Raw genomic sequence first — 46056 nt, forward strand, 5'->3', positions numbered from 1 at the left:
CTTGTCTTCAAAATGCACATTTTTCTTCACTAATTTATTAAACTGAATTTTTTCGAGGAACTCACGAACCAAAATCAATCCGCCATGGGAAGATAGCTTTTCACTTTTTGAGGAAATTTGAACATTTTTATTGAAACTTAGTCGATTATCGCGTAAATTTGACATATAGAACACCTCTGTTTTGTATTTTCGTCAAATCTACATTAACAGAAAGGTGTTCTTTTTTCACGCACCAAATGGGTGAAAAAAGAAACTCTTTACAAATGTTGAAGAAATACGGTTTTAGAGCGCAAACTCATAAAACTATGAATTATCTAGGTAGAATATTTGTAATCGGACATAATCTCATCAGCTCCCTATTGAATCTCTTATTGCCTAATATAACATGATTCAAGGGCTCACTGGATAATAAGAAAAATTCCACATAGAAAACTAAACTAGATTTTTAAATCATTCTAAACGGTATCCTCTCAATTCACATTTTGCTTAAATACTAATGCTCTATCACCTTTACGGAGTTTAATTCCTTCCCAGCCTTTCCTCTTAAGCTCCCCCCGGTTTAAGAAAAAATTCCAATATATTATCTGAAATAGTTACTTAATAACCGTGATTGAGATTGGAGAATTTTTAACCATATAAGTAGCATGTGAACCAAAATATCCTTTAATCCCATGCATTGATCGCGAGCCAATGATTAACATATCTGCAGATGTTGCTGGCAAAATCGTCTTAGTAATTTCCTCGGCCGGATCACCTTCTCCACTGTACAGCTGAATGTTTTTTACACCGCTATTTTCTGCATATTGTTTGTACTTTTCCAAATTAAGTAACAATTGACTTTGTTTCTGGCTCAAGTACTCAGGGTCTAACGCTTCATAAACATTCAACTCTTCAATTTCTAAAATTGAGGCAATCAGTAATGCGGCTCCAGTTTTACTCGCTTGCTTTACAGCATATTGAAAGGCTTTTTGAGCTCCTTCTGATTCATCTACCCCAACTAAAATATTTTTAAATTCATCAAATCCTTCCATAGTGCATCTTACCTTTCATTAATTAATTGATTATATTTTTTATTTCCTTTATACAGTTCAATAATTGTCCACGCTAACAGTAGTAATACTGCGACGATAATGACATAGGCAATAGAATCAGCTAGTACAAGTTGGCTTGATGTCACCTTTTCACCAAAAAAACCTTCAATTTGGCCGGGCAATCCAATCAAATTTAAATATGTCAATCCAATTACTGAACCCCATCCTAGTATCCGAATAACTATCGAATTTTTAAACCGGCTTCCCATTTCCACCTCACTATTGGTCATCATTAATAATGGTACCATCGAAAATGGTAACGCAAAAGCTAAGAAGACTTGTGAATTATTCATTAGTGTATTTAACGCTGTGTGCTCCCGAATCGTTCCTTGCCTGCTTGTAATAATTACACAGATTAACACTGGGATAACTGAAATCAAACGCGTAATTAAACGTCTTAGCCAAATTGGCATTCTCATATGAATGAATCCCTCCATAATTACTTGTCCAGTTAAAGTTCCGGTAATCGTTGAATTTTGTCCAGAAGCTAGTAACGCGACTGCGAATAATGTAGAAAGAAGACCTGATTTTGCAACGGTGATTAAAATTCCGTTACTCAATGTATCCGGATTTGATAAAGCCTCATACAACCCAAAGAATGATGGATCTTTCACTGCCCCTGTTTTAAAAACAGCAACTCCCATTATGAGCAATAAGGAGTTAACAAAAAAGCGAGAGTCAATTGAATGTTAGAATCCCATGTTGAAAATCGTACAGCATTGGCGATTTCATCTTCATCCGTACGATTTATCTTTCGAGTCTGAGACACAGCCGAATGTAGATATAAATTATGAGGCATAACTGTTGCACCAATAATTCCTAATGCACCAGTTAAAGGCGTTTGACCACCAATTGAATGTGTAGAGGAGAACGTTTCACCAGTCGGAACCAATCCTTTAAGTACATCCCCCCAATTAGGATCAGACAACGCTACTTGATAAACAAACACAAAAAGAATTACAAAAATCAAACAGACAACTATTGCTTCAATTTTTCTAAAACCAACTTTCGTTAACAACAATAATAATAAAACATCAAATACCGTAATAAAGACTGCGACGACAAGCGGAATATTAAAAAGTAAATAAAGAGCAATTGATGCGCCAATTACTTCCGCAATATCTGTTGCCATAATCGCTAATTCCGTTAAAATCCATAAAATGATTCCTAGTTTTTTACTCGTTCTCGCTCGAATTGCTTGAGCTAAATCCATTTGACTAACAATTCCCAATTTAGCAGCCATATATTGTAATAGCATTGCAATTAAACTAGACATTAAAATGACCGACATTAATAAATACTGGAAGTTTTGCCCACCCGTAATCGAAGTAGACCAGTTGCCTGGATCCATATATCCCACAGCAACTAATGCTCCCGGTCCAGAATAGGCGAACAGGATTTTCCAAAAGCCTTTGCCTTTGGGTACCTCGACAGTTCCGTTAATTTACTCTAAAGAGGGACCATTCGCATGCTGAATTAATCGAGGTTTGTGCTCTTTACCGGACTGACTTGTTGTATCTTTCAAAATATTTCCACCTTCCTTTAAAAACATCATAAGCATACACCTCTTTTTTATTAAATTAAAGCAAAATATTAGACAAACCTAAAAAAATAAGGTTGACCAAAATATTTTTATAGGTTATACTAAAATTGGAAAAATTTAGTTTTTATAGGAGGTTTTTATTTGTTAACTGTAAAAAAATTATCTGTTGCGTACTGCGATACACCGGTATTCAATAATTTATCCGTCCATTTTAATGCAGGGAAGATTACTGGCATTATCGGACCTAATGGAGCTGGTAAATCTACTTTAATCAAGGCAATATTGGGTCTTATTCATCCAAAATCAGGTAGTAGCGCGCTTGATGGTCATTCAATGGCAACAGTAAAAAAGAAGGTTGCCTATGTAGAGCAACGAAAGGATTTAGATCTCAGTTTTCCAATCAATGTCTATGATTTGGTTTTAACTGGTAGTTATGGAAAACTGGGATTGTTTAAGACTCCAGGAAAAAGCGAACGTGTTGCTTGTGATGCAGCTCTTGAGCAAGTTAAAATGACTGACTTTGCTAATCGGCAAATAGGTAATTTGTCAGGCGGACAATTACAGCGGGTATTCGTAGCTCGAGCAATTTTACAACAGGCAGAAATTGTTGTCTTAGATGAACCTTTTGTTGGAATTGATGTGGAAAGTGAGCGTGCCATCATGGCTATTTTAAAACAATGGCGAGACGAACAAAAAACCATTATCGTTATCCATCACGATTTAAATAAAGTTTATGATTACTTTGATGAATTAGTCATTATGAATCACGGAATCATTGACTTTGGGCCAACTCAAGAAGTCTACAATTCGAAGAATATCAGTAAAGCATTCAGTGATGACTTATCTTCAGTTCTATTTCAGGAGGTAAATTGAATGACTGCTCTCTCGGATTTTTTTCAAGCGTTAGTAAAATATGATTTCCTTCAAAGTGCATTAATCACTGCAATAATGGTGGGGATTATGTCTGGGATTATTGGGAGTTTCATCATTCTACGAGGAATGTCTTTGATGGGGGACGCTATTTCTCATTCAGTATTGCCAGGGGTTGCTGTTGCTTATATGTTAGGTATAAATATCTTGATTGGAGCATCTATTTTTGGTGTACTAGCTGCAATGTTAATCGGCTACGTGGCTTCTCATAGTAAAATCAAAGTAGATACTGCAATAGGGGTTGTCTTCAGCTTCTTTTATGCATTGGGATTCATTTTAATCTCTATGGCCGAAAGCTCAACCAATCTACACCATATTTTATTTGGAAACATTCTAGCTGTTAGTAATAGTGATATGATCACAACGGCAATTGTTTTAGGAATTGTGATTATTTTTGTACAAGTATTTTATAAAGAATTGTTAATCACTTCCATTGATCAGACCTTCGCTAAAACATATGGATTAAATACCCAACTAATCCACTATAGCCTTATGCTCGTCTTAACGCTAGTAACCGTATCAGCATTACAAACTGTCGGAATCATCTTAGTAGTGGCCATGTTAATTACGCCAGCTGCAACAGCATACTTTTGGACCGACCGCTTGTCCGTGATGCTTGTTTTCTCCGCTATATTTGGTGTTGTCGCATCAATTTGTGGTTTGTACTTCAGCTACACATTCAACTGGGCTTCTGGTCCAGCGATTGTTATTGTCGCAGCAGGGTTATTCTTAATTTCCTTTATCTTCTCACCAAAACAAAACTTGTTACATATACACAAAAATAGAAAAGAGGCGTAAATATGAAAAGAAAATTAGTAACCATCGTAGTAGTGATCGCAGCCGTCGCCGGAGTAATCTTTTTTGTCAACGGACGAAGTGGAGATTCCAAACAATCAACAGATTCCAAAAAAATCAGCGTAGTAACTACAAACTCGATTTTGGAAGACATGGTTAAAAATGTGGCTAAAGATCGCGTTGAACTATATAGTATTGTTCAACGCGGCGTGGATCCCCACGAGTATGAACCTAAACCGGAAGATATCTCAAAAGCAACAGATGCAACAGTTTTATTTCACAACGGACTGAATTTAGAAACTGGCGGTAGTGGTTGGTTCAAGAAGTTGGTAAGCACTGCTCATAAAGAATTCGATAAAGATGTTTTCGCCGCCAGTGAAGGTGTAACACCGGAGCACTTAACAACCAACGTCGAAGAAGAAGATCCTCATGCCTGGCTTGATTTAGCCAATGGTGTTCAATACGTCAAAACAATCACCAAAGTCTTAAAGGAAAAAGATTCAAAAAATGCAGATTATTACCAAACTAATTCTGATGCTTATATCAAAAAATTACAAAAGTTACATGAGGAAGCGCAATCAAAATTTCTCGATATTCCTGAATCACAGCGTTTATTGGTCACCTCAGAGGGTGCCTTCAAATACTTCTCAAAAGCCTATCATGTTGCGCCAGCTTACATTTGGGAAATCAATACCGAATCTCAAGGTACTCCCAAACAAATGAAAGCTGTGTTAGCTAAAATAGAAAACTCTGATGTCAAACATTTGTTCGTAGAAACCTCTGTTTCATCTAAGTCAATGAATAAAGTTGCCGATGAAACGGGATTAGAAATTTATTCCAAAATTTTTACTGATTCATTAGCAAAAGAAGGTTCCGAAGGCGATACCTACTATACAATGATGAAATGGAATCTAAACAAAATTCATGATGGTCTAGATTAGCAATGTTAAAAACATATTGATATTTTAAAGTTTCCCTCTAAGTAATTATTCTTGTAGTTTATTTAGAGGGACGACTTTTGATGATTGAGCGGTCCTCAGATATCTCATTACGATAAGATATCATCAAAAGACAAATTATTACTTAGCTAATTTTTTTCTTAGGATTATTTTTAGATATGTTACATAAAGACACCCCAGTTTAATAACGTAGGATGCTACTGATTTTACTTGAAAGGAGAACTAACATTGACACCAACCCAAGAAAAGTATCTGCTAGTTATTGACAAACTTAGTAAAGATAAAAAGTTGGTAAGAAATAGACAGGTTGCTGATATCCTAGAGGTCAAGCCTTCTTCTGTTACAGAAATAATGGATAGACTGGTAAATCAAAATATGATTCAGCACATTTCTTATCAAGGTGTTTTTTTAACATCCTCGGGTGAGGAACAAGTAGCTTTACTTAAAGAAAGACGTCGTATACTCTCAACTTTCTTAACATTCTATCTTGATATTTCGAAAACTGAGTCACCAGGAATCATAGATGAACTCCTACAAGTTCAGAACCCTCTATTTTTTGAAAAACTTGACTGTTATACAGCACAAGAGACTATGGAAAGCCATATCCAATATGATTCATAAAATAAGTGCCTAGTTCCTTAACCTAAGTAATATAGTCAATTATCAATATGTGATTCCCCGTTAGTAACACGGGGGTACCGAACTCATTAGAAATCTCTCTGAAGGTTGCTACAAAAGGCCTCATGAGCATTCTTCAAAGATTCGATTTTTGTCAAAATTAGCTAAATAGAAAAGCAAAAGACGTGTGAACGGACCGGCTGCCAGCGGCAGAGCAGAGTTCGTTTACACGTCTTTTTTGTGTTTTCTCAAAAAAGAAACTTTTTCGAAATGAGGCGATTAAGAAGCAAATAGCTTAAGAATCTCTTACAAGTCAATTCAATTGTCTGTTGTTTCGAAAAATTACCCTACTCAGATTGTAGTAGTAATGGAAGGGAAATCATCCATAAAGAAAATTATGAGAAATTCCACATTTTTTGGAAAATAGGGAGTTCCAAATTGTTCTTGTTAGTGAAAGGAGGAAATTTTATGCAACTGATTCGTGCACCCACTCTACTTTGTTTCAACCAATTAAAACAAAGACTAAATTCAAAATCAAAGGAGAAATACACATGTCAAATAAATTAATGATCCAAAAAGGAACCAGCATCTCACTAAACGATTCAGAAACTGTCAATCTAGCCAGCCTACGTTTCGATCTCAAACAATTCAAACTCCCGCAACGTTTTGTTGTAGCCAAAAGTGATATTCAAATGCGCATGGAACGTGAACAGAACCATGTTGGCGAACGTGTAGAGACCGGGCTAATGATCCTCACCTTCAAAGTCTATGATCGGGCTTTTGTCGAACTGGTTCTGAATAACGGCGGAACAGAACTCGGCTCCCCTATCACCATTGTGGTCGAGCATCAAGAAGAACTGCCTATTTTAGATAACTATGAAGACGGCGAGTTGATTCCCATTCGTTTTACTGGTTTAAATGTTTATCCCCGAAAAATTCAGAAAAAATCATTTGTGGGAGAAGGTCAACCAATGATTGATACCTGGCAATTTGCAGCGTTGAAAATCAGCGCCACCTCCTATCAGCTAGGAGAAGCGAATGAACCAAACACACCGGCAAAGTAACGAATGTCTGATTGATTTTCTACGCTTTTCATTGCCGGATGCTTCAATGGAAAAAGTTGCGGATTTATTGGGAATTGCCCTTTCTGACTTTACTTCGGAAAAGAAAGGGAGTCCTTTTCCCACTTACGATTCTCACTATTCCTTTGCAGATATCATCATCCATCAAAGAGACCACCATAACAATCTGTTAGTAAACTTATCGGGGCAAGGGTGTCGCCAATATGAAGAATATATGTCCAGCGTTGAGGGTTGGCATTGGCAGAAATTCTTAGCCACCATTTTAAAAGCCAAAGGAACCATCACTCGTGCAGACTTAGCGATGGACTTGTTTGATGGCTCCTCTCCTCCAGTGTCTACCTTGCAAAAATATGTGAAGAACGGCCAACTCAGCTCTCAAAGTCGCCACTTTCGAGAAGTGAATAGTGGTCAATTACGAGATGGCATTCTGACAGGCCACACGCTTTATATTGGTGCTCAACCTCAACTACTGCGGATTTACGATAAAAAGCAAGAAATTCGAGATAAGACAGGTGAAATCGCCCAAGTCAATGAATGGGTTCGCTGGGAAATGGAATTAACCGATCAAAAGGCCCGGCAAGCAATAGAAAAACTTGCGAAAGGAATACCACTCAATACGGTCATTCGTGGCATTTTAGCTTCCCACTACAGCTTCAAGACCAAACCCAAAGGACCGGTCAATTATCACAATAAAGCTCGTTGGCCCAATATGAAATGGTGGGACAAATTTGTGGGGGGCATTCCAAAAATTCCCTTACGTGTCGTCCGGGAAAAGCCAACTTTTTCCAAGAAGAAATTCTGGCTAGAGAATACCACCTCGAAATCTCTTGCCATGGTTTATGAAGCTTTTCTACAAGCCTATGGGCCAGATCAAGCGGAAGTTTATTTGAAAGAATTATTAGCCAAGGGCAAAGAAAAATTTACAGAAACGGATCAAACTTTTATCGAACAAAAAATACTGGAATTGGAAAATGAAGATTCTTACTAACGAAAGGAGGTTAGCTATGAATGAAGTTCAATTTTTACTCAGTGATGAGCAAATGAAGCAGTTGGGAAATAGCGTTTATACACTTATTCTGAATAGTGTGAATCAAGTTCGAAAAGACGTCACTCTCGACAAGCGCTATTTAACCAAAAAAGAAACTTGCCAATATCTCCACATTGCCAATAATACTTTGGATAAATGGGTCGAACAAGGATTGCCGAGAATCACGATTCAAGGTGTTGTTCGTTTTGATCGACAAGTCGTGGATGAATGGCTGCGTTGCTATAATCGCTAGAAGCGGTTTATAATCAGAACGTAGTCATTCCTACGTTCTGGTTTGCGTATAAGAAAGTAGGAAGTAACATGGCAATTACCAAATTGAAAAACAATCACTACAAATTGGAGGTCTTTTACCCCAAGGAGGTGCGACAAATTCTCGGTGTCACTACCGAGCGCTACCGCAAAACATTCAGAACAAAGAAAGAAGCAGAACAGGCTGAAAAAGATCTTACTCAAAAAATCCAACGTGTCCTTAACGAAAAAAGCGCTCGTTCCTTTGAACTGAACGGCCATATCAAATTCAAAGAGTTTTATCAAACGGTTTGGTTGGATATGTATATCGCTGGTTCGACAGGTCGTTCTCGACAAATTCCGACTGCTACAACCATTAGCAATACAAAAGATGTCTTCCGTCTTCATATTCTACCGATGTTTGGGGATTATTCCATCAAGTTTTTAAACGACAATAAAGACTTTGTGCTTCGTACATTGATGAAAAAATCCCAAACCTACGCCAATATCAAAATCATTAAAAGTTATGTCAATCAGGTTTTTGATATCGCGGAATTATTAGAGTATATCGAATACAATCGGATCGAAAAAGTCATTCGCTATGTAGGTGATCCTAAGAAACAACAACTAAAAGCAGAACGTCAGTTAAATGGTGAAGCACTGACAGCAGAAGAATTGATTGCTTGGTTAGACGCAACCAATGAGGATTATCGCAATGGTTCCCTCATCATGCAAGACTATGTTCTCTTTATGCTGACGTTGAATCTAGGTGACCGCAAGAGCGAATCCTATGCCCTTCAGTGGAAACATATTGATTTTGAAAATGGTTATGTCAGTTTGATTCAAAGTAAGGATAAGTTTGGCAATCTGAAATCCACAAAAGGTCGAAAAGCCACGAAATTCAAGATTCCGACATTCCTTATTGAACTTTTAAAAGAATGGAAGAAAAAGCAAAAGGAAGAACTTTTACAGCTTGGGATTAAGCAGACAAAAGAACAGTTTCTTTTCACTTATGCCAATCGAAGTGGCGAAGTAAACATTCCAGTTCATGTGGATTATTTAAATTATCGGCTAAAATCCATTCGCCGAAGACATGAGGAACTGACTCAAACAAATCCACACAAGCTGCGGCATACCTTTAGTACCTTAGCTCGTGAAGGTGGTGCAACGATGGCTCAAATTTCTCAAGCCTTGACCCACTCGGATATCAAAACGACAGAGATATACGTTAATACACCGAACGTTGTGGATCTTTCCACCTATGAGAAATTCGAGAAACGTCTGGATGAAGCTCGCCAAGCGAAATAAATAACAGTTTAAAATAACAACTAAACAACTTAAAAAGAACAATTATATGGTTCCTAACCTAGGTCTTAAAAACAGCCTATTCAAAATCTCGTACATTTTTTCGTACCTAAGCGTACAAAAAAAGACACTTTCCAAAAATCAGAAAGTGCCAGAAACGTTGATATATAAAGGATATTAACGTTTTGAAAATTGAGATGCTTTACGAGCTTTCTTAAGACCTGGTTTTTTACGTTCTTTCATACGTGGGTCACGTGTGATCAAACCAGCTGATTTCAATGCTTTACGGAAATCAGGATCTACTGTTAACAATGCACGAGCGATGCCGTGACGGACTGCTCCAGCTTGTCCTGAGAAGCCACCACCATTTACATTAGCGATAACATCATATGTTCCTAATGTTTCTGTCACTTCTAAAGGTTGTTTAACAACTTCATGTAAGTGTGCAAATGGAATGTAATCTGTAATATCTTTATTATTGATCGTGATAACTCCAGTACCAGGTACTAAACGTACGCGAGCTGTAGAGTTTTTACGACGGCCTGTGCCGATATATTGAGCTTGTGCCAATATCTGTTACCTCCTTAGATTAATGAACTGATGTCTAATACTTCTGGTTGTTGTGCGGCGTGTTTATGATCTTCGCCACCATAAACAAACAATTTACGGAACATTTGGCTACCCAAAGCATTCTTTGGAAGCATGCCCTTGATTGATAATTCAATCAAACGTTCTGGTTTGTTAGCACGTAATTCACCAGCTGTAGTAGTTTTCAATCCACCAGGATGGTTTGAATGTCTATGATATAATTTATCGTTCGCTTTGTTACCAGTCAAGCCGATTTTACCAGCGTTGATCACGATAACATAGTCGCCAGTATCCACATTTGGTGTGAATGTTGGTTTATTTTTACCACGTAAGATGCTTGCTACGACTGCTGATAGGCGTCCCAATGGAATATCAGTAGCGTCAACAACGTACCATTTACGTTCAATTTCTTTAGGTTTTGCAAAATAAGTTGTACGCACGGTTTTTTCCTCCAATTATAACTGTTGTTTGAACACAATAAAGATTCCGGGGCTCCATCGTGGGGCAAACAATACCATTCACAATGATACCTAAAATGCTGATGGTTGTCAATGTTTTGACTGACTATAAATCATCATTTTAGACATTTTTCTCGTTTAAATTCCTCTTTTGATACTCTTTTAATACCCTTTTTCTAGCTCGAATTGAATTTTTACTCCATGTCTGTATCAAGTGACACATTTTCAACTTCTTCGGGATACCATACGCGTTCTAAAAAGAGGCCATGGGCTGGGGCGGTGGGTCCTCCGGCATTGCGGTCTTTTGCTTTTAATATCTCTGCCATTGTCTCTACGGTTCTCAGACCATCGCCGATTTGAACGCTGGTCCCAACTAAGATACGAATCATATTATAGAGAAATCCGTTGCCTTCAAAGACAAAGTCAAAGCGATCTGGGCTAATTTCTTCAATATCTGATCGATAAACGGTTCTCACTTTATTTTCTTTATCCGTTTTCGTCGAGCAAAAGCTCGTAAAATCATGCTCCCCAACAATCACTTCTAGGGCCTCTCTCATTGGCTCTATTTTGGTGTGATAGGGATGATGCCACATGTAAAGCCTTGTAAAGGGGTCTTGGATAGTTGCGGTGTTCATTTGATAACGGTATCGCTTCTTTTGGCTGTGATACTGCGCATTGAAATCATCTCTCACAGCTTTTAAAGCAACAACGCGAATATCAGTCGGCAACAGGCTATTAAGTGCTCTGAGAGCATTCTCTGGCTTTATAGCAACAGGATAATCGAAATGGATGACTTGACCCCTCGCATGGACGCCTGAATCTGTCCTCCCTGCGGAATAGACTTTAAGGGCTATCCCTTTGGTCATTTTTTTCAACGCTTTTTCAAGTTCTGCTTGAATGCTGTTCCCATTAGGTTGGACTTGATAGCCAACGTAACGGGTCCCATCGTAAGCAATGATTCCTTTTAGCCTCATGCTCTAAGCACCACTAATACAACGAGTAGTCCTGCACAACATAATCCGGCCACAATGTCTCTGCTTTGCCATTTCAAGATACGATACTTAGTACGACCTTCTCCACCATGGTAGCCTCTAGCTTCCATTGCAGTCGCAAGGTCATCGGCACGCTCAAATGAGCTGACGAATAACGGGACTAGGATTGGTACGACTGCCTTCATTTGTTGAAAAAGGTTTCCTTCACCAAATTCAACGCCACGAGCTCTTTGGGCATTCATTATTTTTTGAGCCTCATCCATCAACGTTGGCACAAATCGTAAGGCGATCGATAGCATCAAAGCTAATTCATGAACTGGAAAATGGATAACTTTTAACGGTTGTAAAAGAGACTCGATAGCATCAGCGATCCCAAGTGGTGGTGTTGTTAAGGTCATCAGTGTCGACATAAAAATAATCAAGATAAAGCGACAGAAAATAAATATGCCATTAATGATGCCAAATCTTGTGATATTGATGATGCCCCATTGCCAAATTGGATCAGCACCACCGGTAAATAAAATCTGTAAAATGACCGTAAACAAAATCAACCAGATCAGTGGTTTGACGCCATTGATAAAAAATTGAAAAGGCACTTTTGATGCCACTACTGCTAACATGACAAAGACAAAGCTGACCACATATGTCCACATATTATTAGCTAAAAATACAGCAGCAATATAAAAAAAGCTGGCCATTAATTTCGTTCTTGGGTCTAAACGATGGATCCAAGAATCTCCTTTGATATAACGACCAAATATAAATTTATCTAACATGGTCGACTCCTTCCAACTGACCCGCAACAGTATCTGCTAACTGATCAAGTGTCAATGGATAGATGCCTGGCTTAAAGTCGGCAAAATCAACTAATTCCTGATAGAATGCTAGTGCTGTAGGAACACCTAATTGCTTGTCTTTTAACCACTTAGGGTCTGAAAAGACTTCTACAGGTGTCCCTTCTTTAATCGTTGTACCGCCTTCTAAAACGACAATCTTATCCGCATATTTCGTAACATCATCCATTTGATGACTAACTAAGACGATTGTCATACCTTTTTCGGTATGTAGACGCTCGAATAAAGCCATCATTTCAACCGATCCTGCTGGGTCTAATCCAGCCGTTGGTTCATCTAACACGAGTACCTCAGGTTGCATCGCCAAAACGCCCGCAATCGCCACACGTCTCATTTGTCCTCCTGACAGATCAAAAGGAGAACGGTCTAAATAACTGTCGTTTAGTCCCACAAGCTCTAAAGCTTGCTTGGCCATCTCCATGGCTTCTTCTGGTGCAACACCAAAATTTTGTGGTCCAAAGGCGATATCTTTTCCGACTGTTTCTTCAAACAACTGTGCTTCAGGAAATTGAAAAACTAAGCCTACTTTCTTTCTCAAGCTCTTTAGCCCCTTCAAGTTAGACTCGGGTGTGATCGTTGTGTCACCAATAATCACTTTTCCTTTTGTTGGCTTCACTAAGGCATTCAGATGTTGTAGAATGGTAGACTTTCCACTTCCAGTATGACCAATCAAAGCAGTAAAGCTACCATCTTCGATTTTAAAGTTAACATCCTCTAAAGCGAGATATTCGAAAGGGGTGTTGACTTGATAGGCATAACTTACTTTTTCGAATGTAATGTCCATAAAGCCTTCACCATCCTTTCGTGATCTGAATACTCGTCTGGTAACTCAAAGCCCTTTTGCTTGAGAGCTAATTTCAACCGTTCTGAAAAAGGAAGGGCCAATCCCATTTTTAGTAATTCGGTCCCGTGATCAAACACATTGGCGGGGGTATCAAATTCTCTTAACGCGCCCTCCTCGATGACCGCTATGCGATCGGCATGAGCTGCCTCATCGATATCATGGGTAATAGAGATCACTGTCAATTTTTGTTCGGCTTTGATTGCCCGAATTGTCTTAATGACCTCAAGACGTCCTTTCGGATCAAGCATACTAGTTGCCTCATCTAATACAATGATCTTTGGCGATAATGCCAAGACCCCAGCAATAGCGACCCGTTGTTTTTGCCCACCAGATAGCCTTGCTGGCTCTTTGGTCTTGAAAGCCGTCATACCTACAGCTTCAAGGGATTCATCCACTCGTGTCATCATTTCGTTCCGATCAATTCCAGCGTTCTCAAGTCCAAAGGCAACATCATCTTCAACAGTCGCCCCGACAAATTGATTATCTGGATTCTGAAAGACCATCCCCATCTTTTGACGGATCTCCCATACCGTGTCGCTCGACATCTCGATACCATCAATCATTACTGTCCCACTCGTTGGTGCAATCAAGCCATTCATCGTTTTGGCAAGCGTCGACTTTCCAGAGCCATTATGTCCGATGATCGCGACCCATTCTTGTTCTTCAATGGCTAAAGAGATGTCATCTAAAGCTAATCTGACATCTGTGTCGTTATATTTAAAAGTAATATGATTCATTTCGATCAAAGCCATATCTCACGTCGTCCTCCTTAAAAAGCTAACGTTCTTATTATAGCGAAAAATAAACATGTTGTGTCAAAAAAAGGAAGAGTTTCCCAAAAATTAAAAGTCCTCTAACACTTTCTCTGTCGCCAATTTTAAAGGCTACAGCATTGTCTTGACACATATCTAGTCATACCGGTACAACTAGTGGTCTAGTCGCACTGTAAGTTTCAAATAATCGGAGTCTTTCTTCCATTTTCTGAAAATATTGGAATAAATCGGATTATTCTCTTGTGAATTTACAAGTCGAAGAGTAGAATACGGTTAGATATTAAGTGTGCTTAAGTTGTACATGAAGGGGACTTTATAATGAAACGATCAAAAGAAACAAATCATCATCACAAATTTGTAACCTATGCCAATGGGCCAAGTCTTGAGGAAATCAATAATTCTGTTTCGATTCCTGATTCAGATGACTTTTGGAAAAATCTGATTGCCTTTTCTGGTCCTGGTGCTTTAGTGGCTGTCGGATACATGGATCCTGGTAATTGGGTCACTTCTATCGGTGGTGGCGCAAAGTATGGTTACTTACTGATGTCTGTTATTTTACTATCTAGCTTAATTGCTATGTTACTCCAGTATATGGCTGCTAAACTCGGAATCGTGACACACATGGATCTCGCACAAGCAACGAGAGCCCACACCGGCAAAAAGCTAGGAATCGTTTTATGGATTGTGACTGAACTTGCTATTATGGCGACCGATATTGCTGAGGTTATCGGTGGTGCGATTGCTTTACAACTTTTATTTGGATTTCCATTGATTGTCGGGGTGACGTTAACGATTTTCGATGTGCTGTTGTTACTTGTTTTGATGAAGTTAGGCTTTCGCAAAATCGAAGCCATCGTTGTCACCCTGATCACCGTGATCATGTTAGTCTTTATCTACGAAGTCGTTTTAGCTCGCCCAGATGTTCCCGCTATGCTTAAAGGATTGGTTCCACATCGTGATATTTTAAAGCATGGGCAATTAACCATGGCGTTAGGTATTGTTGGCGCGACTGTTATGCCACACAATCTCTACCTCCACTCTTCTATTTCACAAACACGTCAATATGACCGTCAGGATGATGATCATGTGGCAAAAGCTGTACGCTTCGCCACATGGGATTCTAACATCCAATTATCTGCAGCATTCCTAGTGAACTGTCTACTTCTCATTATTGGTAGCGCCTTGTTCTTCGGCCATAGTAATCAACTTGGGACCTTCCGTTCCTTATATAATGCACTGGGAGATTCTTCGATTGCTGGTGCCGTCGCTAGCCCAGTGTTGAGTGTCCTCTTCGCAGTTGCTCTATTAGCTAGTGGACAAAACTCGACAATTACCGGAACACTGACTGGTCAAGTCGTCATGGAAGGCTTCATCAAAATGCATATCCCAACTTGGGCACGTCGTGTCGTTACCAGATTAATCTCCGTCATCCCCGTATTAATCGTCACGATATATTACGGTGGCAATGAAATAGCATTGGACAACCTACTCGTTGGCTCACAAGTCTTTCTAAGTATTGCCTTACCTATCTCAATGGTACCACTTGTCTATTACACAAGCTCCGAAAAAATAATGGGTCCTCGTTTCAAGAATAAATTTTGGGTCGCCTCATTAGGATGGATTTGTACAGTATTACTGACAATACTAAATTTCCAATTAATCATAGAAACCGTCAGCAATTGGTTCTAGGTAGTTAGTTCCAGAAAAAATGATACTCGATGTTAGAAAAACTAAACAGTAAGGTCAAAAAAACAGGCAATCAATTGATTACCTGTTTTTGTCACCCTATTAAGGGACTATATAAATAACTTATTAAGAATCAAAATGCCTCTAAGGTACAATCTCTCGTTATTATGAAAACTATAATCGTTTTAAGCCGTGTGACCTGTAGACGTATCTCACAAAAATGATAAAAAAAAACACAAACAATGATGAATGGTCTTCTTGGCTGTTACCTTAACAGCCAAGAGACACGCGAGCTAGACTAAAAGAGACACTCTCTTCATCATCATAACACTCATTCATTCAATGTTAGTGACTTTTATTGCAGTCTAAGACCGCTAGACACCCCTTTGATTATACGAATTCAATAATAACCATAGGTGCTCCATCGCCTTTACGTTCGCCAATCTTCAAGATACGAGTATACCCGCCTTGACGATCTGCATAACGTTCAGCCAAAGAACCAAACAATTTTTGTAATGCTGTTTCAACAACGATATCATCGTCTTCTTCACGAACATCAGCAACTTCATTACGAACAAATGCTGCTGCTTGACGACGCGCTGCTAAAGTACCTTTTTTACCTAACGTAATCATTTTTTCTGTTGTCGAACGAATTTCTTTCGCACGAGCTTCAGTTGTAGTGATTTGCTCGTTAATAATGAGATCAGTCGTTAGGTCGCGTAATAAAGCTTTACGTTGAGAGCTTGTACGACCAAGTTTACGATATGCCATTCGTTTTTGCGCCTCCTTTATTAATCATCTTGACGTAATGAGAGGTCAAGTTCTTCTAACTTATGTTTCACTTCTTCAAGTGATTTACGTCCTAAGTTACGGACTTTAATCATTTCCGCTTCGGACTTGTTGGTCAATTCTTGCACAGTGTTGATACCAGCACGTTTCAAGCAGTTGTATGAACGAACAGAAAGATCTAATTCTTCGATCGTCATTTCCAACATTTTTTCTTTTTGTGTTTCTTCTTTTTCTACCATGATTTCAGCCTTGCGAGCATCATCAGTTAAGTTGATAAATACATTCAAGTGTTCGGTTAAGATTTTTGCGGATAGAGAGATAGCTTCTTCTGGTGAGATTGAACCATCAGTCCATACGTCTAACGTCAACTTGTCATAAAGGTTTTTTTGACCAATACGAGTGTTTTCAACTTGGTAGTTGACCTTATAAACCGGTGTATATAAAGAATCAATCGGAATAACTCCAATTGGCATATTTTCATGTTTGTTATATTCAGAACGAACATAACCACGACCACTTTTGGCGTTCATAGTGATATGTAACCGTTGGCCTTTGCCCATGGTACATAAATATAAGTCTGGATTTAAAACTGTTAGATCACTGTGATGAATAATATCGCCAGCAGTCACAGTTGCGGGGCCAGTTATATCGATTTCTAATACAGCATCTTCTTCATCTGCTTTTTTCAATGCAATCTTCTTCAAATTCAAAATCAAAGTGCTCACATCTTCAACCATTCCTGGAACGGTAGAAAATTCATGTAAAACACCATCGATGTGGATATCAGTAATTGCAAATCCTGGAAGCGAAGATAAGAGAACACGGCGTAGTGAATTGCCTAAAGTTGTGCCATAGCCACGTTCGAGTGGTTCTACGACAAATTTGCCAAACTTTGCGTCTTCGCTGATCTCAATCGTTTCAATAACAGGTTTTTCAATTTCGATCATTAGCCTTTACCCCTTTCAAAACGTAAGCACACAGTCATCTAAGCTCTATACACGGCGACGTTTTGGAGGACGGCATCCGTTATGTGGAATAGGTGTTACATCGCGAATGGCGGTAACTTCTAAACCAGTTGCTTGAAGTGAACGAATTGCAGCTTCACGACCTGAACCTGGGCCTTTTACTGTAACTTCAACAGCCTTCATGCCATGTTCCATAGAACCTTTGGCAGCAGCTTCAGCAGCTAACTGTGCTGCAAATGGTGTTGATTTCTTAGAACCACGGAACCCTAATGATCCAGCTGATGACCAAGAAATTGCATTACCGTGTGCATCAGTAATCATTACGATCGTGTTATTAAATGTTGAACGGATATGAGCGATCCCATTTTCGACGTTCTTTTTGACACGACGTTTACGTACAACTTTACGTTTAACCATTAATTTGTTACCTCCTTACTCTAACTATTTTTTCTTACCAGCGATAGACTTAGCTGGTCCTTTACGAGTGCGTGCATTGTTTTTGGTATTTTGACCACGAACTGGCAAACCAAAACGATGACGGCTACCACGGTATGAACCGATTTCTTGTAGACGTTTAATGTTTAAATTCTTTTCGCGACGTAAGTCACCTTCGATTTTAAGTTTGTCAACTTCAGCACGAATACGGTCCAACTCATCATTTGTTAAGTCACGAACGCGAGTTTCTGCTGATACGTCAGCAGATTTTAATACTGCTTCTGCAGTAGTTGTACCAATACCATAAATATAAGTTAGCGAAATTACGACACGTTTGTCACGTGGAATATCGACACCTGCGATACGAGCCATTTACGGGCACCTCCTTCAATATTATCCTTGACGTTGTTTATGTTTAGGGTTACTACAAATAACCATTACTTTACCATTACGCTTGATGACTTTACATTTTTCGCATATTGGTTTTACTGATGATCTAACTTTCATCGTTTTCCCTCCTTGGTTGTGCGAGGCTGCTTATTTAAAGCGGTAAGTAATACGGCCACGAGTTAAGTCATACGGTGATAACTCAACTGTTACCTTATCTCCTGGTAAAATTTTGATATAGTGCATTCTGATTTTACCAGAAACATGTGCTAAAACTTCATGTCCATTTGCGAGTTCAACTTTAAACATCGCATTTGGTAAAGTTTCTTTAATTGTTCCTTCGATCTCAATGACATCTTCTTTTGCCAAATTAACTGATCCTCCTCTTCTCATTGGTTGCATTTAAAAAGGCAAATAATCTTCTAACTGCTAAATTATAGCGTAACAGAGCGGTTTTATGCAAGTTACGTACACTCTTTACTTGGTTTCTTCAAAAAAATCTTGGATTTTCCCAAATACTTTATCTATATCTTCTGCCCCATTAACAGTTTTAAGAACGCCTTTGTTTTTGTAGAACTCAATGATCGGAGCAGATTGAGTGGTATTGACTTCAATCCGATTTTTAACTGTTTCCGGTTTGTCATCATCACGTTGGTAAAATTCGGTTGATCCACAACGATCACAAACGCCTTTTTCCTTTGGTGGGTTAAAAAGCTTATGATAAGTGGCACCGCATTTTGAACAGATGATACGTCCTGTTAAACGGTCCATCAAGATTGCTGGATCAACATCTATATTGATCACTAAGTCGATTGAACGGCCGAACTCTTTCATCGTTTCCTCGAGAGCTTTTGCCTGATTCAACGTTCTTGGGTATCCGTCCAATAGAAACCCATTTTTTGTATCTGGTTGTGCTAAACGATCTTTCACGATCCCATTCGTTACTTCATCTGGAACCAACTCACCATTATCCATGTATTCCTTAGCTTTGAGGCCTAAGTCAGTTTTATTTTTCATAGCTGCTCTAAACATATCACCTGTTGAAATATGAGGGATATGATAAGTGGCAACGATTTGTTCTGCTTGGGTTCCTTTTCCAGCACCAGGTAATCCCATAATAATTGTATTCACGTGTTACTCCCCTTTACTCTTCAATGAAGCCTTTATATTTACGAGTTACCATCCGACCTTCGATTTGTCTCGCTGCTTCAAGAGCAACACCGACAACGATCAGTAAACTAGTCCCGCCCAAACGGATACCGCTTGGTAGGTCCCATAACGCTGACGCAATCATAGGAACTACTGAGATAAGCCCTAAGTAAAACGCCCCTACAGTACTCAAACGCATTAACAAGCTTGAGATATATTCTTCCGTGCCACGACCTGGTCGTACACTGACGATATAGCCTCCTTGTTTTTGCAAGTTTTCGGCAACCTTTTCTGGGTTAACTTGCACAAACGCATAAAAATAAGTAAAGACAATAATCAAGACTGTATAGATAACTGCTCCTACTGGTTCTTCCATGTTGAAAATAGTATTCATCACTTTAAACCATCCTGCGTCTGAATAACGTGTATTCAGCAATTGTAAGACTGTTGCAGGAGCCATCATAAATGAGCTAGCAAAGATAACAGGTATTACACCTGCAGAGTTAATCTTTAGTGGTAACCATGAAGTCTCATGACTCCCACTAGCTCTTTTAGAGTATTGGATCGGTAAACGACGTTGCGCTGTTTCCATGATCACAACGAATACGACGATCAAGATCATAGCGATCACTAGTCCTACGGCAAAACCGATATTTGTCCAGTTTTCACTTAATTCTTTTCCTGCAAAATAGGTGTCATAAAAACCGACTAATCCTTCAGGAATACGAGCAACGATCCCAGCAAAAATCAAGATCGACACACCATTTCCGATACCATGAACCGTGATTTGATCACCAATCCATGTTAAGAGCATTGTCCCAGCTGTTAGTACTAGTGCAATGGTCAAATAGGTTTGGATACCAGGGTTTGTAATCAACCCAAAATTTGACAGGGAGTTAAACCCGATTGACAGTCCGATAGATTGGATGAAAGCTAAAACAATCGTGATGTAACGCGTCATTTGATTTAACTTCCGACGACCTACTTCACCTTGTTTTGACCATTCAACAAACCGAGGAACTATGTCCATTTGTAATAGCTGAACAACGATTGAAGCGGTGATGTAAGGCGAAACACCCATTGCGAAGATGGAGTAATTACTTAATGCTCCACCACCAAATGTATTCAATAACCCAAACAACCCTTGGTTAGCGATCGCACTGATCACACCAGAATTGACACCAGGCACGGTGATGTGCGCGCCGATCCGGAATAACAACAGCATAGCTGCTGTAAACGCTAATCGACGTCTAATATCCTTAACTTGTAAGGCGTTTTTCAGCAATTTGAACATTAGATCACCTCTACTGTTCCACCAGCTGTTTCAATCGCTTCTTTAGCTGATTGAGAGAATTTGTGTGCTTTAACGGTAACTTTACGTTCTAGTTTGCCGTTTCCTAGGATTTTGATGCCATCTTTTTCAGCTTTGACTAAGCCAGCTTCAACTAATTCAACTGGTGTCACTACTGCATCATCTTCAAAACGGTTCAAACTATCAACATTAACAATGGCGTATTCTACGCGGTTAACATTCTTGAAACCACGTTTTGGAATGCGACGGAATAATGGTGTTTGGCCACCTTCAAATCCTAATCTCACTTTACCACCTGAACGTGCTTTTTGTCCTTTTTGTCCACGACCTGATGTCTTACCATTACCAGATCCTTGACCACGACCAACACGGTTGCGTTCGCGGCGAGACCCTTCAGCAGGTTTTAATTCGTGTAGTTTCATTAACAAGGCACCTCCTTTTAACTTTAAATTTATTTAACTTCCTCAACATCTACTAGATGAGCGATCGTATTGACCATACCAGTGATCGCGTCACTTTCAGTTTTGACAACACTAGAACGAATCTTAGTCAAGCCAAGAGCTTTTGCAGTTGCGATTTGATTTTGAGGACGTCCGATCAAGCTTTTCTTTAATGTGATTTTTACATCTGCCATGTGGTTGTCCTCCTAATTCAATAATTCTTCTACGGTTTTACCGCGTAATTCAGCAACATCTTCTGCTCTCTTCAATTCAGATAATCCCTTAACTGTCGCACGGACAATGTTGATTGGGGTATTTGAACCCAATGATTTAGACGTAATATCAGAAATACCTGCTAATTCGATGACGGCACGAACTGGTCCACCAGCTGATACTCCAGAACCGGCAACAGCAGGTTTCAATAAGACACGTCCACCACAGAACTCTCCAATTACTTCATGAGGAACTGTTGAGCCAGTACGAGGAACTTCGATCAAGCTCTTCTTAGCATTTTCAATTGCTTTACGGATCGCTTCAGGAACTTCTTGTGCTTTACCAGTACCAAAGCCAACGTGACCATCTTTATCGCCAACTACAACGAGTGCAGCAAAGCGTAAACGACGTCCACCTTTAACAACTTTAGTAACACGGTTGATTGCTACAACGCGATCTTCTAATTCTAATTTGTTTGGGTCGATGCTAGTCATTAATGTATTTCCTCCTTCTTCTAGAATTCTAAGCCGTTTTCACGAGCTGCATCAGCTAACGCTTTGATACGGCCATGATAAAGATATCCGCCACGGTCGAACACAACTTTAGAAATGTTGGCTGCTTTGCCGTGTTCAGCAATCAGTTTACCAACTGCTTTGGCTTGTTCAACTTTAGTTCCTTCTGAAACTGCGGTATCTAGAGTTGAGGCACTTGCTAGCGTCACACCCGCTACGTCATCAATTAATTGAGCGTAGATGTTTTTGTTTGAACGGAATACATTTAAGCGTGGGCACTCAGCAGTACCAGAAATATGTCTGCGGACACGAACGTGTCGTTTTTGACGTATTTTATTTTTGTCTGGTTTTGAAATCACAATTTTCACCTCTATAACTTTTTATTTATCCAAGTCGTCGCGATTAGGCTACTGCCTTCTGACGCCGAATTGGTTGATTGACATAGTTAAAAAACTGGTTATTACTTACCAGTTTTACCTTCTTTACGAAGAACATACTCATCCGTATAACGAATTCCTTTACCTTTATATGGTTCAGGTGGACGTACACCACGAATGTTAGCTGCTAAAGCACCAACTGCTTGTTTATCGTAACCTTTAACAATGACTTTTGTATTGCTAGGAACTTCGATTTCTATACCTTCAGGTACATCGAACTCAACTGGATGAGAGTACCCAACGTTCAATACAAGTTTTTTACCTTGTAATTGTGCACGATACCCAACACCGATCAGGTCTAGTTCTTTTTTGAAGCCTTCTGTTAAACCGACGATCATATTGTTGATGATAGCACGAGTTGTGCCATGGATCGTACGACTTTCTTTACTATCGTTATCACGAACAACTGATAAGATGTTGCCATCTTGGTTGAGAGATAGACGATGATCATATTTAAATTGTAATTCTGCTTTTGCACCTTTAACAGTCACGACATGATCGTTGTCTGATACTGTTATGCCAGCAGGAATCTCAATAACTTTTTTACCGATACGACTCACTGGATTGCACCTCCTTATTGATTACCAAATGTAAGCTAATACTTCGCCACCAACATTTTTAGCACGAGCTTCTTTATCAGTGATCACACCTTCAGAAGTTGAAATGATTGCAATGCCTAAACCATTTAGTACTTTAGGTACTTCAGTTGACTTTGCATAAACTCGTAAACCTGGTTTTGAAATTCTTTTTAATCCGGTGATAACGCGTTCGCTATCTTTACCATATTTTAAGTACACTTTGATTGTGTTTTGTTTGTCATCTTTGCTAACTTCGTAGTTTCTGATGAAACCTTCACGTTTTAAAATGTCTGCTATAGCCACTTTAGCGTTTGAAGCTGGTACATTCAATGACGCATGGCGAACCATGTTTGCGTTGCGGATGCGTGTTAAGAAATCCGCGATTGGATCTGTCATAACCATTACCGATTACCTCCTCTATGTTAAGATTTTACCAACTTGCTTTTTTCATGCCTGGAATTTGACCTTTATAGGCAAGTTCGCGCAAGCAAATACGGCATAGTCTAAATTTACGATAAACGGAGTGTGGACGGCCACAACGTTCGCAGCGCGTGTACTCACGTGTAGAAAATTTTTGTTTCTTTTGGTTCTTTTGAACCATTGATGTTTTAGCCAAACTACTCGCCTCCTTGGATTATTTGTGGAATGGCATTCCTAGTTGCGTTAATAATTCGCGTGCTTCTTCATCTGTTTGGGCAGTCGTTACAATAACGATATCCATACCGCGAACTTTATCAACATCATCATAAGAAATTTCTGGGAAAATCAATTGTTCTTTAATCCCTAGTGTGTAGTTACCACGTCCATCAAATGCTTTTTTAGAGATTCCACGGAAGTCACGTACACGAGGTAGAGATACAGTTACTAATTTGTCTAAGAAGTCATACATTCTTTCGCCGCGTAACGTTACTTTAGTTCCGATTGGCATACCTTCACGCAAACGGAATCCAGCGATTGATTTTTTAGCTGTTGTGACAACTGGTTTTTGACCAGCAATAAGTGTTAATTCTGAAACTGCTTTTTCTAAGTTCTTAGAATTTGAAACAGCGTCACCCACACCCATATTGATCACTATTTTTTCAATTTTTGGTACTTGCATGACTGAAGCATATTCAAACTTTTCAACTAAAGATGGTACAACAGTTTCTTTATACTTTTGATTCAAACGGTTCATTGATGAGTCCTCCTCCCTATAGTTACTCGATTATTCTTCTATTTTCTTAACGTTAGAAGCATGGATTGGTTGTTCAACTTCGATAATCCCGCCAGCTTGGTTTGCTTGGTTAGGTTTTGCATGTTTCTTTGCAATGTTGACTCCTTCAACAATCACACGATCAACTTTAGGAAGAGCTTTTGTAATGACGCCTTCTTTTCCTTTATCTTTACCTGCGATAACTTTTACTTTATCACCTGTTTTTACGTGCATAAGTGAGGCACCTCCTTCGTTCTAGATTACTTCTGGAGCTAGTGAAACGATTTTCATGTAGTTGTTATCACGTAATTCACGAGCAACTGGTCCAAAAATACGAGTTCCTCGAGGACTTTTATCGTCACGGATAATAACGCATGCGTTTTCGTCAAATTTGATATAAGAACCATCTTTACGATGTGCTCCATGTTTCGTACGTACAATTACTGCTTTAACAACGTCGCCTTTTTTAACAACGCCACCTGGTGTTGCTTGTTTAACAGTTGCAACAATCACATCACCGATACCAGCTGTCTTACGTCCAGATCCACCTAATACTTTGATGGTCAAGACTTCGCGAGCGCCAGAGTTGTCAGCTACTTTTAAGCGGCTTTCACTTTGAATCACGATAATTTCCTCCCTTCGATACTGTTAAATCATTAGATAATAACTGATTCTTCAACGATTTCGATTAAGCGGAAATGTTTCGTAGCTGATAGCTTGCGAGTTTCCATAATCCGAACGACATCGCCTAATTTTGCTGAGTTATTTTCATCATGTGCTTTAAAACGTTTTGAATACTTAACGCGTTTTCCGTAAGCTGGATGAGATTTGTATGTATCAACTGATACGATGATTGTCTTGTCCATCTTGTCAGAAACGACTCTACCTTGATAAACTTTACGTTCGTTACGTTCTGATGACATTTATTTGCCTCCTTTACTGAAGTACTACTTTTGCAATTCTTGTTGACGCAATACAGTTTTAATGCGTGCAATCGATTTACGGACTTCTTTAATACGAGCCGTGTTTTCTAATTGCCCTGTTGCAAGTTGGAATCTCAAGTTGAATAATTCTTCCTTGAATTCTTTTTCCTTAGCAATCATTTCTTCAGTGGATAGCTCTTTGATTTCATTAGCCTTCATTCGATTCACCACCATTTTCTTCACGTTTCACGAATTTCGTCTTGATTGGCAACTTATGAGAAGCTAAACGTAATGCTTCACGGGCCACTTCTTCAGAAACTCCACCGATCTCAAATAAAATTTTACCGCGTTTAACTGGTGATACCCAGCCTTCAGGAGCCCCTTTACCAGAACCCATCCGTACGCCGATAGCTTTAGCAGTATAGGATTTATGAGGGAAAATCTTGATCCATACTTTCCCGCCACGTTTCATATAACGAGTCATGGCAATCCGAGATGCTTCTATTTGACGGTTAGTGATCCAGCTAGATGAAATAGCTTGTAATCCGTATTCGCCAAATGAGATTTCTTTGCCGCCTTTTGCTTCTCCGCGCATTTTTCCACGGAATTCACGACGGTGTTTTACTCGTTTAGGTACTAACATGCTTATTTCCCTCCTTTATCGTTATTTTTTGTTGGCAAGATTTCACCACGGTAGATCCAGGTTTTAACACCCAATTTACCAAAGGTTGTATCTGCTTCTTCCCAAGCATAGTCGATATCAGCACGTAAGGTATGTAATGGAACAGTACCTTCTGAATATGATTCAGCACGCGCAATATCTGCTCCGTTCAAACGGCCAGAAACTTGGGTTTTGATTCCTTTCGCACCAGCACGCATTGTGCGTTGGATAGCTTGTTTTTGTGCTCGACGGAACGCTACACGATTTTCCAATTGTTTCGCAATTCCTTCTGCTACTAACTTAGCATCTAGGTCAGGTTTTTTGATTTCTACGATGTTGATATGAACTTTTTTACCTGTCATATCATTTAATTTTTGACGTAATTTATCAACTTCTGAACCACCACGACCGATGACCATACCAGGCTTAGCTGTATGAATCGAAATGTTGATCCGTTTAGCTGCACGTTCGATCTCAATAGTTGAAACAGATGCTTCTTTAAGTGTTTCGTTGATGTAAGCACGAATTCTCAAATCTTCGTGTAAGTAATCTGCATAATCTTTGTCAGCGTACCATTTAGCATCCCAGTCACGGATGATACCAATACGCATTCCGATTGGATTGATCTTTTGACCCACTGATTATCCCTCCTCTGATTCTGATACCACGATCGTAATGTGGCTCGTACGTTTTAAAATTGGTGAAGCAGATCCTTTTGCCCGTGGGCGGAACCGTTTCATTGTTGGTCCTTCATTTACATATGCTTCAGTTACAACTAAATTTTCAATATCTAAGTCAAAGTTGTGTTCTGCATTAGCTATCGCTGATAGTAACACTTTTTCAATGACTGGTGATGCTGAACGTTGTTTGTATTTTAATACAGCAATTGCTTCGCCGACTTTTTTGCCTCTGATCAAATCGATTACTAGGCGCACTTTACGAGGTGCAATACGGACCGTTTTCGCAGTTGCTGTAGCACTATTGATGCGTTCTGCCATGGTTGATTCCCTCCTCGTTATCTTACTTTCGTGCTTTTGTCATCCCCGGAATGTCCACGGAATGTTCTAGTTGGTGCGAATTCGCCTAATTTATGACCTACCATATCTTCTTGGATATAAACTGGAACGTGCTTTCTACCATCATATACTGCAATGGTTTGTCCCACAAAGATTGGGAAGATAGTTGAACGGCGTGACCACGTTTTGATCACCGTTTTTTTATCGCTATTTGAAGCTGCTTCGACTTTTTTCATCAAATGATCATCGACGAAAGGTCCTTTTTTCAGACTACGGCTCATGTCAGGTCCTCCTTTACAAAGTTTTCATGAGTAACTCTTTGATTAGTATTCAATAGTAGTTAAGTTTATTTTTTACGTCCGCGTACGATCAATTTGTTTGAACGTGCTTTCTTGTTACGTGTCTTCAAGCCAAGCGTCTTCTTACCCCATGGTGACATAGGTGATGGACGACCGATTGGAGCTTTACCTTCACCACCACCATGTGGGTGATCGTTAGGGTTCATAACAGATCCACGAACAGTTGGACGTTTGCGTTTCCAACGAGAACGACCAGCTTTACCGATGTTGATCAATTCATGTTGTTCATTTCCTACTGTACCAATAGTGGCACGGCAAGAGCTCAAAATCATGCGTACTTCGCCTGAGTTCAAACGAACTAAAGTGTATTTGCCTTCTGTTCCTAGTACTTGAGCACTAGTTCCAGCTGAACGAATCAATTGGCCACCTTTACCAGGTTTTGTTTCAATGTTGTGGATGATTGTACCAACTGGAATATTTGCTAATGGCAAAGCATTCCCTAGTTTGATATCAGCATCAGCACCTGATTGAATTTTTTGACCTACAGTCAATCCTTTTGGAGCAATGATGTAAGTTTTCACGCCATCAGCGTAATGGATTAATGCGATATTAGCTGAGCGGTTTGGATCATATTCAACTGCTGCAACAGTTCCGGCAATGCCGTCTTTATTACGTTTAAAATCGATCACACGGTAAGCACGTTTATGACCGCCACCTTGATGGCGTACAGTGATTTTACCTTGTGCGTTACGGCCAGCATTGTTTTTAGCTGATTCTAACAATGTTTTTTCTGGTGTTGTTTTAGTGATTACACTAAAATCATAACCCGTCATATTACGACGACCGTTAGAGGTTGGATTATATTTTTTAATCGCCACTTCGTTTCCCTCCTGTTTACTTAATTAGTGTTTATTCTTCATCGAATAATTTGATGTCTTTTGAAGCTTCAGTCAGTGTTACGATGGCTTTTTTACGTTTGTTTGTATAGCCTTGGTAACGTCCCATACGTTTCAATTTACCGCGAACGTTTAGGATGTTGACTTGTTTTACTTCAACATCGAAGATTTCTTCAACTGCTTTTTTAACATGTGTTTTTGTAGCGCGAACATCAACATCGAACGTATACTTCTTGTCGTCCATCGCTATCATAGAAGCTTCAGTTATAACTGGGCGTTTAATAATATCACGTGCATCCATTATTTAAGACCCTCCTCTGTCGTGCTAAGAGCGGCTTTTGTAATGATTACTGTGTCGTTATAAATAACGTCAAGTACGTTCAACCCAGCTGCAGTGATCACTGTAACGTTTGGTAGGTTACGTGCTGCAAGGGCTGAAACATCATTTCCTTCTTCAAGGACAACTAATGTTTTGCCTGAAACGTTCAAGTTGTTCAATACATTAGCAAATTCTTTTGTTTTTGGTGTTTCAAATGCTAATTCGTCAACGGCTACTAATGCGTTGTCGATTACTTTTTGTGATAACACAGAGTTCAATGCTAAGCGACGCACTTTGCGTGGTAATTTGTAGCTATATGAGCGTGGAGTTGGTCCGAATACGGTACCACCGCCAACCCATTGTGGTGAACGGATCGATCCTTGACGGGCACGACCTGTCCCTTTTTGGCGCCATGGTTTACGGCCACCACCGGAAACTGCAGAACGATTTTTAACGGCATGTGTTCCTTGACGAAGAGAAGCTCTTTGTGCAAGTACTGCATCAAAAACAGCATGTTCGTTTGGTTCGATACCGAAAACAGCATCGTTTAATTCGATGTCACCGTTTTGCGTTCCATCTTGTTTTAATAAAGTGATTTTTGGCATGATGTGTTATCCTCCTTCCGTCGTTTTCTATTATTTAATTGATTTAAGTGCTGTTTGGATTTTAACAAGTGCTTTTTTAGAACCAGGTACATTACCTTTGATCAAGATAACATTTTTGTCAGCATCAACATGAACGACTTCAAGATTTTGAACCGTTATTTGAGTACCGCCCATTTGTCCTGGTAGGTTTTTACCTTTAAACACTTTAGACGCATCTGACGCCATACCCATTGAACCAGGGCGACGATGATAGCGAGAACCGTGAGCCATTGGCCCGCGTGATTGTCCGTGGCGCTTGATAGCTCCTTGGAACCCTTTACCTTTAGATGTACCAGTGACATCAACAATGTCTCCAGCTGAAAACTCAGCTACACTTACTTCTTTTCCTACTTCATACTCACTAAGTGCTACATTGTTGAATTCGCGAATGAAGCGCTTAGGAGTAGTATTTGCTTTTGATACATGACCCTTTTCAGGTTTGTTCGATAATACTTCACGTTTGTCTTGGTATCCCAATTGCACTGCTTCATAACCGTCTGTTTCAACAGTTTTTACTTGAAGAACAACGTTTGGCGTTGCTTCAACAACAGTAACTGGTACTAATTCACCAGATTCAGTGAAGTATTGAGTCATTCCTACTTTACGTCCTAAGATTCCTTTGGTCATGGTTACACCTCCATTTATTTATTATAGTTTGATTTCAATATCCACACCGCTAGGTAAGTCGAGCTTCATTAAAGCATCAACTGTCTTAGGTGTTGGATTCAAAATATCGATGAGACGTTTATGTGTCCGTATTTCGAACTGTTCACGAGAATCTTTGTATTTATGCGTTGCACGGATCACAGTATAAAGTGATCTTTCAGTTGGCAACGGAATAGGGCCAGCTACACCAGCACCAGTTCTCTTTGCAGTTTCTACGATTTTTTCAGCAGATTGATCAAGCGCACGATGTTCGTAAGCTTTAAGTCTGATCCGAATCTTTTGTTTTGCCATGTTTTTTCCCTCCTTCGTCAATTGTCTATCAATGACTAGCTCCACGTGAATTTCCGACGACCCTTCCGTGGCAAAGCGTCCGGGTGTGTCGCAACCTCTCGCTTCTAAGCTTCCCCAATCTATTCAGACAGGGGGTGTGTAAATGGGCATACGAGTGCCTAAACATAATAACACACTCTTGACATTATACAGAGATAACACTATGATAGCAAGCTTTTTCTACGTTTTATTTTATAAACGCCAAATTTTAATCTATTTCTTATTTTTGAACGTTTATGGGGCATCCAGTCGATTAGAGCAGCTTGTCTTGACGACCTTGTTCACCGTTTTAACTGGCGGCGGGCGCCTCTTTCTTTCATGAGATTTTGATTAAACTATTTGGCATAAACTATTGACAATGTTGTCTGATTTCATTAAGATGCTATTAAATTGAATAAGCAGATAGAGGTAGCGGTGCATCAGAGTAGATGGTGGAGCAGGTATGCTAGGAAACCATTGAAAGGTAATCATCGCCGAACAAGATCATTAGACATAATCATCTTGTGGGGATAGTTGAGAAGATCACTATCACTCGATCCTTGGGATTGGCGCTATACTATTACACGTGTGTGATACGTTTTTAGAGACTTCAGCTGATCTAGTTGAAGTCTCTTTGCTTTTTACACCGTTTGCTAGTCGCAAGCGTGCCTCGTCTCTCATTCAACTTATCTAAGGAGGGACATTATGATAGAGCAACAAGAACACCGTACAAACTGGAAAAAACAACTCGTATTCTTTATTTTTACTCTTTTTGTTTTAGCACTGGTATTAACGGGTTGTGGCGATAAAGATAATGAATCAGCAACTACTGATGACTCAAGCGAGCCAACAGAGGAATTCGTTGTTGGGATGGAGGGGGCTTACGCACCATATAACTGGACGCAGGCGGATTATTCCGATACTGCTGTTCCGATTGATGGCGGCCAATATGTCGATGGCTATGATGTTCAGATTGCTCGCCGTATTGCAGATAAACTTGGCAAAAAATTGGTGATCAAGAAAATTGCCTGGGAAGGTTTGATTTTATCACTGCAAACACATCAGATCGATGCCATCGTCGCTGGGATGTCACCAACACCTGAACGGGCAGAACAAATTAACTTCTCGGATATCTACTATATAAACACAGACGCTGCTTTTGGTGTCGTTGTTCAAAAAGGAGGTCCGTTAGCAGATGCTTCAACCATTAATGACTTCTCTGGCGCAAAGATCACTTCTCAAGTTGGAACTTACCATGGCGCCTTACTAGATCAGTTAGTTGGTGTTAATCGTCTTGAAGATATGAAGGATTTCCCAACGATGACCATCGCCTTACAATCTGGTGAGATTGATGGCTTTGTAGCAGACAATGGTACGGGCCGCTCAATCAACGCCAACAATCCTGACCTTGTCTATCTTCCTTTGGTCGGAGACGAGGGCTTCCAACTTGAACCTTATATGAACGGTGTGGCAGTTGGTGTTAACAAAGATAACCCTGAACTCGTAACCCAAATCAATGATGCTTTAGCTACCATCTCAACTGATGAGCGTGAAGAACTGATGGATGCCGCCGTCAATTACGGAGCTGCGACAGAAACTTCTTTCTTTAAACAAGTCGGAGAAATACTTAAAAACAACTACAAATCTTTAGTAAAAGGGACTTGGACCACCTTATTTATTTCCCTAACAGCAACCGTAATCGGATTCTTAATTGCCTTGTTCGTTGCGATTGTCCGTCAATCCAAAGTTGGTGATATCATAGCGCGAATCTATATCACCATCTTTAGAGGAACTCCTATGATGGTACAAGCCATGGTCATCTTCTATGGAGCTTCGATGCTGTTTGATGGCTTCCAATGGTCGAACCTTCCATACGGGAACACTGTTGCAGGTATCATCGTCGTAAGTATCAACACGGGTGCTTATATGGCAGAAACCATTCGAAGTGGTATCAACGGCCTCGACAAAGGGCAATTCGAAGCAGCACAAAGCTTGGGCTTCTCAAAATGGCAAACCATGTTTACGATCATATTACCCCAGGCTGTTAGAAGTGTGATTCCAGCATTGAGCAACGAACTGGTCGTCAACGTCAAAGATACTTCCGTTTTAAACATTATTGCTATTACTGAACTATTTTTTGTATCAAACGGGATTGCATCATCAACCTACCTCGTGTTTCAAACCTTTATCATTACAAGTGCTATCTACTTGTTCTTGACAATTGTATTGACCGCTTTGTTGAAACAATTTGAATTGTTCTGGGATCGTTCGAAGCAAAAACCATCGAGCTATCCAGCGTCCGTTTCGGATAATACTCAATTCGCACCTAAAAACTGATAGTTGCAAAGGCATAGAAACATAGAAAGGACAACCATAATGAGTGAAAACCAACCGCTTATTACCGTAAAAGATCTCCACAAATCATTTGGTCCACACGATGTCTTAAAAGGCATCGACCTAGAGGTAAATGAAGGACAAGTCGTTTCAATCATAGGATCTTCAGGCTCAGGGAAATCAACGCTACTACGGTGTCTGAATACCCTTGAAACTTTTGACAGTGGTGAAGTCTTAATCAACGGTGATCCAATTGGGACTATCCCATCTAAAAAACTACATACCACTGTTGGAATTGTTTTCCAAAACTTCAATTTATTCAATCACATGAGCGTATTGCAAAACTGTGTCGTTCCTCAAGTCAAGATTTTAAAAAAGACGAAAGAAGAAGCCACCGCCTATGCGATGCAACTGCTTGAGAAAGTCGGGATGGCGCCATTTGCCAGCAAGAATGCTCAAACACTGTCAGGTGGTCAAAAACAACGGGTAGCAATCGCCAGAGCCCTGGCCATGCGACCAGCAGCCCTCCTCTTTGACGAACCGACAAGTTCACTAGACCCTGAAATGATCGACGAAGTATTAGCCGTTATGCAAGACCTGGCCAAAGAAGGACTGACTATGGTAGTCGTGACACATGAGATGAGCTTTGCACGTGATGTCTCAGATACCGTCATCTTTATGGATGGAGGCGTCGTCTTAGAAAGTGGCAGCCCTGAAGACATCTTTGAGCACCCTACCCATGATCGTACGCAACAATTCTTGAGCCGTTATAGAAAAGGAGTCGAACTTTAATGACCACACCACATCACACAACTAGCAATCACACCACAAATGATTATGACACAAACCGCCAAACAACTGATCGAGCTACAGTTACTTCAATGACTACCCACATAAAAGAGAGAGCTAAAGCTCATTTAAGTGAGATGAAACAGTTACGCCGAACGATTCATCAAAATCCTGAACTTGCTCATGAAGAGTTCAAAACCCAAGCACTAGTTCGTTCAGTCTTAGATGATTTAGGCATCCCTAATCAACCGTTAGCCGGCACTGGTGTAGTTGGTCTTATTGAGGGGGGACATCCTGGAAAAACTGTTTTATTACGAGCAGATATGGATGCGCTACCCGTAGACGAAGAAGCCGATGTCCCTTACATTTCAAAAGTTGCGCATAAGATGCACGCTTGTGGTCACGATGGACATACTGCCGGTTTACTTGGCGCGGCTATGATTCTGAACGACCTAAAAGATCAACTACATGGCAATGTTAAACTCATGTTCCAACCTGCTGAAGAAACTGATGGTGGCGCCAAACCAATGATTGATGAAGGTATTCTCGAAAACCCAACCGTATCTGCAGCTTTTGGACTCCATTTAGCTGGTGATAAAAACAAAGGAGAACTTTGGGTGAAACATGGTGCAATGATGGGAGCACCTGATGAATTCGAAGTCACGATCACCGGAATTGGGGGACATGCCGCACATCCTCACGACAGCATCGACCCAATATCATTAGCCGCTCAATTCATTACTGAAATTCAATATATGGTAGCTAGACGATTTGATCCCGTTAAACCGATCGTTGTTTCAATCACTAAAGTCCATGCTGGAGATGGGTTGAATGTCATTCCAGAAACGTGTGAAATAGGTGGCACTTTGAGAACACTCTATCCAGAGACAAGAGAAAAAGCGCGTCAACTAATCGAAAAAACCCTGGCGAGCATCTGTGCCTTGAACGATGCTAGCTATACCTTCAACTTCATGCCTTCCTATCCACCAGTTATCAACGACAATGACATGACTGATGTTGTGGTAAGAGCTTTGAGTGATTACGCGGGCGAAGAGAATGTTCATGAACATATTTTCCCAAGCCTTGGCGCAGAAGACTTTGCCTATCTTTGCGAAGCAGTGCCATCTTCTTACTATAATGTCGGCATAAAAGAACCTGACGGCGCTCCAGCAATCCACCATCATCCAAAATTTGCTTGGAACGATGACGTCTTAGAAGTCACAAGTGCCACTCTAGCTCAAATCGCTTATCAATACCTTGAGGAAAATAGCTGATATCCAAGCTTTAGTTTTACTCTTTTGAGAATAGCTGCGATGATAGTTGTTTTAATGCTATCTAACATAGACATTAAACAGAATATAGAAATTAAAAAGGATATAAAGATAAAATAGATATAAAGATAAAAAGGATATAACGGTAGGTTCAGTCAACCTCCACCCGTTATATCCTTTATTTTATATTTCTACACAAAAAAGCAGACCCTCGTCCACTTGATTATCCTTCTCTGATAGTTTGCTATCACAGCTTGATGATTCCAGTGGCTCGGGTCTGAGCGCTTTTTTCACAATAGTTAAATTATGCTTCGATCTTAGATACTACGCCAGATCCAACAGTACGTCCGCCTTCACGAATAGAGAAACGAGTTCCTTCTTCGATAGCAACAGAGTGGATCAATTCAACTTCGATCGTAACGTTATCGCCAGGCATTACCATTTCAGTACCTTCTGGTAAGATACATACGCCTGTGATGTCAGTTGTACGGAAGTAGAATTGTGGACGGTAGTTAGTGAAGAATGGCGTATGACGGCCACCTTCTTCTTTAGTCAACACATACACTTCAGCAGTGAATTTTGTATGAGGTGTAATCGAACCTGGTTTAGCTAATACTTGTCCACGTTCGATATGGTCACGTGTTACACCACGTAACAATGCTCCAATGTTATCCCCAGCTTGAGCATAGTCTAACAATTTACGGAACATTTCAACACCGGTAACAGTTGTTTTCATAGTATCTTCAGTGATACCAACGATTTCAACTTCGTCTCCGACTTTAACTTCACCACGTTCAACACGGCCTGTTGCCACAGTACCACGACCAGTAATTGAGAATACATCTTCTACTGGCATCATGAATGGTTTGTCGTTATCACGTTCTGGAGTTGGGATGTAGTCATCAATAGCATCCATCAAGTCTAAGATTTTTTGTTCGTATTCAGGATCGCCTTCTAATGCTTTCAAAGCAGAACCTGCGATGATTGGAGTTTCGTCACCAGGGAAGTCGTATTCTGTTAAGAGGTCACGTACTTCCATTTCAACTAATTCCAATAATTCTTCATCGTCTACCATATCCATTTTGTTCAAGAAAACGACGATGTAAGGAACACCAACGTTACGAGAAAGTAAGATATGTTCACGTGTTTGTGGCATTGGACCATCTGCAGCAGATACTACTAAGATAGCGCCGTCCATTTGTGCAGCACCAGTGATCATGTTTTTAACATAGTCAGCATGGCCTGGGCAGTCAACGTGAGCGTAGTGACGAGTTTTAGTTTCGTATTCAACGTGAGACGTGTTGATAGTTATACCACGTTCGCGTTCTTCAGGAGCTTTATCGATTGAACCGTAGTCAGTCGCTTTAGCGAACCCTTGTTTTGCTAATACAGTTGTAATTGCAGCTGTTAATGTTGTTTTACCATGGTCAACGTGGCCGATAGTCCCAATATTCAAATGGGGTTTTGTGCGGTCGTATTTTTCTTTTGCCATTTTGATTATTCCTCCTAAATTAAGTGTGATGTATTTTTTAATGCAATAGTCGATAGAGACTATCTATTGCCTAAATTATAACGATTCAACAGTTGTTTAGTCAACCGCGAAGCGTATTGCTGCGGCAATCTTATTCTGATTTACCGCCATGTTTTGCGATGATTTCTTCAGCAATGCTCTTAGGAACATCTTCATAGTGATCAAATTGCATTGTGAAGGTTCCACGTCCTTGTGTTGAAGACCGTAGTGTCGTCGCATAACCAAACATTTCAGATAACGGAATCATTGCCTTAACGATTTGTGCGTTTCCGCGAGCTTCCGTTCCTTCAATACGGCCACGACGAGCGTTAACGTGTCCCATCACATCACCTAAGTATTCCTCAGGTACTGTGATTTCAACAGCCATCATAGGTTCAAGGATAGATGGTTTAGCTTTCTTAGCAGCTGCTCTCAAAGCCATCGAAGCAGCAACTTTAAAGGCTGTTTCAGATGAATCGACATCATGGTAAGAACCATCATACAATTTAGCTTTGATATCAACCATTGGGAATCCAGCTAACACACCATTTTGCATTGCGTCTTTCAGTCCAGCTTCAACGGCAGGAATGTATTCACGAGGAACCACACCACCGACGATAGCATTTTCAAACTCAAAGCCAGCACCCTCTTCATTAGGGGTAAATTCAATCCATACGTGACCATATTGACCTTTACCACCTGATTGACGAACGAACTTACCTTCAGCTTGAGTTGCAGCACGGAATGTTTCACGATATGAAACTTGTGGTGCACCAACTGTTGCTTCTACCTTAAACTCACGACGTAAACGGTCCACGATGATATCCAAGTGAAGTTCACCCATACCTGCGATGATTGTTTGGCCTGTTTCGTGGTCTGTAGAGGCACGGAATGTTGGATCTTCTTCAGATAGTTTTTGCAAAGCAATCCCCATCTTATCTTGGTCAGCTTTTGAGTTTGGCTCGATAGCCACTTCAATAACTGGTTCAGGGAAGACCATTGATTCAAGAATAACTTCATCATCAGAGTCACATAACGTATCCCCAGTAGTCGTATTCTTCAATCCAACTGCTGCTGCGATATCGCCAGAGAAGACTTCAGCAATCTCACGACGGTGGTTCGCATGCATTTGTAGGATACGTCCAACACGTTCACGTGTATCTTTTGTTGCGTTTTGAACATATGATCCTGATTCCAATGTACCAGAGTAAACACGGAAGAAAGTCAAACGACCAACATAAGGGTCCGTCATAACTTTAAAGGCTAAGGCTGAGAATGGTTCGCTGTCGTCAGCATGACGTTCAACGATTTCATCTTCATTTCCTGGACGATGACCTTTGATTGATTCAACGTCTGTTGGCGCTGGTAAGTAGTCGATAACACCATCTAGTAATAATTGTACCCCTTTGTTTTTAAACGCAGAACCACAAAATACTGGGTAGAAATCAACTGACAAGGTTGCTTTACGAATTGCTTTTTTAAGATCATCTGTTGAGATTTCTTCACCTTCAAGATAAGCCATCATGATGTCTTCATCTGTGTCGGCAACAGCTTCGATCAATTTAGTATGCCATTCTTCAGCAAGATCACGATATTCTTCAGGAATTTCTTCTTCTAAGATATCTGTTCCTAAATCATTTTCGTAGATATAAGCTTTCATCGTAATAAGGTCGATGATTCCTTGGAAGTCATCTTCAGCACCAATTGGTAATTGAACTGGATTTGCATTAGCTTCCAAACGTTCATGTAAGGTTTTTACAGAATATAAGAAATCAGCACCAATCTTGTCCATCTTGTTGACGAACACGATTCTTGGAACACCGTAAGTTGTCGCTTGACGCCAAACCGTTTCTGTTTGAGGTTCAACCCCAGATTGAGCATCCAAGATTGCAACTGAACCATCTAATACACGTAGCGAACGTTCAACTTCAACTGTGAAGTCCACGTGACCTGGCGTATCGATGATGTTGACACGATAACCTTTCCATTGCGCCGTTGTAGCCGCAGAGGTAATGGTGATCCCACGTTCTTGTTCTTGTTCCATCCAGTCCATTTGTGAAGCCCCTTCATGAGTTTCACCAATTTTATGGATACGACCAGTATAGTACAAGATACGTTCGGTACAGGTTGTTTTACCGGCATCGATATGGGCCATGATTCCTATATTACGAGTTTTTTCTAAAGAAAACTCTCTTTTCGCCATAAGTCTAGAACACCTCTTTCTTCATTAATAAAGAATTGATCAACAACATGTCGATTACCATCTGTAATGAGCAAAAGCTTTATTAGCTTCAGCCATTTTATGAGTATCTTCACGTTTTTTAACAGCAGAACCACTATTGTTAGCAGCGTCCATGATTTCACGAGCTAAACGAGTTTCCATTGTATCTTCTCCACGTAAACGTGAATAGTTGACCAACCAGCGTAAAGCTAGTGAGGTACGACGATCTGGACGTACTTCGATAGGCACTTGATAGTTAGAACCCCCTACACGGCGAGCTTTTACTTCAAGAACTGGTGAAATGTTCTTCATTGCTTCTTCAAACACTTCAATTGGATCATTGCCAGTTTCTTCCTTAATGATTTCAAATGCACTGTATAAAATTGTAGCTGCTTTTCCACGTTTTCCATCAACCATCAAACGGTTGATCAAACGAGTTACTAATTTTGAATTATAAATTGGGTCTGGTAAAACATCGCGTTTTGCGACTGGTCCTTTACGAGGCATTTATACTCCTCCTTTCTTAAGTGTAGTTTTATTTAGGTCTTTTAGTACCGTATTTAGAACGACCTTGACGACGGCTGTCAACGCCTGCTGTATCAAGCGCACCACGAACGATATGGTAACGAACCCCTGGCAAGTCTTTAACACGACCTCCACGGATCAATACAACACTATGTTCTTGTAGGTTATGACCGATACCAGGAATGTAAGCAGTCACTTCAATCAAGTTAGATAACCGCACACGCGCGTACTTACGTAATGCTGAGTTAGGCTTCTTAGGCGTCATTGTGCCGACACGGGTACAAACTCCACGTTTTTGAGGAGATAGAGTAGTCGTTTGAGCCTTTTTCTTGCTGTTGTAGCCCTTGTTCAACGCAGGAGAATTAGATTTAGTAATTGCAGACTTGCGAGGTTTGCGGACTAATTGGTTTATAGTTGGCATGAATCGTTTCCTCCTTTTTAATTCTTTATATCTTGGTCCACACATCCAGGCGGTTCTTTGATGTCAAAATAAAAATAGACCATGTAAGCCTAGTCTGTGTGCACTTTTATTTCAATCAGCACGTCTGAATAATCAGGGATAGAATAAAAGCACCTTACGAATAATATCATGATGACAAAGTGAAGTCAACATTTTCAAGGGTATTTCACGCTATAATAGCTATTTTAATCTTCCTTTAATTTCTGGTTTCCTCGTTTTTCTAATAAGCTGCAATCAACAACTCTAAAAAACGATAGGTCGTGCTACCATTAGCACGGCTTATCGTTTAGAGTTTTTACTGTTTTTCGAACCATCAGTTTAAAAGGAACTATTTCTGACACCATTTCACAGTTATCTGCAATGGCTTTAATCACACGTTCACAACCTTTGGCTCCCATCTCGTAAAGGGGTTGGCCAATCGTTGTCAATGGTGGTGAGCTCATCCAAGCAATACTTGTATCATCGTAACCAATTATCGAGAGATCATCAGGGATTGTTAGGCCATTTTCATAGGCAACTGATTTAACACCCATAGCCGTCTCATCACTAGCGCAAACAATCGCTGAAGGTATCTTTTTTTGTTTAAAAAATTGTTGCATCGCAGCTACTCCAGCATCAAAACTAAAATCTCCAAACACAATATAGTCGCGATCTATTGGCCGGTTATGTTGTTTCAAACAGTCCAAATAACCCTTTAGCCGAGGTAATCCAGCTATTTTATCTGTATCATTGATTCCCACTAGTCCTATGGTTGGGTGATGATGATCAATCATATACTGAGTGGCCTGATAGATTGCTTGATAATCGTCAACTTTGATATAAGGCAACGTGTCTCCCTCAGCCTGCGTTGACAATAATATAGTTGGCAAATTGAGCCAAGTAATTAATTCTTGTTGTTTTTTCCCGAGATAAATGGATACAATGATCACTCCATCAACACGGCGATTAGCCATTAATTTTAAGCTATCCCCCAAGCGATTCCCTTCGATACCCGCATGCGTCAAAATAACACTATAGCCATGTTCATAGGCAACGTCTTCAATACCATTGACAATATTCCCATAAAAATTAGTACTCACATTAGGGATGATGATTCCTATCGTCTTGGTTTTATTAGTCACCAAACTTGTAGCCGTCTCATTTTTATAATATCCAAGATCTTTTGCAGCTTGCAAGACGCGGTCTCTAGTTTCCGTCCCGTATCCGCCAATGTCATTAATGACTCGTGATACGGTGGCGGTCGAGACCCCTGCTCGTTTGGCGATATCTTTTATCGTTGCTACCATGGCATTTCCTCTACTTTGTCTGTTGGTTAGTTTGGATGAGATTAGCGTAATCGCTATCATTACTTACGATTATACATTAGTTATGCACATATACCAGTGCTTGATAAGGTGCAATCGTCATTTTTGATGCTATAACAGTCGTTTGCTGACTTTTGTCTTCAACACTGTTAGTCAAGAGTAGCGACCAATCTTTTCCAACAACTGTTTGCGGCAACTTTATTTCAGCTTCATCTTTAGTTAAGTTCACAATAACTAAAAGACGTTCCTTTTCTAAGAAGCGTTCATACACATAGACTTGCTTGTGTTTTGGTAGATAGTCCACATAATGACCAGACACCAGCACTTCTTTTGTTTTACGAAGGTGAATTAGTTGCTTGTAGTAATTTAAAATCGAGCTTTTTTCAACCCTTTGTTGTGCCACATTGATTGTCTTATGATTAGGATTGACCGCCATCCATGGCTTACCAGTTGAAAATTCAGCATTATCGCTCCAATCCCACTGCATAGGCGTCCGACTGTTATCACGTGAGACACTACTCATGAGTTCTAAGATTTCAAGGGTTTTGGTGGCTTGGTCTTTTTCACCGAGCAAATCTTTGATTTGATTCTTTGCCGTCACATCATCGAGCTGGTCAATAGCCGTAAAGGTCATGTTAGGCATACCCAGTTCTTGGCCTTGATAAATGAAAGGTGTGCCTTGTAAGAGTAAATACATAGTGGCTAGTGCCTTGGCTGACCTTGCCCTATACTGTGGTGTATCATTCCCAAAAACTGAAACGCTACGTGGAACATCATGATTTTCCATATAGAGAGCATTCCAACCTTCACCATAGTCTAAGGCTCTTTGCCAACGACCCAGGGCCCTTTTTAGACCAACTACATCAACGGCTTCGTTCTTATCACGTTGCCAGAGCGAAATATGCTCAAATTCAAAGATCATATTGAAATACCCATCATTACCAACCCATTCCGTGGCTTCTTCGGCAGTCACACCCGACGCCTCGCCGACTGTCACAATATCATACTCTTTGAAGACTGCACTTAGCTCTTTTAAGTATTTACCGATTCCTTTGACATTTGTAAACGGTGAGTGAGGCCAATCAGGACGAGCTTTGGTCTCCCAAGACGACTTCTTGATATGAGAGATGGCATCAATCCTAAACCCATCGATACCTTGATCAAGCCACCAGCGAATCATCCGAAAGATTGACTCGCGCATTTGCTTGTTTTCCCAATTCAAGTCGGGTTGTTCCTTCGCAAAAACATGAAAGTAGTTTTTCTTGAGACTAGGGACATACTCCCAGACAGATCCTCCAAAAATCGATTGCCAGTCATTTGGTTTTTCTGCCGTATCTGACCAGATGTAATAGTCATGATAGGGATTATCTTCCCCCTTACAGGCTTCTAGAAACCAAGGATGTTGATCTGAAGTGTGATTGATAACGAGATCCATGATGACTTTGATACCGTTCGCATGGGCTTCTTCTATTAATTGTGTCATATCGTCCATCGTCCCAAACTCTGGATTAATCGCTTGGTAATCGCTGATATCATAGCCATTATCGACATTAGGAGACTGATAGACTGGGTTCAGCCAGACAAAATCAACCCCGAGATCCTTCAAATAGCCTATCTTTTCACGAATACCATTCAAATCTCCGATACCATCACCATTAGAATCTTTAAAACTTTTCGGATAAATTTGGTAAGCAACAGCATCTTTCCACCACTTATCCGTTCGCTTTTTCGTCATCTGAGTTATTGCCCTCTTTCCTTCATCGTTAAGTTCTGTACTAACTTATATACCACAAATCATTCTGTTACTCTACAACACCAATTGTCTCATTCTGATCATTCGGTTCACTAGCTGTCTGACTAAAGTAAATCATATCCCAATACTCAAGGGATGGTATTTTAACGCTTATAAAGTTCCCGTTGGCATCCTGACCTGTTTCCATCTCCAGCTCTCTCGATTGTGATTGATAGGCAGGGTCTGGTGACGTCACCCATGCGCTTTTAAAAGAAGCATCCGTATAGTACTTGACAGTCATATCTGTCAATAATTCGGGTGTTTCTTTTTGCCCATCATTAGCTCGCCACTCATTGTCAGACACACCAACAAGATTAATCAATTGGATAGTATCCTGTTCATTCCCTGATTTGCTATAGGTCCATACGGTATTAGGTTCTCCATCAGCAGATTGGTCGTAATCCACAATCTCAATCCTGTTCCCATTATCTTCCAAGCCATCACGTAGTAAATTCTGGTAGGCTACAATAAAATCTTGCAAGCCTTTTTGGCGAGCCATGTGTTCTTCTGTCATATAAAGATGGTGCTTTGGAAAATACTCGCTTGATAACATTGCTTGTCCATCACCTAGTTCAATCCGAGATCCGCCCGCAGCGTAGACTGCCGCATCTGTCAATAATACCGCCGACATATTGAAAGGCTGGTCAATCACGCTATCGGCGTAATCATACTCCATATAAGCTGGGATGATGAGCGACTTACCGCCTGATTCTTTCCGCGATTGGTCGACTTCTCGTTTCAAGCTGTTATGGGTATTGTATTGGACGCCCTCACTGTCATGATCCCATGGCCAGATTTCGGCATATAACACATCAACAGCAGAAGCATTGACTTGTTCGATCCCCTGAGCTCCAACTGGATTGAAAGATAATTGATACCCCTCGAGTTCTGCCTTTGCCTTATCCAGAAACGCTTTATAGCCGTCTTTCACATAAAAGCCTTGTGAGTCATCGCCAAGCATATCATTCGACCACATTTTACCCCATTCGCCGACTGTATCGCCATGCCAGCCATCAAAGCCCATCACCTCTAACGCTTCGAGGTTTTTAGCAATGATGTAGTCTTGCCAGTCAGGATTTCTGATATCAAAAAAGAATAAGTTGGATTGCCCTGTAGGACTGGCCCCCATAGAGAAGGTAAACCGATCTCCTTTGTTTTTGCCACTTTCATGGTCTTCAGCATACCAAAGACCCCACTCATCTTTGATGCCGTATTTGGCATAATTGTTGGTGGCAGCATAGATCATATTATAGGACATATTGGTCATATTCTTTGCTTTCGCATCCGCAATATAACTCTTGACTGTTTCACCACTAATATGACGTCCAGCCCAGTCTTGCCATTCCATCGACCCATCTTCAGGAATCAACTGATGGTGTAAATACTTCCAGTCATAGTACTCGATCCCATTCAACTGCCAGTCTTTCATTTGATCGATGATACCTTCCGTCTCAACGCCCTTATCGAAGTTTGTCAAGAACCCATAACGTGGGAATTTGGTCCACCTACTCGACACATCAGCAGCACTTGTTGCTGTCGTTACTATTTTCCCTTTAGAATCGTCAAGTCTTATTTCAAACAAATACCCTTTGAAATCATCACTCGGCGCCGTCCATTTGATGATTTCATCGATCTGATTATCAGCCGTCGCCGTCCACTCACCCGTCAACACATCGACCGTCTTATCCAACTGTTTGACTGTCACTTCATACTGACCCTTCTTCGCCCCTAATACCTCAGCATCCGCTGTAAGCGTCAGTTGGATTGTTTCTCCAGGATCATACATTGCTTTGTCTAATGAAACCCTGACCTGAACCTCATTGCCCTCTGTTCCTTTGCTACTATTTAACGTCATAACTCCGTATCCTATCCCTATAAACAATAGGAGCATTACTGCCCCTATTCCTATCCACTGTATGGTTTTAGTTGTATTAGTTTTCTTCTGTTTCGAACCTTGCATCTCTTTTTTCGTCATATTGCTTCCAAAATCGTCTTTTTTTGGTAATAGCCGAACAACTTTCTTACCTTCTCGTTGAGTTCCTTACTGCTCGAAGCTTAACGTGTTTAGTCTCTACTTGTTAATTGTGCTCCAAACACAGCTTCTTCGGCACTAACTCTCTCCACATCGAAATTCTCTTGAATTTCTCGTTGAGTTCCTTACTGCTCGAAGCTAAACGTGTTTAGTCACTACTTAATTTCAAAAACAACCGCTTCGTATGGCTCAAGGTCTAATTGGCCTTTTTGGTAGGTTTTATCGTTATAATTTTGGATGATGGTTGATTTTGGTTCTTCTGTCAGTTCAAAGCTTGTTTTCTTCGCTTGGAAGTTGGTTACTACTAACCATTTTTGACCATCTAATTCTCGATAATAAGCAAACACATTCTCATCAGCTGTATCTACTAAGGTAAAGTCACCCCACACAACGATTGGATTATCATGACGTAATTGGATCAATTTTTGATAGGTGTAAAATAGCGAGTTTGAATCTTCTAACGCTTGCTTTACGTTGATTTCATGGTAGTTTGGATTGACATGCAACCACGGTGTACCGGTTGTAAAGCCAGCATTTTCGGAATAATCCCATTGCATTGGTGTTCTCGCATTATCACGGCCTTTAGCGTTGATTGACTTGAGAATATCTTCTTTCGCATAGCCACGTGCTAATCGGTCGTTGTACATGTTGATACTTTCAATATCATCGACTTCATCGATTGATTCTACAGGATAGTTAACCATCCCAATTTCTTCCCCTTGATAGATGTAAGGTGTTCCTTTTTGCAGATGCAACAAGATTGCAAGCATCTTGCCACTCTCTACACGATAGTCTTTGTCATTTCCCCACCGCGAGATGATGCGTGGCAAATCATGGTTATTCCAGAATAAACTGTTCCAACCTTCAGACGATAATTCTGTTTGCCATTTAGTGAACACTTCTTTAAGGGCAGGGATGGAGAGGTCTTGTAGATCCCATTTATCTTTCCATGGCTGTTGGTCTAAACCAGAGTGTTCAAACTGAAATACCATCGACAGTTCGTCACGTTCTGGTTTGGAGTATAACTTGGCAATTTCAGGAGTCGCTCCCCAAGTTTCCCCAACCGTCATCAAATCCTTGCCCCCAAATGTAGCATGGTGCATTTCTTGTAGATAGTCGTGTAATTTAGGTCCGTTTCCTGTAATTTTTTCAAATGGTTTTTTCCCAACTAAATCAATGACATCCATCCGGAAACCACCAATTCCCTTGTCAATCCAAAAGTTCATCATATCATAAACCGCATGACGAACCTTTTCATTTTCCCAATTCAAATCAGGTTGTTTTTTACTAAATAAATGTAAGTAGTACTGTCCTGTTAACTCACTATATTCCCAAGCAGAACCTGAGAAAGTCGACCCAAGATCATTTGGCGGATTTCCCTCAGCATCTGGATCTGCCCAAACATAATAGTCTCGGTAAGGATTATCTTTTGATTGCTTAGCTTCAACAAACCAGGCATGCTCATCACTCGTGTGGTTAACCACTAAATCCATGATAATCTTGATATTGCGTTTGTGTCCTTCTGCAATCAATTCGTCCATATCTGCCATGGTCCCAAATTCATCCATGATATCTCCTGAATCATTCATAGATTTTTATACAGGGACATTTTTATCAAAAAATTAGGCGAAACTGAAATGTTTCTTTCTTTTTTACAAATCGATTAGATTCCTTCCTAACGGAAGAAAAGAAAAGTTCATTTCTACTAAAAAAGAGCGCACTTTCCCCTTGTTTTTTTGAATAATTTTTAAAATTATCGATTTAACACTCGAATCATAGGTAAGTTAAATTCTGAAGAATCGTTTCAAACTCTTTGTCATACACATTTGCACAACTGAATTGGATTTGAACTCGACGAGCATGATGTGTCAGTCGAGAAGCA

At 40.2% G+C, this 46056-nt stretch carries 55 protein-coding genes, 3 pseudogenes and 1 riboswitch; of the genes and pseudogenes, 13 read left to right on the forward strand and 45 right to left on the reverse strand.

Translation table 11 applies throughout. The features are described 5' to 3' along the window. Window positions 1-593 precede the first annotated feature (593 nt). Both H541_RS0104715 and H541_RS12510 read right to left on the reverse strand, forming a co-directional pair. Window positions 594-1031, reverse strand: a complete 438-nt coding sequence (locus tag H541_RS0104715; protein WP_022796190.1) for a universal stress protein — start codon at window positions 1029-1031, stop codon at window positions 594-596. Between the two features lie 8 nt (window positions 1032-1039). Further along, window positions 1040-2535, reverse strand: a pseudogene (locus tag H541_RS12510) (Nramp family divalent metal transporter). 240 nt (window positions 2536-2775) lie between these two features. On the opposite strand from H541_RS12510, the gene H541_RS0104730 reads away from it, so the two are divergent. The 8 genes from H541_RS0104730 (at window position 2776) to H541_RS0104770 (ending at window position 9602) form a co-directional block, all read left to right on the forward strand. Beyond that, a complete protein-coding gene (locus tag H541_RS0104730; protein ID WP_007207888.1) occupies window positions 2776-3507 on the forward strand; it encodes a metal ABC transporter ATP-binding protein in 732 nt (243 codons plus the stop codon). Then, window positions 3508-4362: a metal ABC transporter permease gene (locus H541_RS0104735; protein ID WP_022796191.1), complete on the forward strand. Its 855-nt coding sequence runs from the start codon at window positions 3508-3510 to the stop codon at window positions 4360-4362. It abuts the gene before it with no gap. A 2-nt stretch (window positions 4363-4364) separates the two neighbouring features. Beyond that, window positions 4365-5300, forward strand: a complete 936-nt coding sequence (locus tag H541_RS0104740) for a metal ABC transporter solute-binding protein, Zn/Mn family (RefSeq protein WP_022796192.1) — start codon at window positions 4365-4367, stop codon at window positions 5298-5300. 246 nt (window positions 5301-5546) lie between these two features. Continuing rightward, entirely contained in the window at window positions 5547-5939 is a 393-nt protein-coding gene (locus tag H541_RS12765; RefSeq protein WP_022796193.1) for a metal-dependent transcriptional regulator, read from the forward strand. Window positions 5940-6487: 548 nt separating this feature from the next. Next, window positions 6488-7000: a hypothetical protein gene (locus H541_RS0104755; protein WP_022796195.1), complete on the forward strand. Its 513-nt coding sequence runs from the start codon at window positions 6488-6490 to the stop codon at window positions 6998-7000. Beyond that, a complete protein-coding gene (locus H541_RS0104760; RefSeq protein ID WP_022796196.1) occupies window positions 6975-8006 on the forward strand; it encodes a replication initiation factor domain-containing protein in 1032 nt (343 codons plus the stop codon). The genes H541_RS0104755 and H541_RS0104760 overlap by 26 nt, the downstream gene beginning before the upstream one ends. 16 nt (window positions 8007-8022) lie before the next feature. Beyond that, complete coding sequence (locus tag H541_RS0104765; protein WP_026501626.1) at window positions 8023-8298, forward strand: helix-turn-helix domain-containing protein; 276 nt, start codon at window positions 8023-8025, stop codon at window positions 8296-8298. A 68-nt stretch (window positions 8299-8366) separates the two neighbouring features. Continuing rightward, window positions 8367-9602 (forward strand): tyrosine-type recombinase/integrase, encoded by a 1236-nt coding sequence (locus tag H541_RS0104770; RefSeq protein WP_007207881.1) that lies wholly within the window; start codon window positions 8367-8369, stop codon window positions 9600-9602. A gap of 174 nt (window positions 9603-9776) precedes the next feature. On the opposite strand, the gene rpsI is transcribed toward H541_RS0104770, so the two are convergent. The 6 genes from rpsI to H541_RS0104800 form a co-directional block, all read right to left on the reverse strand. After that, complete coding sequence (rpsI, locus tag H541_RS0104775; RefSeq protein ID WP_022796197.1) at window positions 9777-10169, reverse strand: 30S ribosomal protein S9; 393 nt, start codon at window positions 10167-10169, stop codon at window positions 9777-9779. A 14-nt stretch (window positions 10170-10183) separates the two neighbouring features. Next, complete coding sequence (rplM, locus tag H541_RS0104780) at window positions 10184-10627, reverse strand: 50S ribosomal protein L13 (RefSeq protein ID WP_022796198.1); 444 nt, start codon at window positions 10625-10627, stop codon at window positions 10184-10186. Between the two features lie 212 nt (window positions 10628-10839). After that, window positions 10840-11619, reverse strand: coding sequence for a tRNA pseudouridine(38-40) synthase TruA (gene truA, locus H541_RS11590; protein WP_022796199.1), 780 nt, complete (start codon window positions 11617-11619; stop codon window positions 10840-10842). Beyond that, window positions 11616-12413 (reverse strand): energy-coupling factor transporter transmembrane component T family protein, encoded by a 798-nt coding sequence (locus H541_RS0104790; protein ID WP_022796200.1) that lies wholly within the window; start codon window positions 12411-12413, stop codon window positions 11616-11618. The genes truA and H541_RS0104790 overlap by 4 nt, the downstream gene beginning before the upstream one ends. Then, window positions 12403-13275, reverse strand: coding sequence for an energy-coupling factor ABC transporter ATP-binding protein (locus H541_RS0104795; protein WP_022796201.1), 873 nt, complete (start codon window positions 13273-13275; stop codon window positions 12403-12405). Before H541_RS0104795 ends, H541_RS0104790 begins: the two co-directional genes overlap by 11 nt. After that, the gene (locus tag H541_RS0104800; RefSeq protein WP_022796202.1) at window positions 13251-14087 is read right to left on the reverse strand and encodes an energy-coupling factor ABC transporter ATP-binding protein; all 837 of its coding nucleotides are present in this window, start codon (window positions 14085-14087) and stop codon (window positions 13251-13253) included. Before H541_RS0104800 ends, H541_RS0104795 begins: the two co-directional genes overlap by 25 nt. A 339-nt stretch (window positions 14088-14426) precedes the next feature. Between H541_RS0104800 and H541_RS0104805 the strand changes: the two genes are divergently transcribed. Continuing rightward, on the forward strand, window positions 14427-15797 hold the full coding sequence (locus tag H541_RS0104805; RefSeq protein WP_022796203.1) for an Nramp family divalent metal transporter: 1371 nt from the start codon (window positions 14427-14429) through the stop codon (window positions 15795-15797). Between the two features lie 387 nt (window positions 15798-16184). Here H541_RS0104805 and rplQ read toward each other — a convergent pair whose 3' ends face one another. From rplQ to rpsJ, 29 genes and pseudogenes are all read right to left on the reverse strand, one after another. Then, window positions 16185-16565, reverse strand: coding sequence for a 50S ribosomal protein L17 (gene rplQ, locus H541_RS0104810; protein WP_022796204.1), 381 nt, complete (start codon window positions 16563-16565; stop codon window positions 16185-16187). Window positions 16566-16585: 20 nt separating this feature from the next. After that, on the reverse strand, window positions 16586-17530 hold the full coding sequence (locus H541_RS0104815) for a DNA-directed RNA polymerase subunit alpha (protein ID WP_022796205.1): 945 nt from the start codon (window positions 17528-17530) through the stop codon (window positions 16586-16588). 45 nt (window positions 17531-17575) lie between these two features. After that, on the reverse strand, window positions 17576-17965 hold the full coding sequence (gene rpsK / locus H541_RS0104820) for a 30S ribosomal protein S11 (protein WP_022796206.1): 390 nt from the start codon (window positions 17963-17965) through the stop codon (window positions 17576-17578). Between the two features lie 24 nt (window positions 17966-17989). Beyond that, entirely contained in the window at window positions 17990-18355 is a 366-nt protein-coding gene (gene rpsM, locus H541_RS0104825) for a 30S ribosomal protein S13 (RefSeq protein ID WP_022796207.1), read from the reverse strand. Window positions 18356-18376: 21 nt separating this feature from the next. Beyond that, on the reverse strand, window positions 18377-18490 hold the full coding sequence (gene rpmJ / locus H541_RS0104830; RefSeq protein ID WP_022796208.1) for a 50S ribosomal protein L36: 114 nt from the start codon (window positions 18488-18490) through the stop codon (window positions 18377-18379). A 30-nt stretch (window positions 18491-18520) separates the two neighbouring features. After that, on the reverse strand, window positions 18521-18739 hold the full coding sequence (gene infA, locus H541_RS0104835; protein ID WP_022796209.1) for a translation initiation factor IF-1: 219 nt from the start codon (window positions 18737-18739) through the stop codon (window positions 18521-18523). 108 nt (window positions 18740-18847) lie between these two features. Then, entirely contained in the window at window positions 18848-19501 is a 654-nt protein-coding gene (locus tag H541_RS0104840; protein ID WP_022796210.1) for an adenylate kinase, read from the reverse strand. Between the two features lie 13 nt (window positions 19502-19514). Next, window positions 19515-20813 carry a preprotein translocase subunit SecY gene (gene secY / locus H541_RS0104845; RefSeq protein WP_022796211.1) on the reverse strand — a complete coding sequence of 433 codons (1299 nt, stop codon included), beginning with the start codon at window positions 20811-20813 and terminating at the stop codon, window positions 19515-19517. Next, window positions 20813-21253: a 50S ribosomal protein L15 gene (rplO, locus tag H541_RS0104850; protein WP_022796212.1), complete on the reverse strand. Its 441-nt coding sequence runs from the start codon at window positions 21251-21253 to the stop codon at window positions 20813-20815. Before rplO ends, secY begins: the two co-directional genes overlap by 1 nt. 29 nt (window positions 21254-21282) lie before the next feature. Continuing rightward, window positions 21283-21465: a 50S ribosomal protein L30 gene (rpmD, locus tag H541_RS0104855; protein WP_022796213.1), complete on the reverse strand. Its 183-nt coding sequence runs from the start codon at window positions 21463-21465 to the stop codon at window positions 21283-21285. Window positions 21466-21477: 12 nt separating this feature from the next. After that, a complete protein-coding gene (gene rpsE / locus H541_RS0104860) occupies window positions 21478-21978 on the reverse strand; it encodes a 30S ribosomal protein S5 (RefSeq protein WP_022796214.1) in 501 nt (166 codons plus the stop codon). A gap of 20 nt (window positions 21979-21998) precedes the next feature. Continuing rightward, window positions 21999-22364, reverse strand: a complete 366-nt coding sequence (gene rplR, locus H541_RS0104865) for a 50S ribosomal protein L18 (RefSeq protein ID WP_084684526.1) — start codon at window positions 22362-22364, stop codon at window positions 21999-22001. A gap of 92 nt (window positions 22365-22456) precedes the next feature. Next, window positions 22457-22993, reverse strand: coding sequence for a 50S ribosomal protein L6 (rplF, locus tag H541_RS0104870; RefSeq protein WP_022796216.1), 537 nt, complete (start codon window positions 22991-22993; stop codon window positions 22457-22459). A 21-nt stretch (window positions 22994-23014) separates the two neighbouring features. Beyond that, window positions 23015-23413 (reverse strand): 30S ribosomal protein S8, encoded by a 399-nt coding sequence (rpsH, locus tag H541_RS0104875; RefSeq protein ID WP_022796217.1) that lies wholly within the window; start codon window positions 23411-23413, stop codon window positions 23015-23017. 28 nt (window positions 23414-23441) lie between these two features. Next, window positions 23442-23627 (reverse strand): type Z 30S ribosomal protein S14, encoded by a 186-nt coding sequence (locus tag H541_RS0104880; RefSeq protein ID WP_022796218.1) that lies wholly within the window; start codon window positions 23625-23627, stop codon window positions 23442-23444. An 18-nt stretch (window positions 23628-23645) separates the two neighbouring features. Then, a complete protein-coding gene (gene rplE, locus H541_RS0104885; RefSeq protein WP_022796219.1) occupies window positions 23646-24185 on the reverse strand; it encodes a 50S ribosomal protein L5 in 540 nt (179 codons plus the stop codon). 36 nt (window positions 24186-24221) lie between these two features. After that, window positions 24222-24437: pseudogene (rplX, locus tag H541_RS0104890) on the reverse strand (50S ribosomal protein L24); the annotation flags it as partial. Window positions 24438-24458: 21 nt separating this feature from the next. Further along, complete coding sequence (gene rplN, locus H541_RS0104895; protein ID WP_022796221.1) at window positions 24459-24827, reverse strand: 50S ribosomal protein L14; 369 nt, start codon at window positions 24825-24827, stop codon at window positions 24459-24461. Window positions 24828-24859: 32 nt separating this feature from the next. After that, complete coding sequence (gene rpsQ / locus H541_RS0104900; RefSeq protein ID WP_022796222.1) at window positions 24860-25126, reverse strand: 30S ribosomal protein S17; 267 nt, start codon at window positions 25124-25126, stop codon at window positions 24860-24862. Window positions 25127-25150: 24 nt separating this feature from the next. Further along, window positions 25151-25345, reverse strand: a complete 195-nt coding sequence (gene rpmC / locus H541_RS0104905) for a 50S ribosomal protein L29 (RefSeq protein ID WP_022796223.1) — start codon at window positions 25343-25345, stop codon at window positions 25151-25153. Beyond that, window positions 25335-25769 carry a 50S ribosomal protein L16 gene (gene rplP, locus H541_RS0104910; RefSeq protein WP_022796224.1) on the reverse strand — a complete coding sequence of 145 codons (435 nt, stop codon included), beginning with the start codon at window positions 25767-25769 and terminating at the stop codon, window positions 25335-25337. Before rplP ends, rpmC begins: the two co-directional genes overlap by 11 nt. Window positions 25770-25771: 2 nt before the next feature. Beyond that, window positions 25772-26425 (reverse strand): 30S ribosomal protein S3, encoded by a 654-nt coding sequence (gene rpsC, locus H541_RS0104915; RefSeq protein WP_022796225.1) that lies wholly within the window; start codon window positions 26423-26425, stop codon window positions 25772-25774. A gap of 3 nt (window positions 26426-26428) precedes the next feature. Beyond that, a complete protein-coding gene (gene rplV, locus H541_RS0104920) occupies window positions 26429-26785 on the reverse strand; it encodes a 50S ribosomal protein L22 (RefSeq protein ID WP_022796226.1) in 357 nt (118 codons plus the stop codon). Window positions 26786-26802: 17 nt separating this feature from the next. Next, the gene (gene rpsS / locus H541_RS0104925; RefSeq protein ID WP_022796227.1) at window positions 26803-27084 is read right to left on the reverse strand and encodes a 30S ribosomal protein S19; all 282 of its coding nucleotides are present in this window, start codon (window positions 27082-27084) and stop codon (window positions 26803-26805) included. 65 nt (window positions 27085-27149) lie between these two features. After that, complete coding sequence (gene rplB / locus H541_RS0104930) at window positions 27150-27980, reverse strand: 50S ribosomal protein L2 (protein WP_022796228.1); 831 nt, start codon at window positions 27978-27980, stop codon at window positions 27150-27152. Window positions 27981-28011: 31 nt separating this feature from the next. Further along, entirely contained in the window at window positions 28012-28299 is a 288-nt protein-coding gene (gene rplW / locus H541_RS0104935) for a 50S ribosomal protein L23 (protein ID WP_022796229.1), read from the reverse strand. Further along, window positions 28299-28922, reverse strand: a complete 624-nt coding sequence (gene rplD, locus H541_RS0104940; protein ID WP_022796230.1) for a 50S ribosomal protein L4 — start codon at window positions 28920-28922, stop codon at window positions 28299-28301. Before rplD ends, rplW begins: the two co-directional genes overlap by 1 nt. A 30-nt stretch (window positions 28923-28952) precedes the next feature. Further along, the gene (gene rplC / locus H541_RS0104945; RefSeq protein WP_022796231.1) at window positions 28953-29588 is read right to left on the reverse strand and encodes a 50S ribosomal protein L3; all 636 of its coding nucleotides are present in this window, start codon (window positions 29586-29588) and stop codon (window positions 28953-28955) included. Between the two features lie 21 nt (window positions 29589-29609). Next, entirely contained in the window at window positions 29610-29918 is a 309-nt protein-coding gene (rpsJ, locus tag H541_RS0104950; protein ID WP_026501627.1) for a 30S ribosomal protein S10, read from the reverse strand. 142 nt (window positions 29919-30060) lie between these two features. Here rpsJ and H541_RS0104955 point away from each other — a divergent pair, with 142 nt between their 5' ends. The 4 genes from H541_RS0104955 to H541_RS0104970 all read left to right on the forward strand — a co-directional run bounded on the left by H541_RS0104955 (window position 30061) and on the right by H541_RS0104970 (window position 34333). Beyond that, complete coding sequence (locus tag H541_RS0104955) at window positions 30061-30279, forward strand: hypothetical protein (protein WP_022796232.1); 219 nt, start codon at window positions 30061-30063, stop codon at window positions 30277-30279. A 73-nt stretch (window positions 30280-30352) separates the two neighbouring features. Beyond that, window positions 30353-30519, forward strand: a riboswitch (Lysine riboswitch). Between the two features lie 122 nt (window positions 30520-30641). Continuing rightward, a complete protein-coding gene (locus tag H541_RS11595; protein ID WP_022796233.1) occupies window positions 30642-32273 on the forward strand; it encodes an ABC transporter substrate-binding protein/permease in 1632 nt (543 codons plus the stop codon). Window positions 32274-32312: 39 nt separating this feature from the next. Next, on the forward strand, window positions 32313-33062 hold the full coding sequence (locus H541_RS0104965; RefSeq protein WP_022796234.1) for an amino acid ABC transporter ATP-binding protein: 750 nt from the start codon (window positions 32313-32315) through the stop codon (window positions 33060-33062). Beyond that, window positions 33062-34333 carry a M20 metallopeptidase family protein gene (locus tag H541_RS0104970; RefSeq protein WP_022796235.1) on the forward strand — a complete coding sequence of 424 codons (1272 nt, stop codon included), beginning with the start codon at window positions 33062-33064 and terminating at the stop codon, window positions 34331-34333. The genes H541_RS0104965 and H541_RS0104970 overlap by 1 nt, the downstream gene beginning before the upstream one ends. A gap of 301 nt (window positions 34334-34634) precedes the next feature. On the opposite strand, the gene tuf is transcribed toward H541_RS0104970, so the two are convergent. From tuf to H541_RS11605, 8 genes and pseudogenes are all read right to left on the reverse strand, one after another. Beyond that, window positions 34635-35822 carry an elongation factor Tu gene (gene tuf, locus H541_RS0104975; RefSeq protein WP_022796236.1) on the reverse strand — a complete coding sequence of 396 codons (1188 nt, stop codon included), beginning with the start codon at window positions 35820-35822 and terminating at the stop codon, window positions 34635-34637. 130 nt (window positions 35823-35952) lie between these two features. Next, on the reverse strand, window positions 35953-38043 hold the full coding sequence (gene fusA, locus H541_RS0104980) for an elongation factor G (protein ID WP_022796237.1): 2091 nt from the start codon (window positions 38041-38043) through the stop codon (window positions 35953-35955). A gap of 54 nt (window positions 38044-38097) precedes the next feature. Next, window positions 38098-38568 (reverse strand): 30S ribosomal protein S7, encoded by a 471-nt coding sequence (gene rpsG, locus H541_RS0104985; protein WP_022796238.1) that lies wholly within the window; start codon window positions 38566-38568, stop codon window positions 38098-38100. A 28-nt stretch (window positions 38569-38596) separates the two neighbouring features. Continuing rightward, window positions 38597-39007, reverse strand: a complete 411-nt coding sequence (gene rpsL, locus H541_RS0104990; RefSeq protein WP_022796239.1) for a 30S ribosomal protein S12 — start codon at window positions 39005-39007, stop codon at window positions 38597-38599. A 308-nt stretch (window positions 39008-39315) separates the two neighbouring features. Beyond that, window positions 39316-40332 (reverse strand): LacI family DNA-binding transcriptional regulator, encoded by a 1017-nt coding sequence (locus H541_RS0104995; RefSeq protein WP_022796240.1) that lies wholly within the window; start codon window positions 40330-40332, stop codon window positions 39316-39318. Window positions 40333-40408: 76 nt separating this feature from the next. Further along, entirely contained in the window at window positions 40409-42085 is a 1677-nt protein-coding gene (locus tag H541_RS0105000; protein ID WP_022796241.1) for a glycoside hydrolase family 13 protein, read from the reverse strand. Between the two features lie 67 nt (window positions 42086-42152). Beyond that, a complete protein-coding gene (locus H541_RS11600) occupies window positions 42153-44117 on the reverse strand; it encodes a glycoside hydrolase family 66 protein (RefSeq protein WP_240470901.1) in 1965 nt (654 codons plus the stop codon). Window positions 44118-44329: 212 nt separating this feature from the next. Beyond that, window positions 44330-45763: pseudogene (locus tag H541_RS11605) on the reverse strand (glycoside hydrolase family 13 protein); the annotation flags it as partial. Window positions 45764-46056 lie beyond the last annotated feature (293 nt).

The organism is Bavariicoccus seileri WCC 4188, assembly GCF_000421665.1.
In the GTDB taxonomy this organism is placed as follows: domain Bacteria; phylum Bacillota; class Bacilli; order Lactobacillales; family Aerococcaceae; genus Bavariicoccus; species Bavariicoccus seileri.

Coding starts and splice junctions, on each gene's coding strand:
- H541_RS0104715 (WP_022796190.1), bottom strand. CDS start 1,031: ATGGAAGGATTTGATGAATTTAAAAATATTTTAGTTGGGGTAGATGAA.
- H541_RS0104735 (WP_022796191.1), top strand. CDS start 3,508: ATGACTGCTCTCTCGGATTTTTTTCAAGCGTTAGTAAAATATGATTTC.
- H541_RS0104740 (WP_022796192.1), top strand. CDS start 4,365: ATGAAAAGAAAATTAGTAACCATCGTAGTAGTGATCGCAGCCGTCGCC.
- H541_RS0104755 (WP_022796195.1), top strand. CDS start 6,488: ATGTCAAATAAATTAATGATCCAAAAAGGAACCAGCATCTCACTAAAC.
- H541_RS0104760 (WP_022796196.1), top strand. CDS start 6,975: ATGAACCAAACACACCGGCAAAGTAACGAATGTCTGATTGATTTTCTA.
- H541_RS0104765 (WP_026501626.1), top strand. CDS start 8,023: ATGAATGAAGTTCAATTTTTACTCAGTGATGAGCAAATGAAGCAGTTG.
- H541_RS0104770 (WP_007207881.1), top strand. CDS start 8,367: ATGGCAATTACCAAATTGAAAAACAATCACTACAAATTGGAGGTCTTT.
- truA (WP_022796199.1), bottom strand. CDS start 11,619: ATGAGGCTAAAAGGAATCATTGCTTACGATGGGACCCGTTACGTTGGC.
- H541_RS0104790 (WP_022796200.1), bottom strand. CDS start 12,413: ATGTTAGATAAATTTATATTTGGTCGTTATATCAAAGGAGATTCTTGG.
- H541_RS0104795 (WP_022796201.1), bottom strand. CDS start 13,275: ATGGACATTACATTCGAAAAAGTAAGTTATGCCTATCAAGTCAACACC.
- H541_RS0104800 (WP_022796202.1), bottom strand. CDS start 14,087: ATGGCTTTGATCGAAATGAATCATATTACTTTTAAATATAACGACACA.
- H541_RS0104805 (WP_022796203.1), top strand. CDS start 14,427: ATGAAACGATCAAAAGAAACAAATCATCATCACAAATTTGTAACCTAT.
- rplQ (WP_022796204.1), bottom strand. CDS start 16,565: ATGGCATATCGTAAACTTGGTCGTACAAGCTCTCAACGTAAAGCTTTA.
- H541_RS0104815 (WP_022796205.1), bottom strand. CDS start 17,530: ATGATCGAAATTGAAAAACCTGTTATTGAAACGATTGAGATCAGCGAA.
- rpsK (WP_022796206.1), bottom strand. CDS start 17,965: ATGGTTAAACGTAAAGTTGTACGTAAACGTCGTGTCAAAAAGAACGTC.
- rpsM (WP_022796207.1), bottom strand. CDS start 18,355: ATGGCTCGTATCGCAGGTGTCGATATTCCACGTGACAAACGTGTCGTA.
- rpmJ (WP_022796208.1), bottom strand. CDS start 18,490: ATGAAAGTTAGATCATCAGTAAAACCAATATGCGAAAAATGTAAAGTC.
- secY (WP_022796211.1), bottom strand. CDS start 20,813: ATGTTCAAATTGCTGAAAAACGCCTTACAAGTTAAGGATATTAGACGT.
- rplO (WP_022796212.1), bottom strand. CDS start 21,253: ATGAAACTACACGAATTAAAACCTGCTGAAGGGTCTCGCCGCGAACGC.
- rpmD (WP_022796213.1), bottom strand. CDS start 21,465: ATGGCAGATGTAAAAATCACATTAAAGAAAAGCTTGATCGGACGTCCT.
- rpsE (WP_022796214.1), bottom strand. CDS start 21,978: ATGACTAGCATCGACCCAAACAAATTAGAATTAGAAGATCGCGTTGTA.
- rpsH (WP_022796217.1), bottom strand. CDS start 23,413: ATGGTTATGACAGATCCAATCGCGGATTTCTTAACACGCATCCGCAAC.
- rplE (WP_022796219.1), bottom strand. CDS start 24,185: ATGAACCGTTTGAATCAAAAGTATAAAGAAACTGTTGTACCATCTTTA.
- rpsQ (WP_022796222.1), bottom strand. CDS start 25,126: ATGTCATCAGAACGTAACGAACGTAAAGTTTATCAAGGTAGAGTCGTT.
- rpmC (WP_022796223.1), bottom strand. CDS start 25,345: ATGAAGGCTAATGAAATCAAAGAGCTATCCACTGAAGAAATGATTGCT.
- rplP (WP_022796224.1), bottom strand. CDS start 25,769: ATGTTAGTACCTAAACGAGTAAAACACCGTCGTGAATTCCGTGGAAAA.
- rplV (WP_022796226.1), bottom strand. CDS start 26,785: ATGGCAGAACGCATCAATAGTGCTACAGCAACTGCGAAAACGGTCCGT.
- rpsS (WP_022796227.1), bottom strand. CDS start 27,084: ATGAGCCGTAGTCTGAAAAAAGGACCTTTCGTCGATGATCATTTGATG.
- rplW (WP_022796229.1), bottom strand. CDS start 28,299: ATGGATGCACGTGATATTATTAAACGCCCAGTTATAACTGAAGCTTCT.
- rplD (WP_022796230.1), bottom strand. CDS start 28,922: ATGCCAAAAATCACTTTATTAAAACAAGATGGAACGCAAAACGGTGAC.
- rplC (WP_022796231.1), bottom strand. CDS start 29,588: ATGACCAAAGGAATCTTAGGACGTAAAGTAGGAATGACTCAATACTTC.
- rpsJ (WP_026501627.1), bottom strand. CDS start 29,918: ATGGCAAAACAAAAGATTCGGATCAGACTTAAAGCTTACGAACATCGT.
- H541_RS0104955 (WP_022796232.1), top strand. CDS start 30,061: ATGGGCATACGAGTGCCTAAACATAATAACACACTCTTGACATTATAC.
- H541_RS11595 (WP_022796233.1), top strand. CDS start 30,642: ATGATAGAGCAACAAGAACACCGTACAAACTGGAAAAAACAACTCGTA.
- H541_RS0104965 (WP_022796234.1), top strand. CDS start 32,313: ATGAGTGAAAACCAACCGCTTATTACCGTAAAAGATCTCCACAAATCA.
- H541_RS0104970 (WP_022796235.1), top strand. CDS start 33,062: ATGACCACACCACATCACACAACTAGCAATCACACCACAAATGATTAT.
- tuf (WP_022796236.1), bottom strand. CDS start 35,822: ATGGCAAAAGAAAAATACGACCGCACAAAACCCCATTTGAATATTGGG.
- fusA (WP_022796237.1), bottom strand. CDS start 38,043: ATGGCGAAAAGAGAGTTTTCTTTAGAAAAAACTCGTAATATAGGAATC.
- rpsG (WP_022796238.1), bottom strand. CDS start 38,568: ATGCCTCGTAAAGGACCAGTCGCAAAACGCGATGTTTTACCAGACCCA.
- rpsL (WP_022796239.1), bottom strand. CDS start 39,007: ATGCCAACTATAAACCAATTAGTCCGCAAACCTCGCAAGTCTGCAATT.
- H541_RS0104995 (WP_022796240.1), bottom strand. CDS start 40,332: ATGGTAGCAACGATAAAAGATATCGCCAAACGAGCAGGGGTCTCGACC.
- H541_RS0105000 (WP_022796241.1), bottom strand. CDS start 42,085: ATGACGAAAAAGCGAACGGATAAGTGGTGGAAAGATGCTGTTGCTTAC.
- H541_RS11600 (WP_240470901.1), bottom strand. CDS start 44,117: ATGACGAAAAAAGAGATGCAAGGTTCGAAACAGAAGAAAACTAATACA.